Raw genomic sequence first — 57,671 nt, forward strand, 5'->3', positions numbered from 1 at the left:
TCAGTAGGACGCGCTCACCGGCTCCTCGGGCTCGGCCTCCCCGATGAACGTCCGCCACAGCGCGGCGTACCGGCCCTCCAGCGCCAGCAGCTCCTCGTGGGTGCCGTCCTCGACGACACGGCCGTGGTCCATGACCACGACGCGGTCCGCTCGGGCGGCGGTGGTCAGGCGGTGGGCCACCACGAGTGTGGTGCGGCGGCCTGCGAGGCGGTCGGTGGCCTGGTTGACCTGGGCCTCGGTGGCCAGGTCGAGGGCGGCGGTCGCCTCGTCGAGGAGGAGGATGTCGGGGTCGACGAGTTCCGCCCGGGCCAGGGCGATCAGCTGGCGCTGGCCGGCCGAGAGGTTGCGGCCGCGTTCGGCGACCTCGTGGAGGTAGCCGCCGTCGAGCGTGGCGATCATCTCGTGCGCGCCGACCGCTCGGGCCGCCGCCTCGACCTCGGCGTCGGTGGCGTCCGGGCGGCCGTAGGCGATGGCGTCGCGGACGGTGCCCTGGAAGAGGTACGCCTCCTGCGGGACGACGCCGAGACGGTGCCGGTAGGAGGTGATGTCGAGGGTGCGCAGGTCCTGGCCGTCGACCGTGACCCGGCCGCCCGTGGGGTCGTAGAAGCGCGCCACCAGCTTGACGAGCGTCGACTTGCCGGCGCCGGTCTCACCGACGAAGGCGACGGTCTGGCCCGCCGGGATGCTCAACTCGATGCCGCCGAGCGCCTCTTCCCCTGCTGCCTCATCGGCGGACCCGTACGCGAAGTGCACGTCCTCGAAGGCGACCTCGCCCCGCAGGGAGAGCACTTCGAGGGGTTCGTCGGCGGACTTGGTGGAGGTCGGCTCCTGGAGCAGTTCCTGGATGCGGCCGAGGGAGACGCTGGCCTGCTGGTAGCCGTCGAAGACCTGGGAGAGCTGCTGGACCGGGGCGAAGAACAGGTCGATGTAGAGCAGGTACGCCACCAGGGCGCCGGTCGTGAGGGTGGCGTCGTCGACCCGGCCCGCGCCCGCGATCAGCACGGAAGCGGCCGCCACGGACGACAGCAGCTGCACGAAGGGGAAGTAGATCGAGATCAGCCACTGACCCCGTATACGGGCCCTGCGGTAGCTGTCGCTGCGCTCCGCGAACCGCCGGCCGCCGTCGCCCTCGCGCCGGAAGGCCTGCACGATCCGCAGCCCGGAGACGGACTCCTGGAGGTCGGCGTTGACCACCGACACCCGCTCACGGGCCAGCTCGTACGCCTTCACGCTCGCCCGCCGGAAGAAGAACGTGGCGACGATCAGCGGCGGCAGCGTCGCGAAGACCACGAGCGCCAGCTGCACGTCGATCACCAGCAGGGCGACCATGATGCCGAAGAAGGTGACGACGGAGACGAACGCGGTGACCAGCCCGGTCTGCAGGAAGGTCGAGAGCGCGTCGACGTCGGTCGTCATCCGCGTCATGATCCGGCCGGTCAGCTCCCGCTCGTAGTAGTCGAGTCCGAGCCGCTGGAGCTGGGCGAAGATCTTCAGACGGAGCGAGTACAGGACCCTCTCCCCGGTGCGTCCCGTCATCCGGGTCTCACCCCGCTGCGCCGCCCACTGCACCACCACGGCGAGCAGCGCCAGCAGCGAGGCCGACCAGACCGCGCCGAGGGCGAGTCTGGAGACGCCCTGGTCGATGCCGTGCCGGATCATGATCGGCAGCAGCAGGCTCATGCCCGCGTCCACGGCGACCAGCCCCAGGCTGACCAGCAGCGGCAGCCCGAAGCCCCGCAGCAGCCGCTTCAGGCCGTACGACTCCTCCGGCCGCACCGCCCGCGCCTCGTCGATGTCCGGGGTGTCGTTCGCCGGGGGCAGCGCGTCGACCTCGGCGAGGAGTTCGGGGGTGGCGGGCATCCCGGCCAGCGCGGTGTCCTTGGGCTCGCGGTCGCCGGTCCACAAGCGGGGCGTCAGACCGCGCTCGGCGTCGAACTCGGCGTCCAGCTCGTCCCGTACCGAGTCCCGTGCGGAGGTGTCCTCGGCCGGAACGGAGGGCTGGGTGTGGCCGGGTGAGACACCGCCGAGCTCGTCGGGGTCGGTGAGCAGGCGCCGGTAGAGGGCGGACCGTTCCTGCAGCTCCTCATGGGTGCCGATGTCGGCGAGGCGGCCGGCGTCGAGGACGGCTATCCGGTCGGCGAGGTTGAGGGTGGAGCGGCGGTGCGCGATGAGCAGGGTGGTGCGGCCCTGCATGACCTGCTTCAGCGCCTCGTGGATCTCGTGCTCCACGCGGGCGTCCACGGCGGAGGTGGCGTCGTCGAGGACGAGCAGCCGCGGGTCGGTGAGGATCGCGCGGGCGAGGGCGACACGCTGGCGCTGACCGCCGGAGAGGGTCAGCCCGTGCTCGCCGACCTTGGTGTCGTAGCCGTCCGGCAGCTCGCGGATGAAACGGTCCGCCTGGGCGGCACGCGCGGCGGCCTCGATCTGCTCGTCGGTGGCGTCGGGACGGCCGTAGGCGATGTTGCTCCGCACGGTGTCCGAGAAGAGGAAGGAGTCCTCGGGCACCAGCCCGATCGCCGCCCGCAGCGAGTCGAGGGTGAGCTCGCGGACGTCGTGGCCGCCGATGAGGACGGCGCCGTGGGTGACGTCGTAGAAGCGCGGCAGGAGGAGGGAGACGGTGGACTTGCCGGAGCCGGAGGAGCCGACGACGGCAAGGGTCTCGCCGGGGCGGATCTCGAAGCTGAGCCCGTCGAGGACCGGGCGCTCATGGTCGTACCCGAAGGACACGTCGTCGAACTCGACGGTCGCGGGCGCATCGGCGGGAAGTTCCTTCGTCCCGTCCGTCAGGGACGGCTCGGTGTCGATCAGCTCCAGGACGCGCTCGGTGCCGGCGCGCGCCTGCTGCCCGACCGTGAGGACCATGGCGAGCATGCGGACCGGGCCGACCAGCTGGGCGAGGTAGGTGGAGAAGGCGACGAAGGTGCCGAGGGTGATGTGCCCGCGGACGGCCAGCCAGCCGCCGAGCGCCAGCATCGCGACCTGGCCGAGGGCGGGGACGGCCTGGAGCGCCGGGGTGTACGTGCTGTTCAGCCGGATGGTGCGCAGCCGCCCGGCGAACAGCCGCCGCCCCACCTCCCTGAGCTTCCCGGTCTCCTGCTCCTCCTGCCCGAAGCCCTTCACCACGCGTACGCCGCTGACGGCTCCGTCGACCACACCGGCGACGGCGGCGGCCTGCGCCTGCGCGTACCAGGTGGCGGGGTGCAGCTTGGAGCGGCTGCGCTTGGCGATCCACCACAGGGCGGGGGCCACGGCGAGGGCGACCAAAGTCAGCGGCAGCGACAGCCAGGCCATGATCACCAGGGAGATCAGGAAGAGCAGGAGGTTTCCGATGGTCATCGGGAGCATGAACAGCAGGCCCTGGATCAGCTGGAGGTCGCTGGTGGCGCGGCCGACGACCTGCCCGGTGGACAGCTCGTCCTGGCGGCGCCCGTCGAGCCGGGTGATCGTCTCGAACATCTCGGTCCGCAGGTCGTGCTGGACGTCGAGGGCGAGGCGGCCGCCGTAGTAGCGGCGTATGTAGGTGGCGATGTACACGAGCACGGCGGCACCGAGCAGGGCTCCCGCCCAGGGGGCCATGCGGCGGCTGTGGTCACCGATCACATCGTCGATGATCACCTTGGTGACCAGCGGGACCAGCGCCATGACGGCCATGCCGGCGAGCGAGGAGCCGAGGGCGAGGAGGACGTCCTTCGGATACCGCCAGGCGTATCCGGCCAGTCGCCGTGCCCATCCCCGTTGCCCGCTCACTCCGGTGCCCTCCATCTGTCAGAAGCCCTGATCTACCGGAAGGCACCAACACACCGAGGGGCGGATTTCATCCCGCCGCAACAGAACAAGGGCAGGGCTCAGACGCGTACCCGCAGGTGGTAGAAGCGGGTCGTCTGTGCCGGGTTCTGGTTGTCGTCGCTGACCAGGAGTACCTTCAGGCAGCCCTTCGAGTACCCCGTGACCGCCATTCCCTCGATGTTGTCGAGGAGCGGGTTCGGCTGGGGCTGCTTGGCCGTCGCTCCCAGTGACGGGCAGGTCACCAGGTCCGTGAGCAGCGTCTTCTTGATCAGGCGTACGCCGGACTGGCCCGTGAGGTTCTCGATGCCGCCGGTGTCGGTCGCGTGCCGCGGGTCGGCCAGGTAGAGGCGGACCGTGTTGCCGACGCCGGAGGTGAAGCCGCGCTCCAGGACGAGCAGGCGGCCGTCCGGGGTGGCCTGGACCTCCGGGACACCGAGCCCGGAGTCGATCGGGTACGCGTACTGGGCGCCGAGCCGGAAGTGCCCGCCCTTCGTCCGCGCCCAGGTCTGGAAGCGGACGATGTCCTTGGAGTCGCCGGAGATCGCGTTCTCCATCGACGCCAGCAGGGTGTGGCCGCCGGGGAGGAGGGTCAGGCCCTCGAAGGTCTGGTTGGCCGTGGCGCGGCCCGCGGGGGCGACGAGGAGCGGGGACGGGACCGGGAGGCGGCCGAGGATCCTGCCGTCCACGCTGTAGCGGCGGATGGACGGCTCGGTCTCCGAGGTGATCAGGCGGGTGCCGTCGCGATCGATGACGAGGCCCTCGCTGTCGAGTGCGGCGCCCTTCTCGTCGGCGAGCGGCACGACGGACTTCGGCGCGAGGGTCTTCCGGTCCAGGGCGAAGAGGGAGGAGCGGTCCTCCAGCGCGGCCAGCGACCCGTCACGGTCCACGGCGAGCGCGGAGAAGTTGCCGACGAAGGTGCCCTGGTACGTCGTCTTGTCGAGCGCGTCGGAGAAGCGGTCGATGGAGACGGAGGGCGAACAGGCATGGCTGTCCTGGGCGTTGGCGGGCCCGGCGGCGGTCAGGCTGGTGGCCGCCGCCAGGGCCGCGGTGACGGTCGCGAGTACGGTTCTCAGGCGCATGGGCGCCACCGTAGGGCGGATGGGTGACGGGCGGGAGACCGGGAGGGGTCAACTCGCGGCGAGATCCCTGTGAATCACCTTCGCCACGCCCTGAATGGTGCTGATGCCGTAGTTCATGGAGCTGTTGCCCCACGTCAGCACCGTGATCATGTAGTCGTGGCCGCCGCCGTTGAAGGTGCCGAGGCTGTGCACGCGCCAGCCGTGCGTGGAGCGCTGCAGCCAGCCGTTCTTGACGTGGACCGAGACTCCGGAGGGCGCTCCGTACGGTGTGCCCCAGCGCTGCGAGGAGATGACCTGGCTCATCAACTTCAGGATGTACGCACGGGAGTTGTCGCTCAGGACCGTGTTCGGTGCGGTGATCAGCTTGAGCAGCTTCTGCTCGTCGGTGACGTTGATCTGGGTCAGGCCCCAGTAGCCGTTCGCCCCGGGGACGGTCTTCGTCATGCCGGCGGCGCTCAGGAAGCCGTTGATCTTCGTCAGGCCCAGCTGCTTCCACAGCTTGCTGGTCGCGTCGTTGTCCGACTTGGTGATCATGGCCTTGGCGAGGGAGGCCTCGGTGTCGGTGAGATAGCGGTTGTGCTTCTTCGCGTCCCACAGCAGCGTGGCGAGGACGGTGACCTTGACGGCGCTGGCGGAGTCGTAGGACGAGGTGGCTCTGAGCGAACAAGTCGTGTTGGTGGAACGGTCGTAGAGGCCGACCGAGACGGTGCCCGTGCGGTTGGCGAGGGCGGCGGTGATGTCCTTCTGGAGCTTGGTGGCCAGGCCGGCCTTGGAGGACGTACAGCTGACGGCCGGGGCCGCGGCGGCGACGGCGGGTGTGGCGGCGGCCACGGACGGTATGACGATTCCAGCGACGAGCCCGGCTCCGAGCACACGGGCACGTCTGGACGTACGGCGAGTCATGGAGGGTTCCCCCGGTCCTTTTCAGGCGTTGGCGAGCGCACTCAAGCGCGCTCTTGCCCCTCCTGACTCGCTTGTATGACTGAAAGTTGTACGTGTGTGCTCAAGAACACCGTTGGCCGGGGCGGGTGTTCGAGCAAATGGGGAAGATGAAGAAGAAGGGTTGACAGTGGCCGACAGAGGTTGTCACGGCTGCTTAGCGCCCGTACTCGTCATGGCGGCGCAGCCAATGGGCCTCCTCGCCCTCCTCGTGGCGGCCCAGTGGCGTCCGGTCGAGGAGGCCGTAGTAGGCCATGGCCGGTTCGAGGCCGCGCGCGGTGGTGACGTACGTCCGGTACACGGTGCCGTCCGCTAGTGCATAGGCGCTCAGCCCCGGCCCCTCGGTGACATAACCGGCCACGTCCGTGCCGCACGCCTGCGCCATCTGCCGCACCGTCGCCGGGTAGCCGCCCTCCAGGAACGGCTTCAGCTCCTCGGCGGAGTAGACGAACCCGAGGTCGCGGTGGAAGTCGCTGCCGCCGCTGGACACCCAGTCGAAGGTCCAGCCCATGCGCTCCCGGTAGGCGAGGAGCTTGTCGAGCGGCGCCCGTGAGGAGCAGAGCAGCGTCACGTCACGAGCCTTGAGATGGACGGCGTTGGGGCTGAGGGTGTCCGCGATCGAGGAGCAGACCGGGCAGCCCGCCTGGTACGGCGGGCCGAACATGAAGTGGTAGACGAGCAGCTGCGAACGCCCGTCGAAGAGCTCCGCGAGCGACCTGGGCCCGTCCGCGGTCTCGAAGCCGTACTCCTTCTCGACCGGCACCCACGGCAGCTCCCGCCGCTTCCTGGCGAGCTCGTCGCCACGCCGGGTGAGCTCCTTCTCCTGCGCGAGCAGCTCGGCTCGGGCCGCGTCGAACTCTTCCTGTGTGCCGATCTTGTGCTCGGGCATTGCCTTTCCCTCCGGTAAGGGAGCAGACACACCGCGGTCGCCCGCAGCGGCTGCCGGCAGTGCCTGCACCGGCGTCACCGTTCGGCCGTATCTCCACCGTACGCGCGCGGTGGCGGGCCCTCGAGCCGACCGCGGAGCATTCAAAGCCGAGAGCCAGGTACGGCACAGCCCACACCCACCCGCGATGTGCAGGATGCGGCCGTGACCTCTGCCACCGATACACACCCCCACACGACACTGGCCCCCGAACCGCCGCCCCAGGACACCGCGCCCCGCTGGTCGCTGCCCGCGCTGATCACGATCCTGGTCCTGGCGGCGGTCCTGTACGCATGGAACCTGTCCGGGTCCAGCATGAACACCTTCTACAGCGGCGCCATCTGGGCCGGCACACAGAGCTGGAAGGCCTGGTTCTTCGGGTCGCTGGACCCGGGCAACTTCCTGACCGTCGACAAACCGCCGTTCGCGCTCATGGTCATGGGCCTGTCGTGCCGCGTCTTCGGCTTCGGTACCTGGCAGATGATGGCGCCACAGATCGTGGCCGGCGTGGCCACCGTATGGATCCTCCACTCGTCCGTGAAGCGGATCTGGGGCCATGTGGCGGCGACCGTCGCCGCGCTGGTGCTGGCGCTGACCCCGATCACCGTCGCCATCAACCGCGACAACAACCCCGACACCCTGCTGGTGTTCCTCATGGTGGCGGGCGCGGCGCTCGCGATGCGCGCCACCCGTCAGGAGAGGCTGCTGCCACTGCTCGGCTCGGCGGCCTGCTTCGGTCTCGCCTTCAACACCAAGCTGCTCGCGGGCTACATCGCGCTGCCGGCGGTCTTCGCGCTCTACCTCTACGCGTCGAAGGCGCCCTGGTTGAAGCGGATCGTCAACCTGCTGCTGGCCGCGGTCGTCCTGGCCGTCTCCAGCTTCTGGTGGGCCGTGGCCGTGTCCCTCGTGCCCGCCTCCGACCGGCCGTACATCGGCGGCTCGACGGACGGCTCCGCCTGGGACCTGATCATGGGCTACGACGGTCTCGGCCGCGTCTTCGGCGGCGAGGGCAACGGCGGCGGTGGCGGAGGGGGCGGCGGCTTCTCCGGCTCCTCCGGACTGGGCAGGATGTTCAACGAGATCCTCGGCGGCCAGATCTCCTGGCTGCTGCCCTTCTCGGCGATCGCGCTGATCGGCGGTCTGGCGCTGTGCGGCCGCGCCCCGCGCACCGACCTGAAGCGGATGGGCCTGGTGCTGTGGGGCGGCTGGACGCTGCTGCACTACGTGATCTTCGCTACCGCCCAGGGCACCATGCACCCGTACTACACGACCGCGCTCGCCCCGGGCATCGCGGCACTGTGCGGCGGCGGGGGCGTGATGCTGCTGGACGCCTTCCGCCGCGACAAGCGCTGGGCATGGGTGCTCCCGGTCGCCTTCGGCGTCACCGGCATCTGGGCGATCGTGCTGCTGCGCCGGGCCTCCGGGTGGAACACCTGGCTGTGGCCCACGATCGGCGTCCTGACGGCGGCGGGCATCGTGGGCATGCTGGTCTTCCGCTCCGGCAACCGGGCCCGGCTGCTGACGGCCTCGGTGGCCGCGGCAGCGATCGCGGCCCTCGCGGGCCCGACGGCGTACGCCGCGTCGGAGCCGTTCGGGAGCACCGGCGGTGGCATGGGCGGCACCAACCCGACGGCCGGCCCCTCCACGGGAGGAGGCTTCGGCGGCGGCCCCGGCGGGGGCCGTGGCGGCTTCCCGGGCGGCGGCGAGATGCCGGGCGGCACCCGGGCAGGCGGCCGGGCCGAGGGCGCGGGCGGCTTCCCCGGCGGCGGGCAGCAGGGCCGGAACGGTGAACTGCCGGGCCGCGGTCAAACCCAAGGCAGAAGCGGTGAGTTGGGCGGTACGTCCGGACAGGACCGCTTCGGCGGTGGTGGCATGGGCGGTGGTATGGGCGGCGCGGACAGCGAGCTCATCGCGTACCTGAAGAAGCACCAGGACGGCGCCAAGTGGCTGCTCGCGGTGTCCAACTCGCAGAGCGCCGCGCAGATCGAGCTGAGCGCCAGGCGACCGGTCATCTCCATGTGGGGCTTCACCGGTTCCGACAACGCGATGACGGTCGCCAAGCTCAAGGAGCTGGTGAAGAAGGGCGAGCTGCACTACATCCAGATCGGCAGCGGCGATGGGGGTGCCCCCGCGCGAGCAAATTCGAGCGTGGGGAAGGGCGGCGGCCCCGGCGGGGGCAACAACCTCAGCACCGAGGTGTCGAACTGGGTGAAGCAGCACGGCACGGCGGTCAAGCAGAGCGCCTACAGCAAGAGTTCGACGTCGAACGCGACCTCGTCGCTCTACCGCCTGGACCCGTCGGACGTCAGCTGACGGACTCCGACACCGAAGGGGGGCCCCGGCCACATGGTCGGGGCCCCCTTTTTACATTCCGTTTACCTGCCGGACCTCATGTCCATGTCACTCTCCCTCTTGCCGCCTTCATTCAACCCGCGTAGATGGGAACCCCACATGCCCGCGACACGCACCCGCCGCTGGAAGCCGGTGGCCTGGGCCACCGCAGCCGTCCTGGTCGGCCTCACCGCCCCGGCCCTGACCGCGACTCCGGCCGGCGCCACGACGACCGACTACGACTCGACGTACTACAAGAACGCGATCGGCAAGACGGGCGCGAGCCTCAAGTCGTCCCTGCACACGATCATCAGCAGTCAGTCGAAGATCTCGTACGACGCGGTCTGGAACGCGCTCAAGGTCACCGACCAGGACCCGAACAACAGCAACAACGTGATCCTGCTCTACAGCGGTGCCTCCCGCGCCAAGTCCCTGAGCGGCGGCGACACGGGCGACTGGAACCGCGAGCACGTATGGGCCAAGTCCCACGGCGACTTCGGCACCGCGACCGGCCCCGGCACCGACCTCCACCACCTGCGCCCCGCGGACGTGCAGGTCAACAGCATCCGCGGCAACCTGGACTTCGACAACGGCGGCAGCGCGGTCACGGGCGGCGGCGGCAGCAAGGTCGACTCCGACTCCTTCGAACCGCGCGACGCGGACAAGGGCGACGTCGCCCGCATGATCCTGTACATGGCGGTCCGCTACGACGGCGGCGACGGCTTCCCCGACCTGGAGCCCGACGAGAAGGTCAACAACGGCAGCAACCCCTACATCGGCAAGCTCTCGGTCCTCAAGCAGTGGAACGACGAGGACCCGCCGAGCGCCTTCGAGGAGAAGCGCAACCAGGTCATCTACGACACCTACCAGCACAACCGGAACCCGTTCATCGACCACCCGGAGTGGGTGGACGCGATCTGGTAGGTCGGTGGCGCCGGGCGGGGCCGGTGAAATTCCGTGGTCCGGCACAGCCGGCTCCGCCTAGGTTCGGCAGCATGGCTGCCGACGAGTGCTTCACGCATCCACAGCTTGCCGCGATCTACGACCAACTGGACCCCGACCGCGGCGATCTCGACGCCTATGTCCGCATGGCGGAGGAATTCGGGGCCCGTCGGGTTCTGGACATCGGCTGCGGGACGGGGGTGTTCGCACTCCTCCTGGCCGACCGTGGGATCGAGGTCGTCGGCTGCGATCCCGCCAGGGCATCCATCGACGTCGCCCGGACCAAGCCGGGCAGCGAACGGGTGCGCTGGATCTGCGGTGATGCGACAGCACTCCCGCCGCTGCAGGTCGACCTGGCGACCATGACGGCGAATGTCGCCCAGCAGATCATCGAGGCCCAGGACTGGGAGGAGACGCTGAAGGGGGCGTACAGCGCGCTGCGACCGGGTGGCCGGCTGGTGTTCGAGACCCGCGATCCGGCCCGGCGCGCCTGGGAGGAATGGAACCGCGAATCCTCCTACAGGGTGACGGAGATTCCGGGCGTCGGCACGGTCGAGACCTGGGTCCGATTGATCGAGGTGGGCGGGCCACTGGTGTCGTTCCGCTGGACCTGTGTTTTCGCCGCGACCGGGCGGGTGCTGACGTCGGACTCGACGCTGCGTTTCCGCGAACGGCACGAGGTCGAGGCTGACCTGGTCGCACAGGGGTACGTGGTGGAGGGCGTCCGCGAGGCACCCGACCGGCCTGGCAGGGAGTCCGTCTTCCTCGCACGACGTCCGTAGATCAGCCAGGCCCTACAGTGACGCTCCGTCAGTCCAGATGCGTCGCCGCGAACATCCGCAGCACCGCCGGAAGCACCACCACCGACGGACCGGGTGACCCCAGCGCCTTCGCCAGGTCCGCCTCCAGAGTCTCCGGCGTCGTACGCACCCCCGGCACCCCGAAGGACTCCGCGAGGGCCACATAGTCCGGCCGGGACAGCTCCGTCGCCGTCGCCTCGCCGAAGGTGTCCGTCATGTATTCGCGCAGGATGCCGTAGCCGCCGTCGTCGACGATCAACCAGGTGACGTTCAGGTCGTACTGGCGGGCCGTCGCCAGCTCCGCGATCGAGTACAGGGCACCGCCGTCCCCCGACACCGCCAGCACCGGGCGGGTCGGGTCGGCCGCCGCCGCTCCCAGGGCCGCCGGGAAGCCGTAGCCGAGGCCGCCGGCGCCCTGGGCGGAGTGCAGGAGGTTGGGGCCCTTGGCGTCGAAGGCCGACCAGGCCCAGTAGGCCAGGATCGTCATGTCCCAGAAGGACGGGGAGTCGGCGGGGAGGGCCCGGCGGACGGAGGTCAACACGTCCTGTTCCAGGGTCAGTTCCTGGGAGGCGATGCGTTCCGTGACCTTCGACAGGACCGTCCTGACCCGCTCCGGTGCCGTGGGGTCCGTGCGCTCCGACACCGTCTCCAGCAGCGCCTGCAACGCCAGTCGCGCATCCGCGTGGATACCCAGTGCCGGGTGGTTGGACTCCAGTTTGCCGAGGTCCGCCTCGATCTGGACGACCCGGCCGCGGGGCTTGAACGTGTGGTAGTTCGAGGAGAGTTCACCCAGGCCCGAGCCGACCACCAGCAGGACGTCCGCGTCCTCCAGGAAGTCCGTCGTGTACCGGTCCTCGATCCAGGACTGTAGGGACAGCGGGTGCTTCCAGGGGAAGGCTCCCTTGCCTCCCGGCGTCGTCACCACCGGCGCCTGCAACACCTCCGCCAGCTGCCGCAGTTTGCCCGAGGCGTCCGCCCGTACCACTCCCCCGCCGGCGATGATCGCCGGGCGTTCGGCGCGGGAGAGCAGGTCGGCGGCCACCGCCGTCAGCTCGGGGCGCGGCACCACGTCCTCCGGTGTCGCGTCCACCCCCGTCACCACCGGCAGCGAGGTCTGCGCCAGCAGTACGTCCTGCGGGATCTCCACCCACACCGGGCCGTGCGGGGCGGTCAGCGCCGACTTCCAGGCCGCCGCGATCGCCGACGGGATCTGGGACTGGGTGCGGACCGAGTGGACCGACTTCACCACGCCCCGGAACGAGGCCGCCTGGTCCGGGAGTTCGTGCAGATAGCCGTGCCTGCCGCCGCCCAGTCCCGCCGTCGGGATCTGGCTGCTGATCGCCAGCACGGGCGCCGAGGCCGCGGCCGCCTCCTGCAGCGCGGCCAGGGACGTCAGGGCTCCCGGGCCCGTCGACAGGAGCAGCGGCGCCGCCTCGCCCGTGATCCGGCCGTACGCGTCCGCCGCGAACCCCGCGTTGTTCTCCACCCGCAGGCCCACATACCGCAGCGCCGACCGGCGCAGCGCGTCGAACATGCCCAGCGCGTGCTGGCCGGGCAGCCCGAAGACCGTCGTCGCACCGAGCCCGGCGAGCGTCTCCACGACCAGGTCTCCGCCGTTGCGGCCGGGAGGAGGGTTCAGAGCGGCGGAGATCTGCGCCTCGGTCGGGCGGAGTTCCAGGTCGTGGTCGTGGGTCACTTGCCGTCGTTCTCCTTGTTCTCCTTGCGGGCCTCGGCGATCTGCCGGGACATGATCGTGGTCAGTTCGTACGCCGTGTGGGACGCGGCCACCGACGTGATCTCCGCGTGATCGTACGCGGGCGCCACCTCGACGACGTCCGCCGAGACCAGGTTGCAGGAGGCCAGGCCGCGCAGGATCTCCAGCAGCTCACGGGAGGTCATGCCGCCCGCCTCCGGGGTGCCCGTGCCGGGCGCGTGCGCCGGGTCCAGGCAGTCGATGTCGATCGAGATGTACAGCGGGCGGTCGCCGATGCGCTGCCGCAGCTGGTCGGCCACCTCGTCCACGCCGCGTCGCATCACATCCGCCGACGTCACGATGCCGAAGCCCATCTTCTCGTCGTCGGCCAGGTCCTGCTTGCCGTACAACGGCCCCCGGATGCCCACGTGCGACAGCGCCGAAGTGTCGAGGATGCCCTCCTCCACGGCCCGCCGGAACGGGGTGCCGTGCGTGTACTCGGCGCCGAAGTACGTGTCCCAGGTGTCGAGGTGGGCGTCGAAGTGGAGCAGGGCGACCGGGCCGTGCTTCTTCGCCACCGAACGCAGCAGCGGGAGCGCGATCGTGTGGTCGCCGCCCAGGGTCATCAGGCGGGCGCCCGTGCCCAGCAGCTCGTCCGCCGCCGCCTCGACGGTCTCCACGGCCTCGTTGATGTTGAACGGGTTCACCGCGATGTCCCCGCCGTCCGCCACCTGCGCCAGCGCGAACGGGGACGCGTCCTGCGCCGGGTTGTACGGCCGCAGCAGCCGGGACGCCTCGCGGATCGCGTTGCCGCCGAAGCGGGCGCCCGGCCGGTACGAGACGCCCGAGTCGAACGGCACGCCCACGACCGCGACGTCCGTACGGCCGACCTCGTCGAGGCAGGGCAGCCGGGCGAAGGTCGCAGGTCCGGCGTACCGCGGGATGCGGGAGGAGTCGACGGGGCCGCGGGGCGTCTCGTTACTGCTCATGGGCTGATGCCTTCTTTCCTACGCTTCGTCGCGTATGGAGCGATAAGTGCTGATTCTCGTACGACTCTACTGGGGAGCCGGGACCGGTTCGGACGCGAGTTCGGAGGAGCGTCCTGCGAGGCGCTCGCGCCAGGTGGCGAGGACAACCTCGTCCGTGGGCTTCGTCCCCAGGGAGACCGCCACATATGCGACGAGGGACGACAGAAGGCCGTAGTAGACGGGCTCGTTGGCGAGGATGCCGAAGCCGGCCATCAGACCGATGACCGCGAGGCCGCCGACGATCACCGAGGCGAGGGCGCCCTGCACGGTGCCGCGCTTCCACAGCAGCCCGCCCAGGATGGGCACGAGGAGCCCGCCGACCAGCAGGTTGTACGCCACCGTCAGCGCCTCGACGACGTTGTCGATCGCGATCGCGGTGCCGATCACCGCGAGGCCCATGATCAGGATGAAGGCACGGTTGCCCTTCACCTCGTCGTGCTCGCCCTCGGACCTGCGTACGGCTCCCCGCAGCCGCGCCCAGATGTCGTTGTTGGCCACGGTCGCGCAGGCGATCAGCGCGCCGGACGAGGTCGACATCACGGCGGCCAGGGCGGCAGCGAGCACCAACCCCCTTACACCGACCGGGAGTTCGTCCTTGACGATGGTCGCGAAGGCGTCGTCCGGGCTGCCCAGCTTCGGGTACAGCACCTTGGCTGCCGTACCGATGACGGCGCCGGCGAGGGCGTACGCGAGACAGTAGGTGCCCGCGACCGTGCCGCCCCACTTCGCCGTCGTGTCGCTGCGGGCGGTGAAGACGCGCTGCCAGATGTCCTGCCCGATGAGCATGCCGAACGTATAGATCAGGACATAGGTGAAGATCGTCTCGCCGCCGATGCCCAGCGGGTCGAAGTACTCGGTGGGCAGCTTGGCCTTCATCTCGGAGAAGCCGCCGGCCTTGACGACCGCGATGGGCAGCAGGAGCAGCAGCACGCCGATCGTCTTGACCACGAACTGCACCATGTCGGTGAGCGTGATCGACCACATGCCGCCGAGCGTCGAGTAGGCGACGACGATCGAGCCGCCGAGGACGATCGCGACGGTGCGGTTCATGTCGAAGAGGACGTCGAAGATCGTGGCGTACGCGATGGTGGACGTCACCGCGAGCATGAGGGTGTACGCCCACATGACGACGCCCGAGATGACGCCCGCGCGGCCGCCGTACCTGAGGTCCAGCATCTCGGAGACGGTGTAGACCTTCAGGCGGGCGATGCGGGCGGAGAAGAAGACGGACAGGGCGAGCAGCCCGAGGCCGATGGTGAAGACCATCCAGGCGCCGGAGAGTCCGTACTGGTAGCCGAGGCCCACGCCGCCGATGGTGGACGCGCCGCCGAGGACGATCGCGGCCATGGTGCCGGAGTACATCACGGGCCCGAGGCGGCGCCCCGCGACCAGGAACTCGCTCTTCGACCTGGCGCGGCGCATGCCCCACCAGCCCATGGCCAGCGTTCCGGCCAGATAGACGGCGATCACTGTGTAGTCGATGGCCACGGGGCCCTCCTTCGCTCGGTCTCGCCGGCGGGTGATGAGCACTGACACTAGGTGGCTGAAAAGCGACTGCGAAGTGTACGTTTCATCCATTCGAGCCGTACGGGGTGGAGGGAGCGCACACCATGCCGGACCCCGCGGTTCCCGCCACGCCACCCACGCCACCCGTGCCCCTGACGGCACTCCTGGCCCGTGAGGACCTGGCCCTGCGGCAGATCGCCGGGCCGGCCGATCCCGGCATCGTCATCCACTGGGCGCACACCTCGGAGATGGCCGACCCGTACCCGTATCTGCTGGGCGGGGAGCTGCTGCTGACGGCGGGGGTCCATGTCCCGGAGGCCGCCGGTTCCGGCACGTACTTCGACGACTACGTGGCGAGGATCGTCGCGGCGGGCGGCGCGGCCCTCGGCTTCGGTCTGGCTCCCGTGCACGACTCGGTGCCGCGCGCCCTGGTGGCCGCGTGCGACGCGCACGGGCTGCCGCTCGTCGAGGTCCCCGAGCAGACCACGTTCTCCGGCATCGCCCGCGCCGTCTGGCAGCTGATGGCCCAGGCCCGCCTCGCCGAACTGCGCCGGGTGACGGAGGCCCAGCAGAGCCTCGCGGCGGCGGCCTCCCGCCCGGACCCGGTGCCGTCGGTGCTGCGGCAGCTGGCCCAGCGGGTGGGCGGCAGGGCGGTGCTGTACGGGCCGGAGGGCGCGGAGATCGCCTCCGCGGGGCGCCCGACGGAGACCGGTGTCCGGGAGGCGCTGTCCCGACTCGCGCAGGTGGTACGCCCCTCCGGTCCGGGGACGCCCACCTCCGCCACGGACACGGCCGTCGGCACCCACCTCGCCGCCTACGCCCTCGGCGCCGGGCAGGGCTTCGTGCTCGGGGTGGCCGCCCCGCAGCGCGATCCGGGCGACCACACCATCGCCTCCGTCGCCGCCGTCCTGCTCTCGCTGCTCACCGGCGAGCACCAGAGCGGTACGGGTGCGGCGCGGTCGTCCGCGCTGGTACGGCTGCTGCTGGGGACGCCGCCGGCCGAGGTGGCCGCCCTCCTCGGGCCCGGCCCCTGGCTCGTGGTGCACGCCCGGCCGGACGCCCAGGCGCCCGACCCGGTGGCCGCCTCGGCGCTGGGCGCGGCCCTCGGCTCGCCGCTGGTCGACCTGGCGGACGAGGTCGTACGGGTCCTGGTGCCCGCCGACCGCGAGCCGGCCGCACAGCCGGGCTGGACGCTGGGCGTCAGCGCCGCCTCGGCCCCGGCCGGGTGGCCCTCCGCCGACACCCAGGCCGCCCGCGCGCTGGCCCGCGCCCGCGCCACCCGCGCGGCCCTGGTCCGGCACGGTGACCGGGCGGGACTCGCGGACCTGGTGCCGTCCGAGGAGGCCGCGGCGCACGCCCGTACGCTCCTCGCCCCGATCGCGGGCAACCCCGCGCTGACCGAGACCCTGCGCACCTGGCTCTCCCTGCACGGCAGTTGGGACCGCACGGCCGTCGCCCTGTCCGTGCACCGCAACACGGTCCGCCAGCGCATCGCCCGCTGCGCCGCCCTCCTCGACACGGACCTCGACGACCCGGACGTACGCATGGAGTTGTGGTTCGCGCTGCGGCAGCAATGAACGCAGCAATGGACACTGCGGCAATAGGTACGCAGGCCCATGTGGCTGAGTACGTGACGCGCGTCCCAGCGCGCCGGACGCCAGGGAATCGCACAGTCGGCTGCCTCACAATGGGATTCATGCCGATACCCGGGACACCCAGCCGCGCCGAGCTCCTCGAGCACCTCGTGAAGACCCGCATCGCGGGCGATGTCGCCACCCCGCGCGAGAACAACCTCTCCCACTACCGACAGCTCGCGAACGGCGTCCGCAACTACTGGCTCGGACTGGAACTCGGCGACCGGTGGACCGACGAGCAGGACGTGCTCGCGGTGATGGCGGAGCGGGTGGGTGTGAACGACGACCCCGAGTACCGGTACGGCCAGGACACCATCGACCCCGAGCTGACGGTGGGCGGTCTGGAGCGGATGGCGGCCCGGCTGCGCAAGGCGGCCGAGGGGCGGCAGCGGGTGCTGTTCGCGACCGGCCACCCGGGCGGCCTGCTCGACGTGCACCGCGCCACGGCCGCCGCACTGCGCCAGGCCGGCTGCGAGATCGTGGTGATCCCGGAGGGGCTGCAGACCGACGAGGGGTATGTGTGGCAGCTCGCGGACGTTGCGGTCCTGGAGCACGGCGCCACCCTGTGGCACACGCACTCCGGTGAGCCGATGAAGGCCATCCTCACGGCGCTCGAGGAGGAGGGCCGCCCGCTGCCGGACCTGGTGGTCGCCGACCACGGCTGGGCGGGCTACGCCGGCCAGCACGGCGTCGACTCCGTCGGCTACGCCGACTGCAACGACCCGGCGCTCTTCCTCGCCGAGGCCGAGGGCACCGTACAGGTGACGGTCCCGCTCGACGACCATGTGCCGAGCCCGCGCCACTACGACCCGATGACGGCGTATCTGCTGGCGGAGGCGGGCCTGTCCTGACGGCGTGGGGGTCCCGTCAGCGCGGGACCCGGACCAGCCCTTCCTGGATCACCGAGATGGCCAGCTGCCCGTCCTGCGTGTAGATCCGCGCCTGGCCGAGCCCGCGGCCGCCGTGGGCGGTCGGCGACTCCTGGTCGTAGAGCAGCCATTCGTCGGCGCGGAAGGGCCGGTGGAACCACATGGCGTGGTCGAGCGAGGCTCCGACGACGTCGCCGACGGCCCAGCCGCCCCGGCCGTGCGCGAGCAGCACCGAGTCGAGCAGGGTCATGTCGGAGACATAGGTGGCGAGGACGACGTGCAGCAGCGGGTCGTCGTCGAGCTTGCCGTTGGTGCGGAACCACACCTGGGAGTGCGGCTCGCGCGGCTCGCCGAACTTCCCGTACGGCGGCTCCTCGACGTAGCGCAGATCGACGGCCTCGCGGGCCTCCAGGAACTTCTCCACCACCGCGGGGTCGAGGTGGTCGTAGCCGCGCAGCCGCTCGTGGGAGGTGGGCAGCGTGGCCGGGTCGGGCGCCGCCGGCATCGGCGTCTGGTGGTCGAGGCCGTCCTCGTCGGTCTGGAAGGAGGCCGACAGATGGAAGATCGGCTTGCCGTGCTGGACGGCGACCACCCGGCGGGTGGTGAAGGACCGGCCGTCACGGATGCGGTCGACCTGGTAGACGATCGGCGCGCCCGGGTCGCCCGGCCGCAGGAAGTACGCGTGCAGCGAGTGGGCGTACCGGTCCGCGGGGACCGTACGCCCCGCGGCGACCAGCGCCTGGGCCGCGACCTGTCCGCCGAAGACGCGCGGGACGACGGCGGACCGGGACTGGCCGCGGAAGATGTTCTCCTCGATCTGCTCCAGGTCGAGCAGATCGAGGAGACCCTGTAGTGCCTGGCTCATGGCAGACAGTTGTACCCGCCAGTGATTTCTTGAGGTTTCCCGGGCCTTACAGACCCATGTCCTTGGCGATGATCGTCTTCATGATCTCGCTGGTGCCGCCGTAGATGCGGTTGACGCGGTTGTCCGCGTACAGGCGGGCGATCGGGTACTCGTTCATGAAGCCGTAGCCGCCGTGCAGCTGGAGGCAGCGGTCGATGACGCGGTGGGCGACCTCGGTGCAGAACAGCTTGGCGGAGGCGGCCTCGGCGGGCGTCAGCTCACCGGCGTCGAGGGCCTCAAGGGCGCGGTCGGCGACGGCCTCGGCGGCGTCCACCTCGGCCTGGCAGGCGGCCAGCTCGAACTTGGTGTTCTGGAAGGCGGCGACGGGCTTGCCGAAGACGGTGCGCTCCTGGACGTACTCCTTGGCGAACCGCACGGCGGCCTTGGCCTGCGCGTAGGCGCCGAAGGCGATGCCCCAGCGCTCCGAGGCGAGGTTGTGGCCCAGGTAGTAGAAGCCCTTGTTCTCCTCGCCGAGCAGGTCCTCGACGGGCACCTTGACGTCGACGAACGCCAGCTCGGCGGTGTCGGAGGTCTTCAGGCCCAGCTTGTCGAGCTTGCGGCCTATCGAGTAGCCCTCGGACTTGGTGTCCACGGCGAACAGGGAGATGCCGAAGCGGCGGTCCTCGGCGGTGGGCGCGGAGGTGCGGGCGCAGACGATCACACGGTCGGCATGGACGCCGCCGGTGATGAAGGTCTTGGCGCCGTTGAGGACGTAGTGCGTGCCGTCCTCGGAGAGCTTGGCGGTGGTCTTCATGCCCGCGAGGTCGGAGCCGGTGCCCGGCTCGGTCATCGCGAGGGCCCACATCTCCTCGCCGGAGACGAACTTCGGCAGGAAGCGCTTCTTCTGCTCGTCGGTGGCGAGCATCTTGATGTACGGCAGGCCGAGCAGCACGTGCACACCGGAGCCGCCGAACTGCACGCCCGCGCGCGCGGTCTCCTCGTACATCACGGCCTCGAACTTGTACGAGTCGATGCCGGCGCCGCCGTACTCCTCGTCCACGCGGATGCCGAAGATCCCCAGCTCGGCGAGCTTGTAGTAGAAGTCGCGCGGCGCCTGGCCGGCGGCGAACCACTCGTCGTAGACCGGGACGACCTCGGCCTCGATGAAGGCGCGCAGGGTCTCCCGGAACGCCTCGTGGTCCTCGTTGAACACCGTACGGCGCACCGCCGCCACCTCCACCTGGTCCTTGGGTCCATGTCTAAGCGCTTGCTCAGAACACCAAGGTACCGGCGGGTAAGGAGGGGCGTCCAGAGGTGATCCCGTAACGCTCGTCACTCCGCGGCGGCCGCAGCGAAGGCGCCCCGTGCCATCCGGTGCAGCAGCTCCGCCGTCGCCCCGCGGCCCGGCAGCGAGCCGGGGCGGCCCAGGTGCGGGGTCGAGTTCAGGAGACCGAAGACCGAGTGCACGGCGGAGCGGGCGGCGGGTTCCGCGATACCCGGGTAGACCTCGCGCAGCACCTCCACCCACAGCTCGACGTACTGCCGCTGCAGCTGCCGTACGAGCTTGCGGTCGCTGTCCCGGAGGCGGTCCAGCTCGCGGTCGTGCAGGGTGATCAGGGGGCGGTCGTCGAGCGCGAAGTCGATGTGCCCTTCGATGAGCGAGTCGAGGACCGCGTCCGCGGGACCCCCGTCCGCCTCCGCCAGGCGCCGCTTGGCACCGGTCAGCAGCTGGCCGCTGATGCCCACCAGCAGCTCGGCGAGCATCGCGTCCTTGCCCGCGAAATGGCGGTAGAGGCCGGGGCCGCTGATGCCTACGGCGGCACCTATCTCGTCCACTCCGACCCCGTGGAAACCGCGCTCGGCGAACAGCCGCGCGGCCTCCTTGAGGATCTGCTCGCGGCGGGTGGGGGCGTCGGTTCTGGTGGCCATGAAGGTAATTCTAGACAGGGAGGTTAGCGGTCGTTAACCTGAAGGAAATGGTTAACGCTCATTAACAGTCGACCACTGGGTGAGGGGACCGCAGGATGCACGAGGCACCGGAGCTGACGAGCGCGGCCGACCCCGCGTCGGAGGCCTGGCGGGCCAACGAGGCGGCGCACCGGGCGCTCGTCGAGGAGCTGCGCGGCAAGCTGGCCGCCGCGCGGCTCGGCGGCGGCGAGAAGGCGCGGGCCAGGCACACCGCGCGCGGGAAGCTGCTGCCGAGGGACCGGGTGGACACGCTGCTCGACCCGGGCTCACCCTTCCTGGAGCTGGCGCCGCTGGCCGCCGACGGGATGTACGACGGGGCCGCACCCGCCGCCGGGGTCATCGCGGGCATCGGACGGGTCAGCGGGCGCGAGTGCGTGGTCGTCGCCAACGACGCCACCGTCAAGGGCGGCACGTACTACCCGATGACGGTGAAGAAGCATCTGCGCGCCCAGGAGGTGGCCCTGGAGAACCGCCTGCCGTGCATCTACCTGGTCGACTCCGGGGGTGCCTTCCTGCCCATGCAGGACGAGGTCTTCCCGGACCGTGAGCACTTCGGGCGGATCTTCTACAACCAGGCGCGGATGTCCGGGGCGGGGATTCCGCAGATCGCCGCCGTCCTCGGGTCGTGCACGGCCGGCGGCGCGTATGTCCCGGCGATGAGCGACGAGGCGGTCATCGTCCGCAACCAGGGGACCATCTTCCTGGGCGGCCCGCCCCTGGTGAAGGCCGCCACCGGTGAAGTGGTGACCGCAGAGGAGCTGGGCGGCGGCGAGGTGCACTCCAGGGTCTCCGGCGTGACGGACCACCTGGCGGAGGACGACGCGCACGCACTCAGGATCGTGCGGACCATCGCCGCCACGCTCCCCGCGCGCGGGCCGCTGCCCTGGGAGGTCACGGCGGCCGCGGAGCCCAAGGTGGACCCGTACGGCCTCTACGGCGCGGTGCCGGTCGATCCCCGCACTCCGTACGACGTCCGGGAGATCATCGCGCGCGTGGTCGACGGCTCCCGTTTCGCCGAGTTCAAGGCGGAGTTCGGGCAGACCCTGGTCACCGGCTTCGCGCGGATCCACGGCCATCCGGTCGGGATCGTCGCCAACAACGGCATCCTGTTCTCCGAGTCCGCCCAGAAGGGCGCCCACTTCATCGAGCTGTGCGACCAGCGCGGCATCCCGCTGGTGTTCCTGCAGAACATCTCCGGCTTCATGGTCGGCAAGGACTACGAGGCGGGTGGCATCGCCAAGCACGGCGCCAAGATGGTGACGGCCGTGGCCTGCACGCGCGTGCCGAAGCTGACGGTCGTGGTCGGCGGCTCGTACGGCGCGGGCAACTACTCGATGTGCGGCCGGGCCTACTCCCCCCGCTTCCTGTGGATGTGGCCCGGCGCCAAGATCTCCGTCATGGGCGGCGAGCAGGCCGCCTCCGTCCTCGCCACCGTCAAGCGGGACCAGCTGGAGGCGCGGGGCGAGGACTGGCCGACGGAGGACGAGGAAGCCTTCAAGGCGCCGATCCGGCAGCAGTACGAGCGCCAGGGCAACGCCTACTACGCCACCGCCCGGCTCTGGGACGACGGCGTGATCGACCCGCTGGAGACCCGCCAGGTGCTGGGTCTCGCGCTGACCGCCTGTGCCAACGCGCCGCTGGGCGAGCCCCAGTTCGGCGTCTTCCGGATGTGAGGAGGGGACCCATGTTCGACACAGTGCTCGTGGCCAACCGGGGCGAGATCGCCGTCCGCGTGATCCGTACGCTCCGCTCGCTGGGCGTGCGCTCGGTGGCCGTCTTCTCCGACGCCGACGCCGACGCACGGCATGTCCGGGAGGCCGATACGGCGGTACGGATCGGTCCGGCGCCCGCGGCCGAGAGCTACCTCTCGGTTGAGCGACTGCTGGAGGCCGCCGCCCGCACCGGCGCCCAGGCCGTCCACCCCGGATACGGCTTCCTCGCGGAGAACGCCGGCTTCGCGCGCGCGTGCGCCGACGCGGGGCTGGTCTTCATCGGGCCGCCCGCGGAGGCCATCGCCCTCATGGGCGACAAGATCCGGGCCAAGGAGACGGTGCAGGCGGCCGGAGTGCCGGTCGTGCCCGGCTCCAGCGGCAGCGGGCTCTCCGACGCCGAACTCGCGGGGGCCGCCCGGGAGATCGGGATGCCGGTGCTGCTGAAGCCGTCGGCCGGCGGTGGCGGCAAGGGCATGCGGCTGGTGCGGGACGCGGAGCAGCTGGCGGACGAGATCGCCGCCGCCCGCCGCGAGGCCCGCGCCTCCTTCGGCGACGACACGCTCCTCGTCGAGCGGTGGGTGGACCGGCCCCGGCACATCGAGATCCAGGTCCTGGCGGACGGCCACGGGAACGTGGTGCACCTGGGCGAGCGCGAGTGCTCGCTGCAACGCCGGCACCAGAAGATCATCGAGGAGGCGCCCAGTGTGCTCCTCGACGAGGAGACTCGGGCCGCGATGGGCGAGGCTGCGGTCCAGGCGGCCCGCTCGTGCGGGTACCGGGGCGCGGGCACGGTGGAGTTCATCGTGCCGGGCGGTGACCCTTCCTCGTACTACTTCATGGAGATGAACACCCGGCTCCAGGTGGAGCACCCGGTCACCGAGCTGATCACAGGCCTCGACCTGGTGGAGTGGCAGCTGCGGGTGGCGGCGGGCGAGCAACTGCCCTACAAGCAGGGCGACATCACACTGACCGGGCACGCGATCGAGGCCCGCGTGTGTGCCGAGACTGTGTCTATCAAAGAGGGCGCGCGGGGGTTCCTGCCGTCCGGTGGCACGGTGCTGCGGCTGCGCGAGCCGCAGGGCGACGGCATCCGCACCGACTCCGGGCTCAGCGAGGGCACGGAGGTCGGTTCGCTGTACGACCCGATGCTTTCCAAGGTGATCGCGTACGGGCCGGACCGGGAGACGGCGATCCGCAAGCTGCGGACCGCACTCGCGGAGACGGTGACGCTCGGCGTGCAGACCAACGCCGGGTTCCTGCGGCGGCTGCTGGCCCATCCGTCCGTCGTCGCAGGCGAGTTGGACACCGGCCTGGTGGAGCGGGAGGTGGACGGCCTCGTCACCACGGACGTACCGGAGGAGGTGTACGAGGCGGCGGCGGCCGTACGGCTGCAAGCCCTGGAGCCCCGCGGGGAAGGCTGGACCGACCCGTTCTCCGTGCCGAGCGGCTGGCGACTGGGCGGGACGCCGAAGCCCGTCGGCTTCCACCTGCGGGTGCAGGAGCCCGTGGAGTACGTGCCGCGCGGCAACCACGCCTTCACCGACGACACCGTCTCCGTCACCCTCGACGGCGTCCGGCACACCTTCCACCGCGCCGCCGACTGGATCGGCCGCGACGGCGACGCCTGGCATGTGCGCGACCACGACCCGGTGGCCGCCTCCCTCACGGGCGCGCGGCATGCGGGCGCCGACTCGCTGACCGCGCCCATGCCCGGCACGGTCACGGTGGTGAAGGTCGCCGTCGGTGACGAGGTGAGTGCCGGACAGAGCCTGCTCGTCGTCGAGGCGATGAAGATGGAGCACGTCATCTCCGCCCCGCACGCCGGCACGGTCGCCGAACTGGACGTCACGCCGGGCACGACGGTCGCCATGGACCAGGTGCTCGCGGTCATCACGCCGGTCGAGAACTCGGCAGAGAACTCGGCAGAGAACTCGGCAGAGAACTCGGCGGAGAACTCGGCGGAGGAGGAGAAATGACGCTGCCCATGGCCGTACCGGCTCCCGGTCTGCCGGCCCGCGTCCGCATCCACGAGGTCGGCGCGCGTGACGGCCTGCAGAACGAGAAGTCGACGGTGCCGACGGGGGTGAAGGCGGAGTTCGTCCGCCGCCTGGCCGACGCGGGGCTCACCACGATCGAGGCGACGAGCTTCGTCCACCCCAAGTGGGTGCCCCAACTCGCCGACGCCGAGCAGCTGTTCCCACGGATCAGCGATCTCCCGGTGGACCTCCCGGTGCTCGTCCCGAACGAGCGCGGCCTGGATCGCGCCCTGGCGCTCGGCGCCGGCCGCGTCGCGGTGTTCGCCAGCGCCACCGAGTCCTTCGCCAAGGCCAACCTCAACCGCACGGTGGACGAGGCCCTGGCCATGTTCGAGCCGGTGGTGGCCCGCGCCAAGTCCCAGCAGGTCCATGTCCGCGGCTACCTCTCCATGTGCTTCGGCGACCCCTGGGAGGGGGCGGTCCCGATCCCCCAGGTGGTCCGGGTCTGCAGGGCCCTGCTGGACATGGGCTGCGACGAACTGAGCCTGGGCGACACGATCGGGGTCGCGACGCCGGGCCACGTCCGCGCCCTGCTGACCGACCTGGACGTCCCCGTCGAGAAGGTGGGCGTCCACTTCCACGACACCTACGGCCAGGCCCTCGCCAACACCCTGGCCGCCCTCCAGTACGGCGTCACCACGGTCGACGCCTCCGCCGGCGGACTCGGCGGCTGCCCGTACGCCAAGTCCGCCACCGGCAATCTCGCCACCGAAGACCTCGTGTGGATGCTTCAGGGTCTCGGCATCGACACCGGAGTCGATCTCGGCCGCCTCGTCGCCACCAGCGTGTGGATGGCCGAACAACTGGGCCGACCCAGCCCGTCCCGCACCGTCCGAGCCCTCTCCCACCAGGAGCAGTGATCACAGCCATGGACTACCGACTCTCACCCGAGCTGGAGGAACTCCGCCGCACCGTCGAGGAGTTCGCACACGACGTCGTGGCGCCCAAGATCGGCGAGTTCTACGAGCACCACGAGTTCCCCTACGAGATCGTCCGCGAGATGGGCCGCATGGGCCTGTTCGGACTGCCGTTCCCCGAGGAGTACGGCGGCATGGGCGGCGACTATCTGGCGCTGGGCGTGGCACTGGAGGAGCTGGCCCGCGTGGACTCGTCCGTGGCCATCACCCTGGAGGCCGGTGTCTCGCTGGGCGCGATGCCGATCCATCTCTTCGGCACCGAGGCACAGAAGCAGGAGTGGCTGCCCCGCCTGTGCTCGGGCGAGATCCTCGGCGCCTTCGGTCTCACGGAGCCGGACGGCGGAAGCGACGCCGGAGCCACCCGTACGACGGCCCGGCTGGACGAGGAGACGGACGAGTGGGTGATCAACGGCACCAAGTGCTTCATCACCAACTCGGGTACGGACATCACGGGCCTGGTCACGGTGACGGCGGTGACCGGTCGCAAGCCGGACGGCAAACCGCTGATCTCCTCGATCATCGTCCCGTCCGGCACCCCGGGCTTCACGGTGGCGGCTCCGTACTCGAAGGTCGGCTGGAACGCCTCGGACACCCGTGAGCTGCACTTCTCCGACGTCCGTGTCCCGGCGGCCAACCTGCTGGGCGAGAACGGCCGCGGCTACGCCCAGTTCCTGCGCATCCTCGACGAGGGCCGGATCGCCATCGCCGCGCTCGCGACCGGGCTCGCCCAGGGCTGCGTGGACGAGTCCGTGAAATACGCGAAGGAGCGCCAGGCCTTCGGCCGTCCCATCGGCGCCAACCAGGCCATTCAGTTCAAGATCGCCGACATGGAGATGAAGGCCCACACCGCCCGCCTCGCCTGGCGCGACGCGGCGGCCCGGCTGGTGAGCGGCGCCCCCTTCAAGAAGGAGGCCGCGCTCGCCAAGCTCCACTCCTCCACCGTCGCCGTCGACAACGCGCGCGAGGCCACGCAGATCCACGGCGGCTACGGCTTCATGAACGAGTACCCGGTGGCCCGTATGTGGCGCGACTCCAAGATCCTGGAGATCGGCGAGGGCACCAGCGAGGTCCAACGGATGCTGATCGCAAGGGAGTTGGGACTGGCGGGCTGACGGGTTCGGGGCCCGGAACGCCACACACCTCCGGACGTAGAGTTAGGTTAGGCTAACCTGCATTCGCAGTCGTCCGGCGGGCGTTCCGCCCCATTCCCGTGTTCGAAAGCAGCCACAGCATGTCCAACGCCAGAGCCATCCATCCGACCCGACGCGGCATCCTCGCCGCGGGCGGCGCCCTCGGCCTCGGGGCCGTGCTCGCGGCCTGCGGCGACGACGACGCGAAAGGCGGCGCCTCCGGCAACGGGACGACCGCCGCCAAGTCCGGCCCCTGGTCCTTCAAGGACGACCGCGGCACGACCGTGAAGCTCGACCAAGTGCCCGCGAACATCGTCGCGTTCACGGGTGTCGCCGCCGCGCTCTTCGACTACGGCATCAGCGTCAAGGGCGTCTTCGGCCCCACCAGGACCGCGGACGGCAAGCCCGACGTCCAGGCCGGCGACATGGACATCAGCAAGGTCACGATCCTCGGCAACGTCTGGGACCAGTTCAACGTCGAGAAGTACGCGGCCCTCGCGCCCGACCTGCTCATCTCCACGATGTTCGACGACGCCGGCACCCTCTGGTACGTCCCCGAGGCCTCCAAGGACAAGATCGCCAAGCTGGCTCCCAGCGTCGGCATCTCCGTCTACGACCGCCAACTGACCGAGCCGCTGCAGCGCATGTGGGCGCTCGCGGAGTCGCTCGGCGCGGACATGAAGGCGGCCAAGGTCACCGAGGCGAAGAAGAAGTTCGAGGCGGCCGCAGCCCGGCTGCGCAAGGCCGCGAAGGCCAGGCCCGACATCAAGGTGCTGGCCGGTTCCGCGAGCGACGCGCTCTTCTACGTCTCCGGCACGAACCTCTCGATCGACCTGGAGTACTTCAAGGCGCTCGGCGTGAACTTCGTCGAGCCGCCGGAGCAGGCAAAGGCCAAGGGGGGTGGCTGGTTCGAGTCGCTGAGCTGGGAGAACGTCGACAAGTACAAGGCCGACGTCATCATGATGGACGACCGGTCGTCGACCATCCAGCCGGGTGACATCACCAAGGCCACCTGGAAGAAGCTGCCGGCGGTCAAGGCGGGGCAGGTCATCTCCCGGTCGCCCGAGCCGATCCTGTCCTACGACAAGTGCGTGCCGCTTCTCACGAACCTCGCCGAGGCGCTGGAGAAGGCGAAGAAGGTCAGCTAGGCGCTCCGCTGTAGGCCCACCACACCGTGATGAACTGCGGGTCCCACGTGGCTGGTCGCGCCCCGCGGCGGAGCCGCATTTCGATGCAGCCCCGCGCCCCTCAGGCCTGGTGCGCCTCCGCCCCGCTTACAACCTGACGGCAACTCAGGAGCACATATGACCACCGCCGTAGCCGCCCCCTTCCGGTTCTTTTCCCTTCAGGTCGCGCGGACGAGGAGGCTCGGCCGGTCCTTGGTCCGGGTGACCTTCGCCGGGGAGGACTTGAAGCACTTCGCCTCCGACGGGCGGGATCAGTCCCTGTCCCTCTTCCTGCCGCATCGCGGGCAGAGCGAGCCCGCCGTGCCGTACGAGCTCGGTGACGGCTGGTGGCAGGCCTGGCGTGAACTGCCCGACGGGATACGGGCCGTCATGCGGTCATACACACTCCGGAGCCTGCGGCACGACCCCGACGAGATCGACATCGACTTCGTGCTGCACACCCCGGCCGGGCCCGCCTCCGTCTGGGCCGGGCGGGCCGCCGCCGGTGATCGTGTCGTGGTGCTCGGGCCCGCGGTCGCGGACAACCGGGCGATCCGTTTCCGGCCGCCCGCGGACACCGATCTGATGCTGATCTGGGGGGACGAGACCGCCCTTCCGGCCGTGTCGGCGATCCTCGAGTCGCTGCCGGCCTGCGTCCGCGCCCGGGTCTGGCTGGAGGTGCACGACGCGGGGGACATCCAGGACCTGGTGACCGCGGCCGACGCCGAGATCACCTGGTTGGTCCGGGACACAGGCGTCGAGGGGTCCCCCATGGCCCTCGACGTCCTGCGTTCCGACCGGCTGCCGCCCGCCGAGCATCCGTACGCCTGGATCGCGGGCGAGAGCGGAAGCGTGAAGCAGCTGCGGCGGCACCTCGTCCAGGAGCGCGGGATCGACCGGCGGCGGGTCACCTTCGTCGGCTACTGGCGGCGGGGCCTGAGCGAGGAGCAGTTGCGCGAACAGGGGTGACGGCGGTCACGGGAGGGGCGGGATCAAACCCAAGATACTTAGGTTAGGCTAACCTAAGTTAATCGAAGCCGGGCCGGCAGCTTCGCCCCTCACCCCACCCGCACGGACCGTCCCCACCGGAGGACCCCCAATGCGCTCGCACCTGCTCAATGACCTGACCGCGGAGCACTACCGCCGCTCCGTGACCGAAGGAGTCGAGCGGGTGGCGGCCAAACTCGCCACCACCGACCGTCCGTTCACCGGTGTCACCGTCGACGCCCTCGCGCCCCGGATCGACGCCATCGACCTCGACCGGCCGCTGGGCGACACCGGCGCGGTCCTGGACGAGCTGGAGGACCTCTACCTCCGTGACGCGATCTACTTCCACCACCCCCGCTACCTCGCCCACCTCAACTGTCCGGTGGTCATCCCGGCGGTGCTCGGCGAGGCCGTCCTGTCCGCCGTCAACTCCTCCCTGGACACCTGGGACCAGTCGGCCGGCGGCACCCTGATCGAGCGCAGGCTCATCGACTGGACGACCGCCCGTATCGGTTTCGGCCCCGCCGCGGACGGTGTGTTCACCTCGGGTGGCACCCAGTCCAACTTGCAGGCGCTGCTGCTGGCCCGCGAGGAAGCCAAGCCAGGGCGGGCAGGGTGGGAAGAGGGGGCCACGCTTGCCAAACTGCGCGTCTTCGCCTCCGAGGTCGGCCACTTCAGCGTGAAGAAGTCCGCGAAACTGCTCGGCCTCGGCCAGGACGCGGTGGTCTCCGTTCCCGTCGACCACGACAAGCGGATGCAGACCGTCGCCCTCGCCCGTGAGCTGGAGCGCTGCAGGAGGGACGGCCTGGTCCCGATGGCCGTCGTCGCCACCGCGGGCACCACCGACTTCGGCTCCATCGACCCGCTGCCGGAGATCGCCGAGCTGTGCGAGCAGTTCGGCGCCTGGCTGCACGTGGATGCGGCGTACGGCTGCGGGCTGCTCGCCTCGCTCAGGTACCGGGACCGCATCGAGGGCATCGAGCGCGCCGACTCGGTCACCGTCGACTACCACAAGTCCTTCTTCCAGCCGGTGAGTTCGTCCGCCGTGCTGGTCCGGGACGCCTCGACCCTGCGCCACGCCACCTACCACGCGGAGTACCTGAACCCGCGCCGTATGGTCGCCGAGCGCATCCCCAACCAGGTCGACAAGTCCCTGCAGACCACCCGCCGCTTCGACGCCCTCAAGCTGTGGATGACGCTGCGCGTGATGGGCGCCGACGGCATCGGCGAACTCTTCGACGAGGTGTGCGAGCTGGCGCAGGAAGGCTGGCACCTCCTCGCCGCCGACCCCCGCTTCGACGTGGTCGTCCGGCCGTCCCTGTCCACCCTCGTCTTCCGCTACATCCCGGGCGCCGTCACCGATCCTGCCGAGATCGACCGCGCCAACCTGTACGCCCGAGGGGCCCTGTTCGCCTCCGGTGACGCGGTGGTCGCGGGCACCAAGGTGGGCGGCCGCCACTACCTGAAGTTCACCCTGCTCAACCCCGAGACGACGACCGACGACATCGCCGCCGTCCTGGACCTGATAGCCGGCCACGCCGAGCAGTACCTGGGAGAGTCCCTTGACCGCGCGTCCTGAAAACCCGACCGGAACCCATGACTTCGTCGGGATCGGGCTCGGCCCCTTCAACCTCGGCCTGGCCTGTCTGACCGAGCCGATCGCCGAGCTGGACGGTGTCTTCCTGGAGTCGAAGCCGGACTTCGAGTGGCACGCGGGCATGTTCCTGGACGGCGCCCATCTCCAGACCCCGTTCATGTCGGACCTGGTCACCCTCGCCGACCCCACCTCGCCGTACTCCTTCCTCAACTATCTGAAGGAGAAGGGCCGGCTGTACCCGTTCTACATCCGCGAGAACTTCTACCCGCTGCGCGTCGAGTACGACGACTACTGCCGCTGGGCCGCGAACAACCTGAGCAGCGTCCGCTTCAGCACGACGGTCACCGAGGTGACGTACGACGAAGAGGCAGAGAGCTACCTCGTACACACCGAGGGCGGAGACCTGTACCGCGCCCGCCACCTCGTCCTCGGCACGGGCACTCCGCCGCACATCCCCGAGTCCTGCCGGAACCTGGGCGGCGACTTCATCCACAACTCCCGCTATCTGCAGCACAAGGCGGAGCTGCAGCGCAAGGAGTCGATCACGCTGGTCGGCAGCGGCCAGTCCGCCGCCGAGATCTACTACGACCTGCTGAACGAGATCGACGTCCACGGCTACCGTCTGAACTGGGTCACCCGCTCCCCGCGCTTCTTCCCCCTCGAATACACCAAACTCACCCTCGAGATGACCTCCCCGGAGTACATCGACTACTACCGGGAGCTGCCGGAGGCCACCCGCTACCGGCTCACGGCCGAGCAGAAGGGCCTGTTCAAGGGCATCGACGGCGGTCTGATCAACGAGATCTTCGATCTGCTCTACCAGAAGAACCTCGGCGGCCCCGTGCCCACCCGTCTGCTCACCAACTCCTCGCTGAACAGCGCGCGTTACCTGGACGGCGCGTACACGCTCTCCTTCCGTCAGGAGGAGCAGGAGAAGGACTACGAGATCGAGTCCGAGGGGCTGATCCTGGCCACCGGCTACAAGTACGCCGAGCCGGAGTTCCTGAAGCCCGTACGCGACCGGCTGCTCTACGACGCGCACGGCAACTTCGACGTCGCCCGCAACTACTCCATCGACACCACCGGCCGGGGCGTCTTCCTGCAGAACGCCGGCGTGCACACCCACAGCATCACCAGCCCCGACCTGGGCATGGGCGCCTACCGCAACAGCTACATCATCCGCGAGCTGCTCGGCACCGAGTACTACCCGGTCGAGACGACCATCGCGTTCCAGGAGTTCACCGCATGAGCCCCACGGCCTTCACCTTCCGCCCCCTCGACCCGCTGACCGACGCCGAACTCCTGCACACCTGGGTCACCCACCCCAAGGCCGCGTTCTGGATGATGCAGGACGCGAAACCGGAGGACGTCGAGCGCGCCTACACGGAGATCGCGGCCGACGAGCACCATCACGCGCTGCTCGGGCTCGACAGGGACGGCGAACCCGCCTTCCTGATGGAGTACTACGACCCCGCCCACCGCGAACTGGTCGGCCTCTACGAGCCGCAGCCCGGCGACATCGGCATGCACTTCCTGACCCCCGCCACCGACACGCCCGTGCACGGCTTCACCCGGTCCGTGATCACCACCGTGATGGCGCGCCTCTTCGAGGACCCGGCGGTGCAGCGCGTCGTCGTCGAGCCGGACATCTCCAACACGGCCGTCCACGCCCTGAACGAGGCCGTCGGCTTCGTGCCCGGACGCGAGATCGAGAAGCCGGAGAAGAAGGCGCTGCTGAGCTTCTGCACGCGCGAGCAGTTCGAGAACGCGGTGGTGCCGGTATGACCCTCGCCGACACCGTGGCCCACCTCTCCCCCGAACGCTGGGAGCAGGCCAACCGCCTCCTGGTCCGCAAGGCCCTCGCCGAGTTCGCCCACGAGCGCCTGATCACGCCGGAAGCCACCGCCGAAAACGGGTACGTCGTCCGCAGCGACGACGGCCTGACCCGCTACCGCTTCACCGCCACACGCCACGCCCTCGACCACTGGCAGATCGACGCCGACTCGATCACCCGCCACCGCGACGGCACCGAACTCCCCCTCGCCGCCCTCGACTTCTTCATCGAGCTGAGGACAGCGCTGGGCCTGAGCGACGAGATCCTCCCCGTCTACCTGGAGGAGCTCTCCTCCACCCTCTCCGGCACCTGCTACAAGCTCACCAAGCCGCAGCTCCCGGCCGCCGAGCTGGCTCGGTCCGGCTTCCAGGCCATCGAGACCGGTATGACCGAGGGCCACCCCTGCTTCGTGGCCAACAACGGACGGCTCGGCTTCGGCATCCACGAGTACCTGTCGTACGCCCCCGAGACCGCAAGCCCGGTCCGTCTGGTGTGGCTGGCCGCGCACCGGTCACGCGCCGCGTTCACGGCGGGGGTCGGGATCGAGTACGAGTCCTTCCTGAGGGAGGAGCTCGGAAACGTAACGCTGAACCGTTTCCGTGTATCACTTTCCGAGCAGGGACTCGACCCGGACGACTACCTCCTCATCCCCGTCCACCCCTGGCAGTGGTGGAACAAGCTCACCGTCACCTTCGCCGCCGAGATCGCCCGCCGGCACCTGGTGTGCCTGGGCGAGGGGGACGACGAGTACCTGGCCCAGCAGTCCATCCGGACCTTCTTCAACAGCTCGCACCCCGAGAAGCACTATGTGAAGACGGCCCTGTCGGTCCTCAACATGGGCTTCATGCGCGGACTGTCGGCCGCCTACATGGAGGCCACCCCCGCCATCAACGACTGGCTGGCCCAGCTCATCGAGGGCGACCCGGTGCTGAAGTCCACCGGCCTGTCGATCATCCGCGAGCGGGCCGCCGTCGGCTACCGGCACCTGGAGTACGAGAAGGCCACGGACCGCTACTCGCCGTACCGCAAAATGCTCGCGGCCCTCTGGCGCGAGAGCCCGGTCCAGGGCCTCCGGGACGGAGAGTCGCTCGCCACCATGGCCTCCCTCCTCCACGTCGACCACGAGGGCGCGTCCTTCGCGGGCGCGCTGATCGAGCAGTCGGGCCTGGCACCGACCGAGTGGCTGCGGCACTACCTGCGGGCGTACTTCGTGCCGCTCCTGCACAGCTTCTACGCCTACGACCTGGTCTACATGCCGCACGGCGAGAACGTGATCCTGGTCCTGAAGGACGGGGTCGTGCAGCGCGCGATCTACAAGGACATCGCCGAGGAGATCGCCGTGATGGACCCGGACGCGGTGCTGCCGCCGACGGTGGAGCGGCTGCGCGTGGACGTCCCGGAGGACAAGAAACTCCTGTCGGTCTTCACGGACGTCTTCGACTGCTTCTTCCGCTTCCTCGCCGCGAACCTCGCCGCCGGGGGAATCCTGACGGAGGACGACTTCTGGCGGACGGTCGCGGAGGTCACCCGCGAGTACCAGGCGTCGGTGCCCGAACTCACCGAGAAGTTCGAGCGGTACGACATGTTCGCCCCGGAGTTCGCACTGTCCTGCCTCAACCGGCTCCAGCTGCGCAACAACAACCAGATGGTCGACCTGGCGGACCCGGCGGGCGCCCTCCAACTGGTCGGAACCCTCAAAAATCCCGTCTCGGGGTTCCTGTAGCGCCCTTAGGGGCGCGGGGAACTGCGCGACCAGCCCCCGCCGGCGATCAGACGAATTACCAAGGAACCTGCGGCGACCGGTAGTAGCCGATCCCCAGCGCATCCCACCGTGCAGCCTGCGCAGCCAACCGCACCTTGTAGGCGTCCCAGTCGTGCGTGGACGCGGGCGACCAGCCGAGCTCGGCCGCGCCCGCGAGCCGCGGGAACACCATGGAGTCGATGTCGGCGTCCGTCACGATCGTCTCGGTCCACAGCGGCGCCTCGACGCCCCTGATCGCCGAACTTGGCGCTCCTGCAAGGTAGTTGCCGGGGTCCCAGTCGTACGACCGCTTCACCTCCACCAGTCCGGCCCAGTCCTGCCCGAGCGGGGTGTCCTCGGTGTACTTCATGTCCAGGTAGATCCGGTCGGCGGGCGAGAGGATCAGCCCGGTGCCGTTCTGCGCGGCCTTCGCGACCTGCGCCTTCTCCGCCGCGTCGGTGTCGTCCAGGCCCCAGTACTGCGCTATCGCCCCCTTGGCCGGGTGCGCGCCGGTGATCTGGTGCCAGGCGATCACCGTCTTGCCGTACTTGGCGACGACCGGCTGCACCCGGTCCATGAATCTGACGTAGTCCTCGTGGCTGGTGGAGTGCGCCTCGTCACCGCCGATGTGGAGATAGCGGCCGGGCGTGATCGCGGCCAGCTCACGGATGACGTCGTCCACGAAGTCGTATGTGACGTCCTTGCCGACGCACAGCGAGCTGAAGCCGACGTCGGTGCCGGTGTAGAGCGGGGGCGCCGTGCCGTTGCAGTTCAGGTCGGCGTACGAGGCGAGGGCCGCGTTGGTGTGGCCGGGCATGTCGATCTCGGGGACGACCTCCAGATAGCGGGAGGCGGCGTACCGCACGATCTCCTGGTAGTCGGCCTTGGTGTAGTGACCGCCCTGGCCGCCGCCCACCTCCGTGGAGCCGCCGTAGGCCGCGAGCCGCGGCCAGGAGTCGATGGCGATGCGCCAGCCCTGGTCGTCGCTCAGGTGCAGGTGCAGCTTGTTGACCTTGTAGAGGGCCAACTCGTCGATGTAGCGCTTGACCTGGGCTACCGTGAAGAAGTGCCGGGCGACGTCGAGCATGGCGCCGCGGTACACGTAGCGCGGGCTGTCCGTGATCGTGCCGCCCGCGACCGCCCAGGGGCCGGGCTGTACGGACTTCCGCTCCACTGCGGGCGGCAGGAGCTGGCGCAGGGTCTGGACGCCGTGGAAGAGACCGGCGGGTTCGGCGGCGGTGATGGTGACGCCGTCACGGCCGCTGTCCAGGCGGTAGCCCTCCGCACCGAACGGGCCCTTGGACAGACGGAGTCGGATACCGCCGCCGCCGTGCGTCACCAGGGGCAGGACGTAGCCGGTGGACGGGCGCAGGATGCCCGCGAGGTACTCCCCGATCCGGCGGGCTTCGCGGGTGTCGTCCACGCGGATACGGGTGCCGCGCGTGATGCGGTACGGGGAGCCGCCCGGGGTGACCGATGCCGGGGCAGGGACCACCCGGTCGAGCGGAGTGGACTTCGGCGCCGGTGCCGCGGCCACCGTGAACGCGCCCGCCGCCGCCACGAGCAGCAGACATCCGAGAACACGAGCCATACGGGGAGCTGTTCTGTGCCGTCTCACATGCACTCCCTTCAGGATTGGTAGAGACCACTCTCTCGCAGATCCGATGAAACAATCCCCCCATGGCGGAAATCATCCAGAGGGACGGCACGTGGGTCTTCGACGGCGATGCCCTTCGGCTGACGCCCGGGCGGGACAGAAACGTCAGCCTGCTCCGCCGGACACTGGGTGAACTCGTCGTCCCGCTGGGCGCGTTGGCCGGGATCTCCTTCGAGCAGGGCAAGAAGACGGGGCGGCTGAGGCTGAGGCTGCGCGACGGCGCCGACCCCCTGCTGCACGCCTCCGGCGGACGGCTCATCGAGCCGAACGACCCCTACCAGCTGCTCGTCGAGTCGGACCGGTACGGAGTCGCGGAGTACTTCACGGACGAGGTGCGAGGCGCCCTGCTGCTCGACGAGGTCCCGTCCGACCCGGTGGACGCATACCTGCTTCCCGGCCCGTCCGTCCCGCTCTCCGTCTCCGCCGGGGACGGCACCGCGAGCTTCGACGGCGAGCAGATCCGCCTGGAGTGGAACTGGAAGACGGAGGACGCCAAGGCCGCCGCCGGCACCCGAACCCTGGCCGTCACCGACGTCGTCGCCGTGGAGTGGCAGCCCGCGGCCGGCCTGGAGAACGGGCATCTGCGGTTCACCGTACGGGGCGCGGACACCAAGGCACCGCCCAAGTACGACCCCAACTCGGTGGAGCTGTGGGGCTTCAAGAAGGACCCGCTGATGGCGCTGGTCGCGGCGGCCGTGCAGGCGCGACTGCCGCACCCCTCGGCGGCCCCCGTGGACGCAGGGCCGAAACAGCTGGAGGAGCCGCCCCGGGACGACCACGACGCACTGCTGCGGCGGCTGCGGGAACTGGGCGAGCTGCACCGCACGGGTGTCCTGACGGACGAGGAGTTCACCATGGCCAAACAGGCGGTCCTCAAGCGCCTGTAGCGCCGGTGAGGACCGCCTGTGACACGTACACCCTGCCGTCGGGGTGCACGCCCTACTTGGCCTTGCGTGCCACCGTGAAGTGGTCGATGCGGTCGCCGGTCTCGGCGATGCCCGACACCTTCAGCTTGGCGTAGTGGCCGCGCGGCGCGGGCTCGACGTCCACGCGCAGGAAGGAGTAGTTGAGGTAGCGCACCCGGGACCAGGCGACGGTCTCGTTGACCTTGCCGTCCTTGGTGTTGATGAACGAGGCCACGGAGTCGCGCTCGTTCAGGTGCCCCTCGTAGGAGTCCGGCGCGGAGAACGCGTACAGGCTGCGGCCCGCCGCACCCGCCGTCACATACACGACACCCTCGGTCTCGGGGTACGCGGTCGCGCCGATCGGCAGCTTCTTGGCGACCTTGTCACCCTTGATCACGTCGGTGCGCTCGTACTGGTGGTTGTGGCCGTTGATGACCAGGTCCACCGTGTACTTCTCGAACAGCGGCACCCACTCCTGGCGCACGCCCCCCTCCGAGGCGTGCGCGGTGGAGGTGCAGTAGGCGCAGTGGTGGAAGAACACGACGATGAAGTCGATGTCCTTCGACGCCCGGAACTTCTTCAGCTGCGCCTCGAACCACTTGGTCTGGGTGCCGCCGGAGATGCCGAGGTTGGCGGGGATCTCGTACGACACGTCGTTCGGGTCGAGCGAGATGATCGCGGTGTTGCCGTGGACGAAGGAGTAGACGCCCGGCAGGTTCGCCCTGTCCGGCCCGTTGTCGGGGAGCGTGAAGCGGGCCTCCTCGCCGCCGTAGCCGTTGGGCGAGTACCAGGCCTCCATGTCGTGGTTGCCGTAACTCACCATCCACGGCACGGACTTGGCGACCGACTCGGTCTGGGCGAGGAACTGGTCCCACACCCGCGAGTCGAAGCCGCTGTCGGCGGTCTTGCCCGCGCCGGCCGGGTCGGCGTAGGCGATGTCGCCGGCGTGCAGATGGAAGGACGGGTTCTGGCCGAGGATCAGGCTGTCGTTGGCCAGGCCGTGGTAGCTGACGCCCTGGTCGCCGAAGGCCGTGAAGGTGAACGGCTTCTTGTGCGAGGGCGCGGTGGTGAAGGTGCCCAGGGTGCCGACCAGGTGCGGCTCGGCCGGGTCGAAGCCCTGGTGGCCGACGCCGTAGTAGTACGTCTTCCCCGGGCGCAGGTGGGTGAGCTTGGCGTGGATGTAGTACTGCGTGTGGTCGCCGCTGGCGCCGACACCGGCCGGGGTGTAGAGGCTGCGGACCTCGGCCTCGATCTTGCGGGAGAGGTCCCAGGGGTGGGCGCCGATGCGGATGAAGGGCTTCTTCACCGCGACCGGCACCTGCCAGGAGACGGTCATCTCGGTGCTGGCGTCGTTGCCGTAGGCGAGGTGGCGGCCGAACGGGGCCACGAGCGAGCCGTCGACCGTCTCGGTGGCGGGCGCGGTGCGCTGCGTGGGGACGGCGGCCTGGGCCGCCGCACCCGGCACGAATGCGCCACCGGTGACGGCGCCGATCGTCACGGCGCCGCCTCTCATCAGGTTGCGCCGCGAGAATCTCGCGCGCAGGTACTCGTGCTGCTCGGCCATGCTCATGCGCTCGGCCAGCTGCTCCGGTACTCCCATACGAGGTATGTCCATGGCGTCTGAAACTCGTCGACTTGAGCAACGGGCCGCAGGACTCCGGATGGACAGCCTGCGAACAGAGGTTCACAAGAACATCAACAGTCACCATGACAGCCGGTTGCCCGATATCGGGCAGGATTCTTGCGAAACGGCCCTCGGTACCTCAGGATCTACCGGGTGCACGAGGAACTTGTCGATCACCTGACGCGGTCCACGCCCCTGAGCAGGGGCGAGGCACTGCGGGTGATCCAGGACGTGCTCGCCTACTTCGACGAGACGACCGAGGAGTACGTCCGTCGCCGCCACCGCGAGCTGCAGGCCCAGGGCCTGGTGAACGCGGAGATCTTCGAACGGATCGAGGCGGACCTGAAATACCGGGCGGTCGCGCCGCCGGAGCTTACGCTCAGGCAGTTGCGCCGCATCGTCTACGGCTAGGACTACGTATATATGTGCGGAATCGTCGGTTACATCGGGAAACGTGATGTGGCGCCCCTTCTGCTGGAGGGTCTGCAGCGGCTGGAATACCGCGGCTACGACTCGGCCGGCATCGTCGTGACCTCCCCCAAGGCGGCCGGCCTGAAGCTGGTCAAGGCCAAGGGGCGGGTCCGCGACCTGGAGGCCAAGGTCCCGGCCCGCTTCAAGGGCACGACCGGCATCGCCCACACCCGCTGGGCCACCCACGGCGCCCCCTCCGACGTGAACGCACACCCGCACCTGGACGCCGAGGGCAAGGTCGCGGTCGTCCACAACGGCATCATCGACAACGCCTCCGACCTGCGCCGCAAGCTGGAGGCGGACGGCGTCGAGTTCCTCTCCGAGACGGACACCGAGGTCCTCGTCCACCTCATCGCCCGCTCCCAGGCCGAGACCCTGGAGGAGAAGGTCCGCGAGACCCTCCGGGTCATCGAGGGCACGTACGGCATCGCGGTGATGCACGCCGACTTCCCGGACCGGATCGTGGTGGCCCGAAACGGCTCCCCGGTGGTCCTCGGCATCGGCGAGAAGGAGATGTTCGTCGCCTCGGACATCGCCGCCCTGGTCGCCCACACCCGGCAGATAGTGACTCTCGGCGACGGCGAGATGGCCACCCTCAAGGCCGACGACTTCCGCACCTACACGACGGAGGGCACCCGCACCACGGCGGAGCCCACCACCGTGGAGTGGGAGGCGGCGTCGTACGACATGGGCGGCCACGACACCTACATGCACAAGGAGGTCCACGAGCAGGCCGAAGCCGTGGACCGCGTGCTGCGCGGCCGCATCGACGACCGCTTCTCCACCGTCCACCTCGGCGGCCTCAACCTGGACGCCCGCGAGGCCCGGCAGATCCGCCGGGTGAAGATCCTCGGCTGCGGCACCTCGTACCACGCCGGCATGATCGGCGCCCAGATGATCGAGGAGCTGGCCCGCATCCCGGCGGACGCCGAGCCGGCCTCCGAGTTCCGCTACCGCAACGCGGTCGTGGACCCCGACACCCTCTACGTGGCCGTCTCCCAGTCCGGCGAGACCTACGACGTCCTCGCGGCCGTCCAGGAGCTGAAGCGCAAGGGCGCGCGGGTCTTCGGCATCGTGAACGTGGTCGGCTCGGCGATCGCCCGCGAGGCGGACGCCGGCATCTACGTCCACGCGGGCCCGGAGGTCTGCGTGGTCTCCACGAAGTGCTTCACCAACACGACGGTGGCCTTCGCCCTGCTCGCCCTGCACCTGGGCCGCACCCGCGACCTCTCGGTCCGCGACGGCAAGCGGATCATCGAGGGACTGCGCAAGCTCCCCGCCCAGATCACCGAGATCCTGGCGCAGGAGGAGGAGATCAAGAAGCTGGCCGAGCAGTACGCCGACGCCCGCTCGATGCTCTTCATCGGGCGCGTCCGGGGCTACCCGGTGGCCCGCGAGGCCTCCCTCAAGCTCAAGGAGGTCTCGTACATCCACGCCGAGGCCTACCCGGCCTCCGAGCTCAAGCACGGCCCCCTCGCCCTCATCGAGCCGGCCCTCCCCACGGTCGCGATCGTCCCCGACGACGACCTCCTGGAGAAGAACCGCGCCGCCATGGAGGAGATCAAGGCCCGCAGCGGCCGCATCCTCGCGGTGGCCCACCAGCACGAGGAGAAGGCCGACGAGACGATCGTCGTCCCGAAGAACGAGGACGAACTCGACCCCATCCTGATGGGCATCCCCCTCCAACTCCTCGCCTACCACACGGCCCTGGCCCTGGGCCGCGACATCGACAAGCCCAGGAACCTCGCAAAGTCGGTAACAGTCGAGTAGCAGGCGTCCGCCCCCCAGGACCGCCGGCAACTGCACGCTTTCAGGGCCGCGGGGAACCGCGCAACTTTTCGGGCCGCGGGCAACTGCACGCTTTCAGGGCCGCGGGGAACCGCGCAACTTTTCGGGCCGCGGGCAACTGCACGCTTTCAGGGGCGCGGGGAACTGCGCGAGCAACCACAACGCACCCGCAGAGGCCAGACAACAGAACGGACCCCCACGTGCCGCCACCAAGGCACGGGGGGTCCGCCCCATTCGCCGGGGGCCGCCCAACCCCCGGCCTGCGCAGCTAGCCGGTAGCCGTCACGCCCCGACCGGCAGCACGCCGCGGAAGCACCGTCGGCCAGTGAGCCAGCGCCGCGGTAGCCGCGTACCAGGCAACCGCCCCCGCTGCCACGGCGAACCAGCCACCCACCTTCGCCAGCGACCCGCTCGTCGCGAACTGCGCGATGGCGAGAAGCACCAGCGAGACGAAGAACAACCCGTACGTACCCTGCGTGAGTTGATCCCCGCCCGCGAGGGTCAACGTCAGGGCCACGAGGGCGAACAGGGCCAGGAACAGCCCCGCCGCGTTGGCGGACATCGAGTTGCCGGCCGTCACGGCCCAGGTGAACCACAGCGCACCGAGCGCCGAGTACGCCGTCCCGTTGACGGAGTCACCGTCACGGAAGGCGAGGAGTCCGGCGACGAAGAGCGCAACGCCGCCTACGTAGTGGGCCAGTGAGACGGCGTCAGCGGCCGACACGCCATTGATCACGTGGGTGTATCCGAGTCCGAACGCCAACAGGGTGATACCCAGGGCGAGTCGGCCGACCACGGTAGTGGTTCCGCTTCCCGCGGAGACGTCGTTGTCCACGGCGGGCTCCCTTCATGCATGTGCAGTTGTGCGGTGACCGATATATGCCCTTCACAAAGGCACAAACACCTCTACGCGCGAGTAGATTTGCGCGCTGCACAAACGAGGGAGGCCGTTCCCGGATCGCATCTCACCTGGGAGAACGAGGAGTTACGGAATGACAACGACGGGCCGCTTCGCCCGCTTGGCGAGCCGCCCCGCGACGGAGCCGAAAATCCGCCCCACGATGCCCTGTGTGGAGCCGACGACGATCGCGTCCGCCTCGTACTCCCGCCCCACCTCTTCGAGTTCGTGGCAGATGTCGCCACCGCGCTCGACCAGGATCCAGGGCACCTCGGCCAGATAGTCCGCACAGGCCAGCTCGAGCCCCAGCACCTCGGTGCGGTGGTCCGGAACGTCGACGAAGACCGGTGGCTCGCAGCCGGCCCACACCGTGGTGGGCAGCCGGTTGGCGACGTGCACGATGATCAGGCCCGATCCGGAACGATGGGCCATGCCGATCGCATAGGCGAGGGCGCGCTCACTGGACGTGGACCCGTCGAAGCCGACGACCACGCCGTGCTTGAAGGCTGGATCGCAGGAATGGCGTGGCTCTTCGGCCGCCTGGGGCTCGGCCGCCGTGGGATCGGCGACGGGGCGCTTGCGGTCCGCGGGTTCGAAGAATTCGTGACCGGCCATGGCTGTCTCGGCGTTTTGATCCTTTATGGGAGGGCCCGCGAGCGGGGCTCGCTGAACGGATGCAGCATGTGCGGCGGAGCTGTGTCCGGGAATCATCTTCCCAACCCCATACCCCCAAGGGTACGGCGGCACGCCTCCTTAGCCCAGATCCCGCCCACCCTGCGTGGGGGTTCCAGGGAGCATGCACGAGGGTGCGCCCGTAACGCAATGGTTGCTGCGCTGTACAGGCGGTTTGCACGGGGTTCACTTGCCCGGGGGCCTACGACGGCGGGCGTACAGTGACCGCCCGGTCGAACACGCGTTGAACACCGAGACCCAGGCCCCAGGGAGCACGCATGTCCGGACCGCACCCCACCCCCGAGACTCCCCGCGCGACCGCCCCACCCCAGGACACCGTGACCGATGTCGTCCGATGGGCGGCGTTCAGCTGTGTCCTCGTCCCCGTGGTCCTTCTCTGGTACGGCACCTCGCTCGCCGGTGCCGCGGGCACGGCGTTCGGTCTCGCCGCCGTCACCGCGGTGTGCCGGCTGCTGCTGCGCCAGTCCGAACGGGTGGCGGCCCGCCCGCCGAGCGAGGATCACACCTCCCGTCGGGGCCGCCACCACAGGAGCGGCACGGGTGCTCACAGAGGCAGGCGTCACACTGGGGGAAGCACACCGGTCGGCTGACCGGTTTCCGCGCACGCGTCCGATGCTTTTCAGCCAACTTCCGGACCCCGCGCCTCCCTTGCCCCGACCACCCCCAAACCCTCGTTCCACCTGCAGAGAAAGGGGCGCGGGGGCCCCGTCTACCCTACGTGGATTGGCCACTGCGACAAGGCGCACTTCCCTGCACGGCCCGCGAGTGCAACGCTTCGTGATCGAATGCTTCACGCCAAGTTGCCATGTCGACAATGTGCCGGTTGGCGAACTGGTCACACCGGCACCTTGCGACACAGTAGATTCGATCTTGATGTCTTACGGCGGGGGACTCGTGCAGGACCGAGGGGAAACGTGCAGGAGCGACACAACCGAGGAGCCGCGACCACCGAGGGGGGCTTAGCAGTATGAGCCACGACTCCACTGCCGCGCCGGAAGCCGCGGCCCGGAAGCTTTCCGGGCGACGCCGCAAGGAGATCGTCGCGGTGCTGCTGTTCAGCGGCGGCCCCATCTTCGAGAGTTCCATACCGCTGTCGGTGTTCGGGATCGACCGCCAGGACGCCGGCGTGCCGCGCTACCGACTGCTGGTGTGCGGCGGCGAGGAAGGCCCACTGCGGACCACAGGGGGCCTGGAACTCACCGCGCCACATGGCCTGGAGGCGATATCGCGCGCCGGCACGGTCGTCGTACCGGCCTGGCGCTCGATCACGTCTCCGCCGCCGGAGGAGGCGCTCGACGCACTGCGCCGGGCGCACGAGGAGGGCGCCCGCATAGTCGGGCTGTGCACCGGCGCCTTCGTGCTCGCGGCGGCGGGCCTGCTGGACGGCCGCCCCGCGACCACCCACTGGATGTACGCACCGACGCTGGCCAAGCGCTACCCGTCGGTGCACGTCGATCCGAGAGAGCTCTTCGTCGACGACGGCGACGTGCTGACCTCCGCCGGTACGGCGGCCGGGATCGACCTCTGTCTCCACATCGTGCGGACGGACCACGGCAACGAGGCGGCGGGCGCACTGGCCCGGCGTCTGGTCGTACCGCCGCGCCGGTCGGGCGGTCAGGAGCGCTACCTCGATCGATCTTTACCGGAGGAGATCGGCGCCGACCCGCTCGCGGAGGTCGTCGCCTGGGCGCTGGAGCACCTCCACGAGCAGTTCGACGTGGAGACCCTCGCCGCGCGTGCGTACATGAGCCGGCGCACCTTCGACCGCCGGTTCCGCTCGCTCACCGGCAGCGCCCCGCTGCAGTGGCTGATCACCCAGCGGGTGCTGCAGGCTCAGCGGCTGCTCGAGACGTCGGACTACTCGGTGGACGAGGTCGCGGGCCGCTGCGGCTTCCGTTCGCCGGTGGCCCTGCGCGGCCACTTCCGCCGTCAGCTGGGGTCGTCCCCGGCGGCCTACCGTGCCGCGTACCGCGCTCGCCGTCCGCAGGGCGACAAGCCGGCCGACATGGAGGGTGCGGCCGGAGCGCCGGGGCCCGCGCCCCTGCTGCATCCGGAGGGGCCGGTTCCGCTGCAGAGCCGGCGCGCGGCGGCGAGTGCCGTCGGATCGGGTGCGTCGCTTTCCGCCGCAGCCGCGGCGGAGAACGGCCGCGAGGCCTATGTGACGAGCCGGGCGAGCCTGCCGGGGCAGCGCAGCGGTACGTGACGTCGAGGAGGGGACGGGTGACCGAGGCCACCCGCCCCCTCCTCCCGTACCCCTGCTCCTTCGAACACCCGAGGGGCCGATTTTGGGGGCGCCAGCCTTAGGGTGGTCGCATGAACGATCGCATGGTGTGGATCGACTGCGAGATGACCGGCCTCTCGCTGTCCGACGACGCTCTCATCGAGGTGGCCGCCCTCGTCACCGACTCCGAGCTGAACATCCTCGGCGAGGGTGTCGACATCGTCATCCGTCCGCCGTCCAAGGCACTGGAGACGATGCCGGAGGTGGTGCGTCAGATGCACACCGCGTCCGGGCTGCTGGACGAACTCGCCGGCGGCACGACGGTGGCCGACGCGGAGGAACAGGTCCTCGCCTATGTCCGCGAACACGTCAAGGAACCCGGCAAGGCCCCGCTGTGCGGCAACTCGGTCGGCACCGACCGCGGCTTCCTGCTCCGCGACATGCCGACGCTCGAGGACTATCTCCACTACCGGATCGTCGACGTGTCGAGCGTCAAGGAGCTGGCGCGGCGCTGGTACCCGCGGGCCTACTTCAACAGCCCCGAGAAGAACGGCAACCACCGCGCACTCGCCGACATCCGCGAGTCCATCGCGGAACTGCGGTACTACCGCGAGGCGATCTTCGTGCCGCAGCCCGGCCCCGACTCCGACACCGCGAGGTCGATCGCCGCGAAGCACGTCCTGCCTGCGGAGTAACGCCTCCGAGGGGGCGCCGTAAAAGGCGTGCGCGAGCACCCCTTCGGACCCTGTACACTTTTTCTCGGCCGGTCGGAAAACCACGAAGTAGACCGCCGGTCGTGGTGGGTGTAGCTCAGCTGGTAGAGCACCTGGTTGTGGTCCAGGATGTCGCGGGTTCGAGTCCCGTCACTCACCCTGAGTAATCAGCCGGTGACCCTGAGAAGGGGTCACCGGCTGATTCGTTTTCCGGGAGGCCGCCCGTGCCCGTGTACGCCGACACCATCGGCACTCCACGCCTCGACCTGCTCCCCCTCCGCGTCTCGCACGCCGACGAGATGGCCACCGTCCTCTGCGACCCGGCACTGCACACCTTCATCGGCGGCAGCCCCTTGTCCCCCGCTGCCCTGCGCGTCCGCTACGAACGCCTCGTCGCCGGCTCCCCCGATCCCTCCGTCTCCTGGTGCAACTGGGTGCTGCGGGAAAGGGAGGAGTCCCGGCTGGTGGGGACCGTCCAGGCAACGGTCACCGGGTCGGTCGCGGAGATCGCCTGGGTCGTCGGCACCCCCTGGCAGGGGCGTGGGTTCGCCTCGGAGGCGGCGCGCGGACTGGTCGGCCGGTTGCGCCAACAGCCCATACGTACGGTCCTCGCGCACATCCATCCCGAGCACGTCGCCTCCGCGGCCGTGGCCCGGGCGGCCGGGCTCCTCCCGACGGACGAGGAACAGGACGGCGAGCAGCGCTGGCGGCTCTCGCTACCCCGCTGACGTCGCCGCCCGCCACGCCGCCGCCAACTCCCGTACGCCCGCGAACCGTTCACCCGGATCCGCCCGCGTCCCCCGCTCCACCACCGCCAGCTGCGCCGCCGTACCCCGCCAGGCGCGCTCGTCGTCACCGGCGTCCAGGAGGAGACGGGCCGTGCGGGCCAGGACATGGACGGTGGTGCGGATGTCGATGACCGAACCCCGCTGCCACTCCTCCGGGGCCATGAAGCGGCGCGATCCCGGGAGCCGGGCGTCCGTCAGGACGAAGGGACCGGGGCGGTACTCGTCGAGGTCGATGAGGCACAGGTCATCGGCGTCGAAGTCGAAGAGGAAGGCGCCGTCGTAGAGATCGACCGCGACGTGTCCCGCCGCCTCCACGGCCAGGTGGGCATCGAGGACGCGGTCCAGGGCGCGCAGCACGCGGGGCACGGGAAGGGCGCGGAAGCGGGAGCGGGCGGTGGTGCCGTACAGGGGTTCGCCCCCGCACCAGGGCATCACGGTCGCCGTACGACCGCTCGCTCGTACGGCGAAGCGGTGAAGCTGGGGAACGATCACGGGATGGCGTACCGCCCGATGAAAGGCCCAGGCCCGGTCCAGGGACCGCTGGGCCCGCTCGGTCACCGCCTCCTTGACGAACCACCGCTCCCCCTCCGGGAGGAGCACCCCGTACGACACACAGCCCGAGTCCTGCTCACGAAAGACCCGGAACACCTCACCCACCGTACGGAGATACGACTCGACGACGGCAACCTCGCGAACGCCCAGCAGCGGATGGGGAGTCATGACCGCCAGCATGCGCGCCCGAGCGAGGAAGGACCGCTCATTTTCCAACCGCGGAACCCGAACGAGGCGGTGCCCCGAGCCGCGGCGGGACCCGCGGCCTCGGGCCCCGCGTACGCGGCCTTTGACCACGCCTGGACGCCGATGCGGTGGCATCCCAAGTCGCGACGCTTCGAAACCGCAGGCACCGCGAACCCATACGGCCCTCGCCCCTTCGCCCCGCCGACGCGCATCCTGAACGGACCCACACCGGCCAGTGACCACGGCCGACACACCGGCCCACCTGACGGAACATGCCTGCACACCGACGCGACGGCGTCCCGAGCTCCGGTGGCCCCGCTCCCGCACGCGACCCCACCACGGCCACAAACACGGCCCTCGCGGCTCGCCAGCCCCCTTCGCCCCCGCGGTCGACCTCCCCGGACAGGCCGGACGCCGTAGGACCGAGTCGCGGTCAGGAAGACGTGCGCGGTACCAGTTCCGTTGCCAGGACCACCTGGCGGCGTTCCAGGTCGCGGGAGACGGCCGGGCGGCGGTCGGCGATTTCGCTGAGGAGGAGGTCGATCATGCGGCGGCCCATCTCCTCGATGGGCTGGCGGACGCTGGTGAGGGGCGGGTCCATGTGGCGGGCGATGGCCGAGTCGTCGTAGCCGACCAGCGCCACGTCGTCGGGGATGCGGCGGCCCTCCTCGCGCAGGACCTGGCGGGCGCCCGCCGCCATCACGTCGGAGCCCGCGAAGACCGCGTCCAGGTCCGGGCACCGGCCGAGCAGCTTCGTCATCGCCCGGCGGCCGCCCTCCTCGGTGAAGTCGCCGGTCTCGATGAGGAGTTCGTCGACCTCCTGGCCCGCGTCGCTCAGGGCGTCACGGTAGCCGTCGACGCGGCGCTGGGCGCCGTAGACGTCGAGGCGGCCGGTGATGTGGGCTATCTTGCGGCGGCCCCTGGAGAGCAGGTGCTCCACCGCCGAGCGGCCGCCGCCGTAGTTGTCCGAGTCCACCGAGGTCAGGGTCTCGGCGGCCGACCGGGGGCCGCTGATCACGGCGGGGATCTCCAGCTGCGCGAGCAGGTCGGGCAGCGGGTCGTCCGCGTGCACCGAGACCAGCAGGACGCCGTCCACACGGTGCGCGGCCAGGTACTGCGCGAGCCTCCTGCGCTCCCTGTCGCTGCCCGCGAAGATCAGCAGGAGCTGCATCTCCGTGTCGGAGATCTCGGCGCCGACGCCCTTCAGCATGTCCGAGAAGTACGGCTCCGCGAAGAAACGAGTCTCCGGCTCGGGGACGACGAGGGCGATCGCGTCCGTGCGGTTCGCCGCGAGGGCGCGAGCGGCCGTGTTGGGGACGTACCCGAGTTCGGCCACCGCCGCCTCGACCGCCGCGCGGGTCGCGTCGCTGACCCGGGGCGAGCCGTTGATCACGCGGGAGACCGTGCCGCGGCCCACGCCCGCGCGCGCGGCGACCTCTTCGAGGGTGGGCCGACCACCGCTCCGGCTCCGCATTTGGCTCCGCCCTTTCCGCCGTTACTGCAGCTGGCCTGGAATCTAACAGTCCCGGGGCATCAGTGACCGTCCCTGGGGGCTCCCGCTCCCAGACCCCGCGCCCGGCTGGAAAACCCGACCGGTACCGGACTCCTTTCATCCAGTTAACAGCCCGATAACTGAACACATCTCGCCACGCCGACTCCCTTGACACCCTCGCTCGAACCGGCGAACCTTCAACACATCACTTGTGGGAGCGCTCCCACAGTACCTGACACATACACATCCCGCACGTTCCCCGCCCGAGCCGCAGCGTGTAGAACGGGCCCAACAATGCAGTTGGCCGGGGGGTCGGCACGTCAGGCAACAGGAGGACGCAAATGGGCACGAGTACCCGACGGTCCCGCAGGCTGATGGCCCTCGCGGCCGTGGCCGCGCTGACCACGGGGCTGCTGGCCGGCTGCTCCAAGGACTCGGACAACAGCTCGTCGAACGACAGCGGCGGCAACAGCAAGGGCAAGACCACACTGACCATCGGCACCTTCGGTGTGTTCGGCTACAAGCAGGCCGGTCTCTACGACGAGTACATGAAGCTGCACCCGAACATCAGCATCAAGGAGAACGTCACCACCCGTACCGACGTGTACTGGCCGAAGGTCCTCACCCGGCTGCAGGCGGGCTCCGGCACCGACGACATCCAGGCGATCGAGGTCGGCAACATCACCGAGGCCGTGCAGACGCAGGGCGCCAAGTTCGTCGATCTCGGCAAGGAGGTCGACAAGTCCCAGTGGCTGGACTGGAAGAACGCCCAGGCCACCACCAAGGACGGCAAGCTGATCGGACTCGGCACCGACGTCGGCCCGATGGCGATCTGCTACCGCAAGGACCTGTTCAAGAAGGCCGGCCTGGAGACGGACCGCACCAAGCTCGCCGCGCAGTGGAAGGGCGACTGGGCCAAGTACGTCGACGTCGGCAAGCAGTACATGAAGAAGGCGCCCAGCGGCACCAAGTTCGTGGACTCGGCCTCCTCCGTCTACAACGCGGCCCTCGGCGGCGCGAGCGAGCGCTACTACGACAAGAGCAGCGGCCAGGTCGTCTGGGACAAGTCCGACGGCGTGAAGAAGGCCTGGGACGTCGCGATGTCGGTGGCGACCAGCAACATGTCGGCGAAGCTGAAGCAGTTCGACAAGCCGTGGGACCAGGGCTACGCCAACGGCACCTTCGCCACGGTGGCCTGCCCGGCCTGGATGATCGGCTACATCGAGCAGAAGTCCGGTGACTCCGGCAAGGGCAACTGGGACGTCGCCGCCGCCCCGACCGCGTCCAACTGGGGCGGCTCCTTCCTCGGCGTGCCGACGGCGGGCAAGCACCAGAAGGAGGCCATCGCCCTGGCGAAGTGGCTGACCGCGCCCGAGCAGCAGGCGAAGGTCTTCGCCAAGCAGGCCAGCTTCCCGTCGACCCCGTCGGCGTACGCGAACCTGAAGCCGGCCGCGGACACCCTGGCGTACTTCTCGAACGCACCGATCACCCAGATCTTCGCCGACTCGGCGAAGACCATCCCGAGCCAGTACTTCGGCATCAAGGACCAGCCCATCAACACCGCCATCACCGACGTGGGCATCCTCCAGGTCGAGCAGAAGGGCAAGAGCCCCTCGCAGGGCTGGGACGCGGCCAAGAACGAGATCAAGGACGTGCTCGGCCAGTGAGCAGCTCCAAGCAGGCACTCGCGCATCCCGCGTCGAGCGCCGAGGCCGCGCCCGGCACCCCGCCGGGCGCGGCCCGGGGCGCTCACGGTCGCGGTACGCCACCCCCGGGCGCCGACTCCTGGCGCAGCCGGCTGTACCGCTGGGACATGAAGGCGTCGCCGTACGCGTTCATCGCCCCCTTCTTCATCATCTTCGGGGCGTTCTCGCTGGTCCCGCTGCTGTACACGGCCTGGTACTCGCTGCACGACGTGCAGCTGTCCTCACTGGACACCCAGACCTGGGCGGGCCTGGACAACTACAAGAACCTGCTCAGCTCGGACTTCTTCTGGAACGCGCTGAAGAACACCTTCACCATCGGTGTGATCTCGACCGTGCCGCAGCTGATGGCCGCGATCGGGCTCGCCCACCTGCTCAACTACCGGCTGCGCGGCTCGACCGTCTGGCGGGTCGTGATGCTCACCCCCTACGCCACCTCGGTGGCGGCGGCGACGCTCGTCTTCACGCTGCTGTACTCCTGGGACGGCGGCATGATCAACTGGTTCCTGCACTTCGTGGGGATCGGCCCGGTCAACTGGCGTGAGTCCGACTGGGGTTCGCAGTTCGCGGTGTCGTCGATCGTGATCTGGCGGTGGACCGGCTACAACGCGCTGATCTACCTGGCGGCGATGCAGGCGATCCCGGTCGACCTGTACGAGTCGGCGGCGCTCGACGGCGCCAACCGCTGGCAGCAGTTCCGGCACGTGACGATCCCGCAGCTCAGGCCCACCATCCTGTTCACGGTGGTGGTCTCCACGATCGGCGCGACCCAGCTCTTCGGTGAGCCCCTGCTGTTCGGCGGGGTCAGCGGCTCCAAGGGCGGCTCCGAGCACCAGTACCAGACGCTCGGCCTGTACATGTACGACCAGGGCTGGATCATCGGCAACCTCGGCAAGGCGTCCGCGATCGCCTGGTCGATGTTCCTGATCCTGCTGATCGTCGCCGTGATCAACATGCTGTTCACCCGACGCCTGAGGAAGTCCCAATGACCACCAGTGAACTGACGTTGCCTCAGGCGCGACCGAAGAAGGACCGTTCCCGTCGGGTGATGGGCGCGGGCAAGCAGCTGCACGCGGGCCCCGTGACGTACGTCGTACTGACGGTCTTCGCGCTGGTCTCGCTGGCGCCCCTGGTGTGGACGGCGGTCGCGGCCTCGCGCACCGACCGGCGGCTGGCCGAGACTCCGCCGCCCCTGTGGTTCGGCGGGAACCTGTTCAAGAACCTGCAGGCAGCCTGGGACCAGGCCGGCATGGGCACCGCGATGTTCAACAGCACGGTCGTCGCGGGCACCATCACCGTCGCCACGGTGCTGTTCTCCACGCTCGCCGGCTTCGCCTTCGCCAAGCTGCGGTTCCGGTTCTCCAACGTGCTGCTGCTGCTGACGATCGGCACGATGATGATCCCGCCGCAGCTGGCCGTCGTACCGCTGTATCTGTGGATGAGCAACCTGGGCTGGTCGAACCAGTTGCAGACGGTCATCCTGCCGACGCTGGTGACGGCCTTCGGTACGTTCTTCATGCGGCAGTACCTGGTGCAGGCGCTGCCCACCGAGCTGATCGAGGCGGCCCGGGTGGACGGGGCGAGCAGCCTGAGAGTCGTCTGGCACGTGGTCTTCCCCGCGGCCCGCCCCGCGATGGCCGTGCTCGGCCTGCTGACCTTCGTGTTCGCCTGGAACGACTTCCTGTGGCCGATCATCGCCCTCAACCAGCAGAACCCGACCGTGCAGGTCGCCCTCAACTCGCTCGGCACCGGTTATGTGCCCGACCAGGCGGTGATCATGGCGGGCGCGCTGCTGGGCACGCTGCCGCTGCTGATCGCGTTCATCCTGTTCGGCAAGCAGATCGTGGGCGGCATCATGCAGGGCGCGATCAAGGGCTGACGGCTCCTCACTCCGGTTCTGCCGTACGTCGTCGTACGTCCCCTCGGGGCCGAGCCGGCGCCGCCTCGGCCCCCTCCCCTCCTCCCCCTGTCCGCCCCCCACCCCCTCCAACTCTTCGGTCTCGACGACCACTTATGGGAGCGCTTCCATGCCTGAGTCCGCACAGCCGGCGACCCCGGTGACCTTTCCCCCCGCCTTCCTCTGGGGGGCCGCGACCTCCGCCTACCAGATCGAGGGGGCGGTGCGGGAGGGCGGTCGTACGCCCTCGATCTGGGACACCTTCAGTCATACGCCGGGCAGGACCGCCGGCGGCGATCACGGTGACATCGCTGTCGACCACTACCACCGGTACCGCGACGACGTGGCGCTCATGGCCGATCTCGGCCTGTCCGCGTACCGCTTCTCGGTCTCCTGGTCCCGGGTGCAGCCGACGGGCCGGGGCCCTGCCGTACAGGTCGGCCTGGACTTCTACCGGCGGCTGGTCGACGAGCTGCTCGAGCACGGCATCAAGCCGGCCGTCACCCTCTACCACTGGGACCTGCCGCAGGAGCTGGAGGACGCGGGCGGCTGGCCGGAGCGGGACACAGCGCTCAGGTTCGCCGAGTACGCCCAGATCGTGGGCGAGGCGCTGGGCGACCGGGTGGAGCAGTGGATCACCCTCAACGAGCCGTGGTGCAGCGCGTTCCTGGGCTACGGCTCCGGGGTGCACGCACCGGGCCGCACGGACCCGGAGGCGTCGCTGAGGGCCGCTCACCACCTGAACCTCGCGCACGGGCTGGGCACCTCGGCCCTGCGGTCGGTGATGCCGGCCCGCAACTCGGTCGCGCTCAGCCTCAACTCCTCCGTGGTCAGGCCCCTTTCCCCGCAGGACCCGGCGGACCTGGCCGCGGTGCGGAAGATCGACGACCTGGCCAACGGCGTCTTCCACGGTCCGATCCTGCACGGCGCGTACCCGGAGTCGCTGTTCACGGCGACCGAGCAGATCACCGACTGGTCGTACGTCCTCGACGGCGACCTGCAGGCGATCAACCAGCCGCTGGACGCGCTGGGCCTCAACTACTACACGCCCGCGCTTGTCTCGGCGACCGACGCGGACGCAAGCGTCCCGCGCGCCGACGGCCACGGCGCCAGCGACCACTCCCCGTGGCCGGGCGCGGACGACGTCGCCTTCCACCAGACGCCTGGCGAGCGCACCGAGATGGGCTGGACGATCGACCCGACGGGCCTGCACGAGCTGATCATGCGGTACACCCGCGAGGCCCCGGGCCTGCCGCTGTACATCACCGAGAACGGCGCCGCCTACGACGACAAGCCCGACCCCGACGGCCGCGTCCACGACCCCGAGCGCATCGCGTACCTGGAGAAGCACCTCGCGGCGGTACGCCGGGCGATCACCGACGGCGCGGACGTGCGCGGCTACTACCTGTGGTCCCTGATGGACAACTTCGAGTGGGCGTACGGCTACGAGAAGCGTTTCGGGGCGGTGTACGTCGACTACGCCACGCTTGCTCGTACGCCGAAGTCGAGCGCCCTTTGGTATGGGCAGGCGGCTCGGACGGGCTCCCTCCCGTCGCTGCCGACCGACTGACCGACGGAGGCGAACCGGGGCGCGGGGTGCGGCACACCGAGGAGGCGTGCCGCACCTCGCGACTGGCGCCACGCGGTCGCAGGCTCCCTGGCGGCGCAAGCCACTGGGCCGGCGGGCCGGTGACCGAGGCGATGGTCTCGAAGTCGCGGTGTCGTGCTCAGCACGGCGTGCGCGAGGTGCCGTGTCGGCCACGGCTGCGACCGGTCCAGCCCGAGCATGCGCGCCCCGGCCGGGTGGGGGGGAGTCCGGCCGGGGCGCGTCAACCACCGTTGAGTGGTGGTCAGTTGAAGGCGCCGAATGCCTTCGAGAAGGCGAACTTGTCCTGGCTGATCGAGCTGCAGGTGGCGTCGGCGGTGGGCTTGGTGCCGCCGGCGCACTGCTGGTCGCGGGTCGCCGACCACATCGAGAGGCCGCCGAGGCCCTTGGACTTGGCGAAGGCGGTCAGCTGGCTGGCGTCGTCGACCTTGAAGATCTCGGACGAGACGTCGTTGACGCCGATCATGGGGGTGACGGCGACCGTCTTCCAGGCGGCGGCGTCGGAGAGGCCGAGCACGCTCTTGACCTGGGCCTGCGTGGCGGTGGCCGCCTGCTCGGCGTAGGTGCCCATGTCGCCGCTGTAGGAGGCGCCGTAGTCCATGGCCATGATGTTGACGGTGTTGATCTTCGCGCCGTTGGACTTGGCGTTGGAGAGCAGGTTCACGCCGTCCTGGGTGAGGCCCTCGGGCATGACCGGGAGGGTGAAGGAGACGTCCAGGTCGGGGTGGGCCGCCTGGAGCTTGGCTATGGCCTTCGCGCGGTTCGTGTTCGCCGTGGTGTTCGGGAGCGCGCCGCCCTCGACGTCGAAGTCGACCTTGGTCAGCTTGAACTGGTCCACGACCTTGCCGTACGCCGCCGCCAGCGCGTCCGCGGAGGAGCAGGTCGTCGCCAGTTCGGAACCGGAGGCGCCGCCGAAGGAGACCCGGACGTCGCCGCCCTTGGCGCGGAGCGCGCCGATCTGGGAGGCGACCGAGTCGCTGCCGAGGTCGGTGACGCCGCCCCACTTGGGTGTGCAGCCGCCGCCGTCGGTGATGAAGGCGAGGTTGTAGTTCTTCACGCCGGTCGCGTCGGCGCTCGCCAGGAGGTCGAAGGCGGGGTAGAGGGAGGTGTCGACGTAGGGGGCGAAGCCTGCGCTCGCCGTGGTGCCGGTGCCGGAGCTCTGGGTCGGGGTGGGGGTGGCCGTGGGGGGCGCCGTCCTGGTGGGCGTGGGGGTGGGTGTCGGGGACTGTGTCGGGCGGCCGCTCGGCTCGGGCGTCGGGCCGTCGTCCGCGGAGCACTTGGCGCCGTCGACGAGACAGCTGCTCGGGTTTCCGGTGCCGTTGACGACGAAGCCGACGGTGACGGACCTGCCGGGCGCGAGGCCGTCGGTGTCCCACTTGGCCGGTGTCACGGTGACGTGCTGTCCGCTCACGCTGGACTCGGCGTTCCACAGCGAGCTCAGCTTGGCGCCGGACGGAAGGTCGAACTCCAGCTTCCAGCTCTTCTCCGTCTGCCCGGTGTTGTTCGTGACGACGTACTGCGCGGTGTACCCGGTCGACCAGTCACTGGTCTTCGTGTACGCGGCGGCCACGCCGGCCGCCTGTGCGGTACCGGTGAGCAGGAGCGCGCCGCCACCGATCACGGCCGCGGCGACAGCTCCGCCGATCGCCTTGTTCCTGCCACTGATCCTGCGCCGGTGCGTGCTCATGCGCGTGCCTGCCTTCATGGTTCGGGGGTCGGGTGCGGCAGCACGCTAGCGAGCCGGAATCGGGCAAAGTGCCTGATCCGGACGGGGGTTGAGGATCTTAGGGTGCGCTTAAGGAAGGGATCGGGGACGGTTAAAGGTAGAGACCAATTTCTAGACGAGCTTCTTCTGTCTGCGTCGCCGTACGGAGCGGTGGCCCCGTCCGGGCGTCCGCTCCCGCCCGTCCAGCTGGATCCAGATCCGCACCTCGGTCCCGCCAAGGACCGAGGACCCGATCCGCACGTCACCACCGGTCGACTCGGCGAGCCGCCGCACGATGTCCAGGCCCAGGCCGGTGGATCCGTCGCTTCCGGAGCCCCGCCCGCGCGCCATGGCGGCCTCGGGGTCCAGGATCCCGGGGCCGGCGTCGGAGACCAGCACGATCACCGCGTCCTCCCCGTTGTGCAGGTCGACCGCGAAGGCCGTGCCCTCGGCGGTGTGCCGGAACACGTTGCCGAGCAGGGCGTCCAGCGCGGCCGCGAGGTCCGCCCGGGCCACGGGTATGCGCACCGGACGGTCGGCGCCGGCCATCCGCCACTTGCGGCCCTCGTCCTCGGCGAGCGCCGACCAGAACGCCATCCGCTCACGGACCACCTCGGCCGCGTCGCATCCGGCACCGGGACCGGCGGCCGCGGTCTGCGGCTTGGCGTCCCGGGCGGTGCGGATGATGGTGTCGACCTCGCGCTCCAGCTGGGCGACGGCGGCCCGGGTCTGCTCGGCGGCCGGTCCGTCGCCGAGCGAGGCCGCATTCAGCCGCAGCACGGTCAGCGGGGTCCGCAGCCGGTGGGACAGATCCGCCGCCAACTCCCGCTCATTTGCCAGGAGTTGCACGACCTGATCGGCCATGGAGTTGAACGCGACCGCCGCCAGCCGCAGTTCGGTCGGACCTTCCTCCGGCACCCTTGCCCCCAGCTTCCCCTCCCCCAGCTCGTGCGCGCCCTCGACCAGCTTCTGCGCCGGCTGCACCATCCGTACGCCCAGCCGGTCGGCGACCGCGACGGATCCGACGATCAGGGCGATCCCGACACCCGCGAGCACCGCCCAGGCCGTACCGACGCCGTTGCTGACCTCGGACTCGGGGACGTACACCTCGACGACGGCTATCGCGCCCGTGCTCAGCGCGACCGGCTGGAGCAGGGTGGAGCCGCCGGAGACCGCGGTGGTGGAGGCGCGGCCGAGTTTGCGCACGGTCGCGATGTCCTCGTCGGCGGCGCGCTGCCGCCCGATGTCGAGGGCGGACTGTCCGGCGGCCGCCGGTATGTGCACGGCCATCCCGGAGTCCGAGCCGGCGGAGGCGACGACCCGCTCCAGTTGGCCGCGCTCGGTGGTGATGGACAGCGCCGGGGCGACCGCGGCGGCCTGCCGCTCGGCGTTGGAGAACGCGCGGTCGCGGGCCATCTCCTTGATGACGAGTCCGAGCGGCACCGCGAAGGCGACCACGACCATGGCGGTGACCGCCAGACAGACCTTGACCAGTGCCCATCTCATCGCGGCGGCTCCCCACCCGGCGGCTCCAGCTTCACGCCGACACCCCGGAGCGTGTGCAGATAGCGGGGCTGCGCCGCCGTCTCGCCCAGCTTCCGCCGCAGCCAGGACAGATGGACATCGATGGTCTGGTCGTCGCCGTACGACTGCTGCCACACCTCGGCGAGGAGTTCCTTGCGGGGTACGACGACGCCCGGCCGGCCGGCCAGGAAGGCCAGCAGGTCGAACTCGCGGCGGGTGAGGTCGAGGCGGACGCCGTCCAGTTCGGCTTGGCGGCGCAGCGGATCGACGGTGAGGCCGCCGACCCGCAGGACGGTGGAGGGCGAGGCGTCCGAAGGGGAGGACCGGGACCGTCGTAGGACCGCGGACATCCGCGCGGACAGGTGCTCGACGGAGAACGGCTTGGTCAGGTAGTCGTCGGCGCCCGCGTTGAGCAGGCGGACGATCTCCGTCTCGTCGTCCCGCGCGGTGGCGATGATCACAGGCACATCGGTGATCCCGCGCAGCATCTTCAGGGCCTCGGACCCGTCCAGGTCGGGCAGTCCAAGGTCCAGAATCACCACGTCGAAACGGAAATGGGCGACCTCGCGCAGCGCCTCCAGCGCCGTCCCGACACTGCGCACGGTGTGCGCGGCATCGGTCAGGTGCCGGATCAGCGCCGAGCGTACGAACTGGTCGTCCTCGACCACGAGCACACTTGCCATGCGCGGCACCGTACGCCATGCGGAAGAGGCGTATCCGGGCCTGTGGACAACTCTTCGGTTGTGGACAACGGACGGGACACCCGTGGGACGCGTGAGGCAGTATGGCCCGCGATGCGCAGAGGACTCGTACACGTACTGGCTTGGTCGCTCGCCACGGGCGCGGCGGTCACGCTGTCGTGGTGGGGTGTCCACACGGTGATGGCGGGCACGGCGTACGACCCGCCGCGCGCCCTGCCGATCACGGCGGCGGAGGCGACCACACAGGAGTCGAAGCCGCTGGCGTCGTCGACGAAGCGGCCGTCGCCGTCACCGTCGAAGGGCGCGTCGAGCAAGCCCTCCCCGACGCCCACGCCGTCGACGACACCGACATCGAGCCCCGCCCCGACCCCCACCGCATCCGGCCAGGTCAAGAGCTACGACACCGACGGCGGGCGGGTGGTCTTCGACCTCGGCAAGAGTGCGGCGACGCTCGTCATGGCGACCCCGGACACCGGCTGGTCGATGCAGACGTGGAAGACGGCCACCTGGATCCGGGTGGAGTTCACCTCGGGCACCAACAAGGTCTCGGTGATCTGCACCTGGCACGACGGGCCGCCGCATGTGGAAGTCGGGAACTACTAGTCGGGAACTGCTGGGGCGCCCGGGACCAAGCAGGGTGTGCGGAGTCCGCGGCGGTTCGGCAGCCCCTGAAGGGGCGCGGGGCTGTATCAATGTGCGGCTCCGCCGCGTGGGCGCGACCAGCCACGATGGCGCTGCAGACGATCGACGGCATATCGCGAAGCGCTGACTCAGCGGAACACCGAGGGCGGCGGCGCCGGAGAGGCGACCGCCGCCTCGTCCGCCACCGGGGTCGCCCCGCCGGTGAAGTCGAGGAGTGCGCGGCCGTGTTCGACGCGGCCGGGGTGCGGGTCGGAGGCCGCCCGGCGGGTCAGTTCCGCGATCGGCAGCGGGGCGTCGGAGGCGACGAGGATCGCATTGCCGAAGCGCTTGCCGCGCAGCACGGTCGGGTCGGCGACCAGCGCGAGTTCGGGGAAACGGGCGGCCGCGGTGGCGATCTGGCCGCGGAGGTGGGCGAGCGGCGGCCCGTCGGCGACATTGGCG

47 protein-coding genes and 1 tRNA gene (1 of these 48 only partly in view) are annotated in these 57,671 nt (G+C 70.0%); 28 read left to right on the plus strand and 20 right to left on the minus strand.

What is annotated here, in order from left to right; all coding sequences use genetic code 11:
* From ACWCRD_RS13620 to ACWCRD_RS13635, 4 genes are all read right to left on the minus strand, one after another.
* Positions 1-3,747 (minus strand): ABC transporter ATP-binding protein, encoded by a 3,747-nt coding sequence (locus ACWCRD_RS13620; protein WP_450966028.1) that lies wholly within the window; start codon positions 3,745-3,747, stop codon positions 1-3.
* A gap of 98 nt (positions 3,748-3,845) precedes the next feature.
* Complete coding sequence (locus ACWCRD_RS13625) at positions 3,846-4,865, minus strand: esterase-like activity of phytase family protein (protein WP_450966029.1); 1,020 nt, start codon at positions 4,863-4,865, stop codon at positions 3,846-3,848.
* A gap of 48 nt (positions 4,866-4,913) precedes the next feature.
* Positions 4,914-5,768, minus strand: coding sequence for a serine hydrolase (locus ACWCRD_RS13630; RefSeq protein WP_450966030.1), 855 nt, complete (start codon positions 5,766-5,768; stop codon positions 4,914-4,916).
* Positions 5,769-5,961: 193 nt separating this feature from the next.
* Entirely contained in the window at positions 5,962-6,693 is a 732-nt protein-coding gene (locus tag ACWCRD_RS13635; protein ID WP_450966031.1) for a DUF899 domain-containing protein, read from the minus strand.
* A gap of 201 nt (positions 6,694-6,894) precedes the next feature.
* On the opposite strand from ACWCRD_RS13635, the gene ACWCRD_RS13640 reads away from it, so the two are divergent.
* The 3 genes from ACWCRD_RS13640 (at position 6,895) to ACWCRD_RS13650 (ending at position 10,784) form a co-directional block, all read left to right on the plus strand.
* Positions 6,895-9,042 carry an ArnT family glycosyltransferase gene (locus ACWCRD_RS13640; protein ID WP_450966032.1) on the plus strand — a complete coding sequence of 716 codons (2,148 nt, stop codon included), beginning with the start codon at positions 6,895-6,897 and terminating at the stop codon, positions 9,040-9,042.
* 138 nt (positions 9,043-9,180) lie between these two features.
* On the plus strand, positions 9,181-9,984 hold the full coding sequence (locus ACWCRD_RS13645; RefSeq protein WP_450966033.1) for an endonuclease I family protein: 804 nt from the start codon (positions 9,181-9,183) through the stop codon (positions 9,982-9,984).
* 71 nt (positions 9,985-10,055) lie between these two features.
* A complete protein-coding gene (locus tag ACWCRD_RS13650; RefSeq protein ID WP_450966034.1) occupies positions 10,056-10,784 on the plus strand; it encodes a class I SAM-dependent methyltransferase in 729 nt (242 codons plus the stop codon).
* A gap of 28 nt (positions 10,785-10,812) precedes the next feature.
* On the opposite strand, the gene ACWCRD_RS13655 is transcribed toward ACWCRD_RS13650, so the two are convergent.
* The 3 genes from ACWCRD_RS13655 to ACWCRD_RS13665 form a co-directional block, all read right to left on the minus strand.
* Positions 10,813-12,498 carry a thiamine pyrophosphate-binding protein gene (locus ACWCRD_RS13655; RefSeq protein WP_450966035.1) on the minus strand — a complete coding sequence of 562 codons (1,686 nt, stop codon included), beginning with the start codon at positions 12,496-12,498 and terminating at the stop codon, positions 10,813-10,815.
* Positions 12,495-13,484 (minus strand): agmatinase, encoded by a 990-nt coding sequence (gene speB, locus ACWCRD_RS13660; RefSeq protein WP_450966036.1) that lies wholly within the window; start codon positions 13,482-13,484, stop codon positions 12,495-12,497. Before speB ends, ACWCRD_RS13655 begins: the two co-directional genes overlap by 4 nt.
* Positions 13,485-13,550: 66 nt before the next feature.
* Positions 13,551-15,011 (minus strand): sodium:solute symporter, encoded by a 1,461-nt coding sequence (locus tag ACWCRD_RS13665; protein ID WP_450966037.1) that lies wholly within the window; start codon positions 15,009-15,011, stop codon positions 13,551-13,553.
* A 122-nt stretch (positions 15,012-15,133) separates the two neighbouring features.
* Between ACWCRD_RS13665 and ACWCRD_RS13670 the strand changes: the two genes are divergently transcribed.
* Positions 15,134-16,606: a PucR family transcriptional regulator ligand-binding domain-containing protein gene (locus ACWCRD_RS13670; protein ID WP_450966038.1), complete on the plus strand. Its 1,473-nt coding sequence runs from the start codon at positions 15,134-15,136 to the stop codon at positions 16,604-16,606.
* A gap of 119 nt (positions 16,607-16,725) precedes the next feature.
* Positions 16,726-17,514, plus strand: a complete 789-nt coding sequence (locus ACWCRD_RS13675; protein WP_450966039.1) for a phosphatase — start codon at positions 16,726-16,728, stop codon at positions 17,512-17,514.
* A 16-nt stretch (positions 17,515-17,530) separates the two neighbouring features.
* Here the strand turns inward: ACWCRD_RS13675 and tesB are convergent, their stop codons facing one another.
* The 3 genes from tesB to ACWCRD_RS13690 form a co-directional block, all read right to left on the minus strand.
* Positions 17,531-18,397: an acyl-CoA thioesterase II gene (gene tesB / locus ACWCRD_RS13680; protein ID WP_450966040.1), complete on the minus strand. Its 867-nt coding sequence runs from the start codon at positions 18,395-18,397 to the stop codon at positions 17,531-17,533.
* 46 nt (positions 18,398-18,443) lie between these two features.
* On the minus strand, positions 18,444-19,601 hold the full coding sequence (locus ACWCRD_RS13685; RefSeq protein ID WP_344402751.1) for an acyl-CoA dehydrogenase family protein: 1,158 nt from the start codon (positions 19,599-19,601) through the stop codon (positions 18,444-18,446).
* A gap of 107 nt (positions 19,602-19,708) precedes the next feature.
* Entirely contained in the window at positions 19,709-20,305 is a 597-nt protein-coding gene (locus ACWCRD_RS13690) for an SACE_7040 family transcriptional regulator (protein WP_030944008.1), read from the minus strand.
* Between the two features lie 95 nt (positions 20,306-20,400).
* Between ACWCRD_RS13690 and ACWCRD_RS13695 the strand changes: the two genes are divergently transcribed.
* The 10 genes from ACWCRD_RS13695 to ACWCRD_RS13740 all read left to right on the plus strand — a co-directional run bounded on the left by ACWCRD_RS13695 (position 20,401) and on the right by ACWCRD_RS13740 (position 33,446).
* Complete coding sequence (locus tag ACWCRD_RS13695) at positions 20,401-22,017, plus strand: carboxyl transferase domain-containing protein (RefSeq protein WP_450966041.1); 1,617 nt, start codon at positions 20,401-20,403, stop codon at positions 22,015-22,017.
* An 11-nt stretch (positions 22,018-22,028) separates the two neighbouring features.
* Positions 22,029-24,032 carry an acetyl/propionyl/methylcrotonyl-CoA carboxylase subunit alpha gene (locus tag ACWCRD_RS13700; protein ID WP_450966042.1) on the plus strand — a complete coding sequence of 668 codons (2,004 nt, stop codon included), beginning with the start codon at positions 22,029-22,031 and terminating at the stop codon, positions 24,030-24,032.
* Complete coding sequence (locus ACWCRD_RS13705) at positions 24,029-24,952, plus strand: hydroxymethylglutaryl-CoA lyase (protein ID WP_450966043.1); 924 nt, start codon at positions 24,029-24,031, stop codon at positions 24,950-24,952. Before ACWCRD_RS13700 ends, ACWCRD_RS13705 begins: the two co-directional genes overlap by 4 nt.
* An 8-nt stretch (positions 24,953-24,960) precedes the next feature.
* Entirely contained in the window at positions 24,961-26,121 is a 1,161-nt protein-coding gene (locus ACWCRD_RS13710) for an acyl-CoA dehydrogenase family protein (protein ID WP_450966044.1), read from the plus strand.
* Positions 26,122-26,240: 119 nt separating this feature from the next.
* Positions 26,241-27,287, plus strand: a complete 1,047-nt coding sequence (locus ACWCRD_RS13715; RefSeq protein WP_450966045.1) for an ABC transporter substrate-binding protein — start codon at positions 26,241-26,243, stop codon at positions 27,285-27,287.
* A 156-nt stretch (positions 27,288-27,443) separates the two neighbouring features.
* Positions 27,444-28,274, plus strand: coding sequence for a siderophore-interacting protein (locus ACWCRD_RS13720; protein WP_450966046.1), 831 nt, complete (start codon positions 27,444-27,446; stop codon positions 28,272-28,274).
* Between the two features lie 130 nt (positions 28,275-28,404).
* On the plus strand, positions 28,405-29,871 hold the full coding sequence (gene desA / locus ACWCRD_RS13725) for a lysine decarboxylase DesA (protein ID WP_450966047.1): 1,467 nt from the start codon (positions 28,405-28,407) through the stop codon (positions 29,869-29,871).
* Positions 29,855-31,138: a lysine N(6)-hydroxylase/L-ornithine N(5)-oxygenase family protein gene (locus ACWCRD_RS13730; protein WP_450966048.1), complete on the plus strand. Its 1,284-nt coding sequence runs from the start codon at positions 29,855-29,857 to the stop codon at positions 31,136-31,138. The genes desA and ACWCRD_RS13730 overlap by 17 nt, the downstream gene beginning before the upstream one ends.
* A complete protein-coding gene (locus ACWCRD_RS13735) occupies positions 31,135-31,674 on the plus strand; it encodes a GNAT family N-acetyltransferase (RefSeq protein WP_450966049.1) in 540 nt (179 codons plus the stop codon). The genes ACWCRD_RS13730 and ACWCRD_RS13735 overlap by 4 nt, the downstream gene beginning before the upstream one ends.
* Entirely contained in the window at positions 31,671-33,446 is a 1,776-nt protein-coding gene (locus tag ACWCRD_RS13740; RefSeq protein ID WP_450966050.1) for an IucA/IucC family protein, read from the plus strand. The genes ACWCRD_RS13735 and ACWCRD_RS13740 overlap by 4 nt, the downstream gene beginning before the upstream one ends.
* Before the next feature lie 55 nt (positions 33,447-33,501).
* Here ACWCRD_RS13740 and ACWCRD_RS13745 read toward each other — a convergent pair whose 3' ends face one another.
* A complete protein-coding gene (locus ACWCRD_RS13745) occupies positions 33,502-35,055 on the minus strand; it encodes a beta-N-acetylhexosaminidase (RefSeq protein ID WP_450966051.1) in 1,554 nt (517 codons plus the stop codon).
* Between the two features lie 89 nt (positions 35,056-35,144).
* Here ACWCRD_RS13745 and ACWCRD_RS13750 point away from each other — a divergent pair, with 89 nt between their 5' ends.
* Positions 35,145-36,008, plus strand: a complete 864-nt coding sequence (locus ACWCRD_RS13750; RefSeq protein WP_450966052.1) for a DUF4429 domain-containing protein — start codon at positions 35,145-35,147, stop codon at positions 36,006-36,008.
* 52 nt (positions 36,009-36,060) lie between these two features.
* Here the strand turns inward: ACWCRD_RS13750 and ACWCRD_RS13755 are convergent, their stop codons facing one another.
* A complete protein-coding gene (locus ACWCRD_RS13755) occupies positions 36,061-37,626 on the minus strand; it encodes a fibronectin type III domain-containing protein (protein WP_450966232.1) in 1,566 nt (521 codons plus the stop codon).
* A 177-nt stretch (positions 37,627-37,803) separates the two neighbouring features.
* Between ACWCRD_RS13755 and ACWCRD_RS13760 the strand changes: the two genes are divergently transcribed.
* On the plus strand, positions 37,804-38,061 hold the full coding sequence (locus ACWCRD_RS13760) for a hypothetical protein (protein WP_115908018.1): 258 nt from the start codon (positions 37,804-37,806) through the stop codon (positions 38,059-38,061).
* Between the two features lie 12 nt (positions 38,062-38,073).
* Positions 38,074-39,891 (plus strand): glutamine--fructose-6-phosphate transaminase (isomerizing), encoded by a 1,818-nt coding sequence (glmS, locus tag ACWCRD_RS13765; RefSeq protein ID WP_450966053.1) that lies wholly within the window; start codon positions 38,074-38,076, stop codon positions 39,889-39,891.
* 286 nt (positions 39,892-40,177) lie between these two features.
* On the opposite strand, the gene ACWCRD_RS13770 is transcribed toward glmS, so the two are convergent.
* Positions 40,178-40,744 (minus strand): GPR1/FUN34/YaaH family transporter, encoded by a 567-nt coding sequence (locus ACWCRD_RS13770; protein WP_115908016.1) that lies wholly within the window; start codon positions 40,742-40,744, stop codon positions 40,178-40,180.
* Between the two features lie 150 nt (positions 40,745-40,894).
* Complete coding sequence (locus tag ACWCRD_RS13775) at positions 40,895-41,422, minus strand: universal stress protein (RefSeq protein ID WP_115908015.1); 528 nt, start codon at positions 41,420-41,422, stop codon at positions 40,895-40,897.
* 335 nt (positions 41,423-41,757) lie between these two features.
* Between ACWCRD_RS13775 and ACWCRD_RS13780 the strand changes: the two genes are divergently transcribed.
* The 5 genes from ACWCRD_RS13780 to ACWCRD_RS13800 all read left to right on the plus strand — a co-directional run bounded on the left by ACWCRD_RS13780 (position 41,758) and on the right by ACWCRD_RS13800 (position 45,162).
* The gene (locus tag ACWCRD_RS13780; RefSeq protein ID WP_232646058.1) at positions 41,758-42,090 is read left to right on the plus strand and encodes a hypothetical protein; all 333 of its coding nucleotides are present in this window, start codon (positions 41,758-41,760) and stop codon (positions 42,088-42,090) included.
* A gap of 377 nt (positions 42,091-42,467) precedes the next feature.
* Positions 42,468-43,703: a helix-turn-helix domain-containing protein gene (locus ACWCRD_RS13785; RefSeq protein WP_123965339.1), complete on the plus strand. Its 1,236-nt coding sequence runs from the start codon at positions 42,468-42,470 to the stop codon at positions 43,701-43,703.
* Positions 43,704-43,813: 110 nt separating this feature from the next.
* Positions 43,814-44,416, plus strand: coding sequence for an oligoribonuclease (gene orn / locus ACWCRD_RS13790; protein WP_115908012.1), 603 nt, complete (start codon positions 43,814-43,816; stop codon positions 44,414-44,416).
* 104 nt (positions 44,417-44,520) lie between these two features.
* Positions 44,521-44,593 (plus strand) — tRNA-His (locus ACWCRD_RS13795).
* A 65-nt stretch (positions 44,594-44,658) separates the two neighbouring features.
* Positions 44,659-45,162, plus strand: a complete 504-nt coding sequence (locus ACWCRD_RS13800) for a GNAT family N-acetyltransferase (RefSeq protein WP_450966054.1) — start codon at positions 44,659-44,661, stop codon at positions 45,160-45,162.
* On the opposite strand, the gene ACWCRD_RS13805 is transcribed toward ACWCRD_RS13800, so the two are convergent.
* Positions 45,151-45,942: a serine/threonine protein kinase gene (locus ACWCRD_RS13805; RefSeq protein WP_450966055.1), complete on the minus strand. Its 792-nt coding sequence runs from the start codon at positions 45,940-45,942 to the stop codon at positions 45,151-45,153. The two genes, ACWCRD_RS13800 and ACWCRD_RS13805, sit on opposite strands and share 12 nt — an antisense overlap.
* A gap of 451 nt (positions 45,943-46,393) precedes the next feature.
* Positions 46,394-47,434 (minus strand): LacI family DNA-binding transcriptional regulator, encoded by a 1,041-nt coding sequence (locus ACWCRD_RS13810; RefSeq protein ID WP_450966056.1) that lies wholly within the window; start codon positions 47,432-47,434, stop codon positions 46,394-46,396.
* 359 nt (positions 47,435-47,793) lie between these two features.
* Between ACWCRD_RS13810 and ACWCRD_RS13815 the strand changes: the two genes are divergently transcribed.
* From ACWCRD_RS13815 to ACWCRD_RS13830, 4 genes are all read left to right on the plus strand, one after another.
* A complete protein-coding gene (locus ACWCRD_RS13815; protein ID WP_450966057.1) occupies positions 47,794-49,119 on the plus strand; it encodes an ABC transporter substrate-binding protein in 1,326 nt (441 codons plus the stop codon).
* The gene (locus ACWCRD_RS13820) at positions 49,116-50,144 is read left to right on the plus strand and encodes a carbohydrate ABC transporter permease (protein WP_450966058.1); all 1,029 of its coding nucleotides are present in this window, start codon (positions 49,116-49,118) and stop codon (positions 50,142-50,144) included. The genes ACWCRD_RS13815 and ACWCRD_RS13820 overlap by 4 nt, the downstream gene beginning before the upstream one ends.
* The gene (locus tag ACWCRD_RS13825; protein WP_450966059.1) at positions 50,141-51,034 is read left to right on the plus strand and encodes a carbohydrate ABC transporter permease; all 894 of its coding nucleotides are present in this window, start codon (positions 50,141-50,143) and stop codon (positions 51,032-51,034) included. Before ACWCRD_RS13820 ends, ACWCRD_RS13825 begins: the two co-directional genes overlap by 4 nt.
* Positions 51,035-51,182: 148 nt before the next feature.
* Complete coding sequence (locus ACWCRD_RS13830) at positions 51,183-52,622, plus strand: GH1 family beta-glucosidase (protein WP_450966060.1); 1,440 nt, start codon at positions 51,183-51,185, stop codon at positions 52,620-52,622.
* Positions 52,623-52,902: 280 nt separating this feature from the next.
* Here ACWCRD_RS13830 and ACWCRD_RS13835 read toward each other — a convergent pair whose 3' ends face one another.
* From ACWCRD_RS13835 to ACWCRD_RS13845, 3 genes are all read right to left on the minus strand, one after another.
* Positions 52,903-54,345 (minus strand): glycoside hydrolase family 18 protein, encoded by a 1,443-nt coding sequence (locus tag ACWCRD_RS13835; protein ID WP_450966061.1) that lies wholly within the window; start codon positions 54,343-54,345, stop codon positions 52,903-52,905.
* A gap of 150 nt (positions 54,346-54,495) precedes the next feature.
* On the minus strand, positions 54,496-55,869 hold the full coding sequence (locus ACWCRD_RS13840) for a sensor histidine kinase (RefSeq protein WP_450966062.1): 1,374 nt from the start codon (positions 55,867-55,869) through the stop codon (positions 54,496-54,498).
* Complete coding sequence (locus ACWCRD_RS13845; RefSeq protein WP_344402777.1) at positions 55,866-56,570, minus strand: response regulator transcription factor; 705 nt, start codon at positions 56,568-56,570, stop codon at positions 55,866-55,868. The genes ACWCRD_RS13840 and ACWCRD_RS13845 overlap by 4 nt, the downstream gene beginning before the upstream one ends.
* 111 nt (positions 56,571-56,681) lie before the next feature.
* Between ACWCRD_RS13845 and ACWCRD_RS13850 the strand changes: the two genes are divergently transcribed.
* Entirely contained in the window at positions 56,682-57,191 is a 510-nt protein-coding gene (locus tag ACWCRD_RS13850; protein ID WP_450966063.1) for a hypothetical protein, read from the plus strand.
* A 167-nt stretch (positions 57,192-57,358) separates the two neighbouring features.
* Here the strand turns inward: ACWCRD_RS13850 and ACWCRD_RS13855 are convergent, their stop codons facing one another.
* Positions 57,359-57,671 carry the end of a spermidine synthase gene (locus ACWCRD_RS13855; RefSeq protein ID WP_450966064.1) on the minus strand. 557 nt of this gene lie beyond the right edge of the window, so 313 of the gene's 870 nt are visible here — the last part of the coding sequence; the start codon falls outside the window, past its right edge; it ends in the stop codon at positions 57,359-57,361.

The sequence above is a fragment of the Streptomyces sp. NPDC002092 genome, assembly GCF_053593775.1.

What these genes read in the sequence shown, in the direction of transcription:
- orn (WP_115908012.1), top strand. Translation starts at nt 43,814, where the DNA reads ATGAACGATCGCATGGTGTGGATCGACTGCGAGATGACCGGCCTCTCG.
- ACWCRD_RS13675 (WP_450966039.1), top strand. Translation starts at nt 16,726, where the DNA reads ATGCCGATACCCGGGACACCCAGCCGCGCCGAGCTCCTCGAGCACCTC.
- ACWCRD_RS13715 (WP_450966045.1), top strand. Translation starts at nt 26,241, where the DNA reads ATGTCCAACGCCAGAGCCATCCATCCGACCCGACGCGGCATCCTCGCC.
- ACWCRD_RS13775 (WP_115908015.1), bottom strand. Translation starts at nt 41,422, where the DNA reads ATGGCCGGTCACGAATTCTTCGAACCCGCGGACCGCAAGCGCCCCGTC.
- ACWCRD_RS13670 (WP_450966038.1), top strand. Translation starts at nt 15,134, where the DNA reads ATGCCGGACCCCGCGGTTCCCGCCACGCCACCCACGCCACCCGTGCCC.
- tesB (WP_450966040.1), bottom strand. Translation starts at nt 18,397, where the DNA reads ATGAGCCAGGCACTACAGGGTCTCCTCGATCTGCTCGACCTGGAGCAG.
- ACWCRD_RS13720 (WP_450966046.1), top strand. Translation starts at nt 27,444, where the DNA reads ATGACCACCGCCGTAGCCGCCCCCTTCCGGTTCTTTTCCCTTCAGGTC.
- ACWCRD_RS13630 (WP_450966030.1), bottom strand. Translation starts at nt 5,768, where the DNA reads ATGACTCGCCGTACGTCCAGACGTGCCCGTGTGCTCGGAGCCGGGCTC.
- ACWCRD_RS13740 (WP_450966050.1), top strand. Translation starts at nt 31,671, where the DNA reads ATGACCCTCGCCGACACCGTGGCCCACCTCTCCCCCGAACGCTGGGAG.
- ACWCRD_RS13780 (WP_232646058.1), top strand. Translation starts at nt 41,758, where the DNA reads ATGTCCGGACCGCACCCCACCCCCGAGACTCCCCGCGCGACCGCCCCA.
- ACWCRD_RS13845 (WP_344402777.1), bottom strand. Translation starts at nt 56,570, where the DNA reads ATGGCAAGTGTGCTCGTGGTCGAGGACGACCAGTTCGTACGCTCGGCG.
- ACWCRD_RS13700 (WP_450966042.1), top strand. Translation starts at nt 22,029, where the DNA reads ATGTTCGACACAGTGCTCGTGGCCAACCGGGGCGAGATCGCCGTCCGC.
- ACWCRD_RS13695 (WP_450966041.1), top strand. Translation starts at nt 20,401, where the DNA reads ATGCACGAGGCACCGGAGCTGACGAGCGCGGCCGACCCCGCGTCGGAG.
- ACWCRD_RS13650 (WP_450966034.1), top strand. Translation starts at nt 10,056, where the DNA reads ATGGCTGCCGACGAGTGCTTCACGCATCCACAGCTTGCCGCGATCTAC.
- ACWCRD_RS13710 (WP_450966044.1), top strand. Translation starts at nt 24,961, where the DNA reads ATGGACTACCGACTCTCACCCGAGCTGGAGGAACTCCGCCGCACCGTC.
- ACWCRD_RS13840 (WP_450966062.1), bottom strand. Translation starts at nt 55,869, where the DNA reads ATGAGATGGGCACTGGTCAAGGTCTGTCTGGCGGTCACCGCCATGGTC.
- ACWCRD_RS13805 (WP_450966055.1), bottom strand. Translation starts at nt 45,942, where the DNA reads ATGACTCCCCATCCGCTGCTGGGCGTTCGCGAGGTTGCCGTCGTCGAG.
- ACWCRD_RS13850 (WP_450966063.1), top strand. Translation starts at nt 56,682, where the DNA reads ATGCGCAGAGGACTCGTACACGTACTGGCTTGGTCGCTCGCCACGGGC.
- ACWCRD_RS13755 (WP_450966232.1), bottom strand. Translation starts at nt 37,626, where the DNA reads ATGGGAGTACCGGAGCAGCTGGCCGAGCGCATGAGCATGGCCGAGCAG.
- glmS (WP_450966053.1), top strand. Translation starts at nt 38,074, where the DNA reads ATGTGCGGAATCGTCGGTTACATCGGGAAACGTGATGTGGCGCCCCTT.
- ACWCRD_RS13745 (WP_450966051.1), bottom strand. Translation starts at nt 35,055, where the DNA reads ATGGCTCGTGTTCTCGGATGTCTGCTGCTCGTGGCGGCGGCGGGCGCG.
- ACWCRD_RS13830 (WP_450966060.1), top strand. Translation starts at nt 51,183, where the DNA reads ATGCCTGAGTCCGCACAGCCGGCGACCCCGGTGACCTTTCCCCCCGCC.
- ACWCRD_RS13750 (WP_450966052.1), top strand. Translation starts at nt 35,145, where the DNA reads ATGGCGGAAATCATCCAGAGGGACGGCACGTGGGTCTTCGACGGCGAT.
- desA (WP_450966047.1), top strand. Translation starts at nt 28,405, where the DNA reads ATGCGCTCGCACCTGCTCAATGACCTGACCGCGGAGCACTACCGCCGC.
- ACWCRD_RS13810 (WP_450966056.1), bottom strand. Translation starts at nt 47,434, where the DNA reads ATGCGGAGCCGGAGCGGTGGTCGGCCCACCCTCGAAGAGGTCGCCGCG.
- speB (WP_450966036.1), bottom strand. Translation starts at nt 13,484, where the DNA reads ATGAGCAGTAACGAGACGCCCCGCGGCCCCGTCGACTCCTCCCGCATC.
- ACWCRD_RS13785 (WP_123965339.1), top strand. Translation starts at nt 42,468, where the DNA reads ATGAGCCACGACTCCACTGCCGCGCCGGAAGCCGCGGCCCGGAAGCTT.
- ACWCRD_RS13690 (WP_030944008.1), bottom strand. Translation starts at nt 20,305, where the DNA reads ATGGCCACCAGAACCGACGCCCCCACCCGCCGCGAGCAGATCCTCAAG.
- ACWCRD_RS13815 (WP_450966057.1), top strand. Translation starts at nt 47,794, where the DNA reads ATGGGCACGAGTACCCGACGGTCCCGCAGGCTGATGGCCCTCGCGGCC.
- ACWCRD_RS13645 (WP_450966033.1), top strand. Translation starts at nt 9,181, where the DNA reads ATGCCCGCGACACGCACCCGCCGCTGGAAGCCGGTGGCCTGGGCCACC.
- ACWCRD_RS13835 (WP_450966061.1), bottom strand. Translation starts at nt 54,345, where the DNA reads ATGAGCACGCACCGGCGCAGGATCAGTGGCAGGAACAAGGCGATCGGC.
- ACWCRD_RS13825 (WP_450966059.1), top strand. Translation starts at nt 50,141, where the DNA reads ATGACCACCAGTGAACTGACGTTGCCTCAGGCGCGACCGAAGAAGGAC.
- ACWCRD_RS13625 (WP_450966029.1), bottom strand. Translation starts at nt 4,865, where the DNA reads ATGCGCCTGAGAACCGTACTCGCGACCGTCACCGCGGCCCTGGCGGCG.
- ACWCRD_RS13735 (WP_450966049.1), top strand. Translation starts at nt 31,135, where the DNA reads ATGAGCCCCACGGCCTTCACCTTCCGCCCCCTCGACCCGCTGACCGAC.
- ACWCRD_RS13635 (WP_450966031.1), bottom strand. Translation starts at nt 6,693, where the DNA reads ATGCCCGAGCACAAGATCGGCACACAGGAAGAGTTCGACGCGGCCCGA.
- ACWCRD_RS13705 (WP_450966043.1), top strand. Translation starts at nt 24,029, where the DNA reads ATGACGCTGCCCATGGCCGTACCGGCTCCCGGTCTGCCGGCCCGCGTC.